The sequence below is a fragment of the Streptomyces sp. CA-111067 genome (genome assembly GCF_050956065.1).
GTDB lineage: Bacteria > Actinomycetota > Actinomycetes > Streptomycetales > Streptomycetaceae > Actinacidiphila.
In genome coordinates, this window is sequence record NZ_CP192103.1 from 2,881,196 (window position 1) to 2,937,500 (window position 56,305).

The window sequence follows — 56,305 nt, forward strand, 5'->3', positions numbered from 1 at the left end:
GTCGTCCAGGATCGTCGCGGACGCCTCCGGGGCCGGGGCCTCGCCGGCCGCGTCGCCGGACAGCGTGCCCTCCGCTTCGCGCAGGGCGGCGGCGCGGGTCAGGATGCGGTCGGCGTCCCGGCCGTCGGCCAGATACGTACGCACGATCCCCGAGTCGTCCGACATGCCCTTGAGCAGCCCTACACCCTTGTGGGACTTCAGCAGCTTGGACGCGTCCAGCCCCTCGGAGTACGACCCGGCACCGAGGATGACGTCCGAGACCTGGTAGGCGCCGACCCGCAGCGCGAACCGGGCTTGGTGCTGGTCACGCAGCTCCGACGGGCACGCCTTGTCGTCCGGCTTCTGCGTCGAGGTCATCACCGAGACACCGACCGCCGGGGCGACCCGGGCGAGGTAGACCATCAGGGACAAGATCTCCTTGCCGTGCTCGGGATGGGTGAGGTATTCCTGCACCTCATCCACCACGAACAGGGTCAGCGGCATGTTCAGCTTCTTGTCCCGGCTGATCTCCGGAGTGAGCTTGCCCTCCGGGCAGACGTGCAGCGGCAGTTCCGACAGCCGGTGGTACCTGTCCTCGACGTCCGCCTTCAACTCACGGAGCGAGGTCAGCAGGTGCTGAACCGGGTCGAACCCGTTCTTCGGCACGATGCCGAACCCGATCCGGTGGGCGACCTTGGCGAACGCGCGCCAGTCCGGCGACGCCTTGCCGTCGAACAGGTACAGCCTGACGTACGGGTCCAGCGCGGCGGCCAGCGCGATCGTGCGGGCAGAGAACGTCTTGCCCTGACGCGGCACGGCGCCCACCAGCAGCGACAGCCACAACATGGAGGCCATGACGGGGTTGCCGCGTTCGTCCACGCCCCACGGGAACGGCTTCCAGAAGTCGACCCGAGTCGCGCCCAACAGGGGCGACTTGCCCGACGGGACCGCCAGCGGGTCGCGGTCTGCGATCCAGTACGACACCCGCCGGCCGCTCGTCTCGTCCTTGTCCAGGAAGAGCTGAGTCGGGGCGATGTCCATGCCGGACGCCAGACGCGCATGCGCCTTGACGGCGTCCTCAAACGTCTTGCCGTACGGGAGATCGACCACGACGCGCCATCCGTCGCCGTCCCGCCCGATCGGGCGGGGGAACGCGATGGTCTGGTCTTTGCTGGTCAGCCCGGCCACCTCGTGTGCCCGGATGACGATGTCGGAGGACAGCTTGCGTTTGCGGAAGGTCACCTTCGCCATGTCGATCAGCGGCCGGTCTGCCGGCGCCCCGACGACCCCCAACGTGGTGGTCAGCGCGGCCATGGACAGCAACAGCAGCCACGACGGCGCCATGACGTACAAGGTCAGCGCGGCGGCCAGACCGATGAAGGCGCCGATCGCGGCCACGATCCCCCGGAACCTGACGCGGTCGTTGCGCTGCCGCGACAGCTTCAGGTACTCCGCCGCGTCCTCGTTCGCCACCGACGCCAGTCGCAGCGACCTGCCCTCCGCGTCGAACACCCACCGGCCGGTCGCGGTCGACCAACGCCACGCCCCGCGGGGCGCGTACAGGCAGATCTTCGGCGTGTAGACCAGCGGGAGGCGGACCGCGTGATAGCCGGCCACAGCCGAGTAGTGCCGCACCGCCCACTTACGGACCGCCCTGCGCTGGTCAGGGAGCTTCACCCACTCCGGGAGCACCGGCACGCGAGCCTTGTCCTTGGCCTTCATCCACTCCGCCGCTGACGGCGGGTAGACCTCGCGCGGCGGGTCGACCGGGTCGCCCTCGGTCAGCCCGCCGGCCTCCGGGTCGTCGGTGTCGGGGAGTTCGGCCTCCCACTCCCCCGGCTTGACCCGGCCGCCGTCGGGGGCGGCCGGAGCGTCGGTCTTCTTCTTCAGCGGGAACGGCAGCACGTCCGCCGTCGGCCGCTCGGTGCCCTCCGGACCGTCCGGGGGCGTGAACACGGTTGTTTCCGTCACGATGTACCTGCTCCTTCGGGAGTCGATGGGTCCGGCCGGCTTGCTGTGGAAGGTCGGACGGCCGGACCCGGGATTCGAGATGGTTCAAGCGGCGCACTGTTCCTCGGGATAAGCGCAGGTCACGCACAATCCGAGCGAAGTGGAGATGACGTATCCGGCGTCCCGGTGGCAGGCGGGGCAGCGGCGGCGGGCGCGCATCATCGCCTCGTGCGCGCGCCACCTGCCCGGCGTCATCGCCCGGACCGGCCGTGCGAGGTCGACCCGGTACAGGTACGCCGTCAGCGGCTCCCGCCGACGGCGCGGCCGGAGCACCTGCGCCGCCACGTCCTGACCGCCCGGCCGCAAACCGCGAGTGCGCAGTTGGCGGCGAGTGGCCAAGTCCTCGGGAGCGCAACGCCACGGGAACGTGGGGATGCCGAACCGCTCCCCGGCCGGGTCGAAGCAGTCGGCCAACGTCAGCCGATTCACGCGGCCTTACCGCCGTCGTCGGCCCGCTCGGCAAGAATCGTGTCCCGCAGCATCCGGGCATTGGCCGGCGAGGTGTGAACGGCGCGGCGGATACCCTCCGCCGTGATCCGCCCCGTGGGCCAATCGGCCGTCGCGGCACGGGCCTGACCGAGCAACTGCGCCGGAGTGCGCTTGGGGCGGGGCGACCGCGCCACCTCCGGAACCCGACCCGTCGCCCGACGGGATCGAGGGGAATCGGCCGCCACGCCCCGCCGCGCCGACGGCGCCGGATCGGCCGGGACGATCGCGCGCACCGGCTTGAGCGAGAGAACCGGCTTCATGAAGTCGACCGCCACCGGATCGGGCACCGTATTGCCGGGTACCGGCACCGGCAGTGCCGGGGTCGATTCCTCCAGTTCAGCCGTAGACCGGTTCCTCACGATGACGGCAGATTCCTCCGCATTCGTGACCGGTGCGGGAACCGGGTCCGTACCGCCGAACATCGCGGCGAGGGCAGCGTCCGCGCCGTCGGTGATCCGGTCGCGCTGGACGTCCAACAGCCTCGATCCGAGAGCCGCGTCCCCGACCCCGACCTTGCGGGCCAGACGCCACGACGCGCGATCCGACCGCTTCCTGACCCGGTCGACCGGATGATGGACCGCCCGCGCCCGGTGGTACGCGAGGGCCTGGACGATGTCGGCCGTACGGCGCTCGTTCTCCGCGTCCCGGCCGTCGGTGTGCACCACGATCCGGCGAGCCAGGAACGCCATGCCCTCCGCCGACACCGACATGCCCATCGGCGTCAGTGCGTAGATCACGGTCCGCCCCGAGTCCGGCGCGGCCATCGCGCCCATGACGGCCGCCCCGGCCGGCAGCGCCCACAGGCCCATCCGGACCACACGCGGCGAGGACTGCCCGAGCATGGTCAAGCCCAGCAGAACCAGGGCCAGAACGGCCGTGGCGCCCTCGCCGGCACCGAGCGCACCGAGTGCGGTGCCCCGGCCGTAGGCGTGGCCGATGTTGCTGTAGGTGCCGATCCCGCCCACCACACCGGTGGCCAGCATCGGCACGAACGCGGTCACCAGAACGCCGATCTGAAGCCTCGTCAAAGGCTTGCGGGTCTCGTTCATGCCGCTTCCCCCGTCCCCGACCGGTAGTCGCGAGCGGCGCGCCGCAGGAACGGCACGGTGTGGGTCAGCGCGTCGGCGTACAGGGCGTCCCAACCGGCGATCTCGTCACCGGCCTCCGCGTCCGCGCAGAGGTCCGCGAGGACGTCTCGGGCCGCCACCTCACGCGCGGCGCGTTCGTCGTCGGTCTCGAACTTCAGCGGGCCCCGGAACAGGTCGATGTCGATGCCGAGCGCCAGTTCCGCAAACTCGAAGTCGCCGTGCGCTTCCTGGCCGGCGACGAAGGTACGCATTCGCATGGTGCATCTCTCCTTGAACGTCGGGATGAGAGACCGGGCGCGGCGGGCTGTCCTGTCCGGGAGTGCCGCCGCGTCCAGAGATGAAGGCCAACACCGCACGTCGCGGCAGGCCAGTGGCCCCGGGCGAAAGTCGATTCCGCGCCCTCACGGCTGAATACCGGGGCCGACGGTCGTCACCCGGCCGTCACGGGGACGGGGTCAAGCCCCGTCGATCTCTAGGCACTCTGTTGAGTTCTCAAGCAGCCACGGTCACTTCGGCCCGTTGAGCCGTGCGGACAGCACGGACCCCGGTCTCCTCCGGCCAGTTCGTAGGTTTGTGGGCAAACCCGCGAACTGATGACGACGGTAGCTTGCGAACGAGCAACGCGCAAGAGTTTGCCCACAAACCCACGATCCGGGATGCTGTAGGGATGGAACCTCAACCGACAGCCGTGCAAGCACCGATCCATCTCCGCATCGCGGATGACCTGCGCATGCAGATCGAGCGGGGCGACCTGGCCCCGGGCGCCTCGCTTCCGACGCTGGCCGACATCTGCGATCTCTACGCGTGCTCCATGAACAGCGCCCGGTCAGCCGTCGCCTTGCTCAAGGCTCAGGGGCTCATCACGGCAGGGCGGGGCAAGGCACCAGTCGTCCGCGTCCCTCCGGGGAAGGTCGTTCGGTCCTCCGAGCGCCATCAGGCAGAGAAAGACCTGGCTCGCCGGCCGGAGAGGGAGCGAGGGGCCATAGGGGAAGCTGAAACCAATCTCAACATGTCAATCGTGGATCAAGCGTTCAAATCCACGTACGACAGGATCCCAGCACCTGAAGATCTGGCCGAGGTCTTCGGGATTGCCTCCGGCGATGAGCTTTTGAGACGACGATACGTATCGAACGACTCGCGCACTGGCCACCTGCTGTCGTTCAGCACTTCCTATATGCCGCTCGAACTCGTTGGGTCTAATCCAGACCTGTTGGACGAGACGAAAGAGCCGTGGCCCGGTGGCACACAGCACCAACTCTCAACCGTCGGCGTCGAGGTCATGTGCATGGTGGACCAGGTCACGGGAAGGATGCCCACCACTGTGGAGGCTCAGCAGTGGGGCCTTCCTGACGGCGTTCCGCTCCTGATGTGTCGCAGAATCTCGCTGGACGCCCACGATCGAACAGTCGAGATCTCCGATGCGGAGTATCCGGCGGATCGCACCGAGCTGAGATTTGTCACTCCGCTCAAGCCATGGCGGAAGAAGACAAGCTCCAAGTCCTGAAGCAGCCGAAAGGAACATCGTGAACACCGCACTATCGGACGCAGATCAGGAATTTCTCGCTCGCGCGATCGACTTGTCTCGCCATGCGCTCGAAGACGAGGGAAAGACGCCGTTCGGCGCGATCGTGGTGATTGGCGATGAGATCGTGAGCGAGGGTACGAGCAGCGTTATTGAGCTTGCCGACCCAACCGCGCACGCAGAGGTAATGGCACTCCGCAACGCCGGTAAAAGTCTCGGCCGGCACCTGTTCGAGGACGGCGTCATGTACGCCAGCAGCGAGCCGTGTCCGATGTGCCTCGTCGCCTGTTACTGGGCCCGGCTGCCACGCATCGTCTTCGGCGCCACAAGCCATGATGTTGCGATGAACGGCTTCGAGGACTTGCAGCTCTACCGCGAGATGACCTACCCGGCGGAGCGCCGGTCCCTCCGGGAGGACGTAGCTAGCGGCCTCCTCGGTGAGCAGGCAGTCGAAGTGCTCCGATCCTGGTCCGCCGCTCTCCCCGAACCGATAATTCCGAAACTCTGACCATTAGGTTAATCGACGACGTTTCCGTTGAATGCGCCGATTGTGGGAAGCACTGTTGATGTGGCAGACATATGTCTGCCACATCAATGATCCGCTTCTATGCCTGTCGCGATCGAGGAATAGACGTCAGCCCTCCATTTTACCGAAGGACCAGCCGCTTACTTCGGAAATTCTTCCTCGCCAGTAGAAGCCGTTTCCCGGAATCCCGCTCTGACCGGGTTGGAAAACGCGCGCGTCTCGAAGGTGAATGAAGGCGGTCTGATCTTTGTCGCGGACGGCCTCTTGAAATCTCGGAGCCAAGTCTTCGACCGCAGCTAGCGCGGTCTCTTCTTCGGCTTTGCCTTCAAGGAAAACGTCCTCCCACAGCTTGAAGAAAAGCTCCATTCCAGAAGCTTCATCCAAGTCCAAAGACTTGTTTCCAGTTGCCTCGGCAATCTGCCGACGAATTCCCGCGAACCAGAGCCAGTTGGGGATGATGTTCCCGCTTACGGTCAAACCACCGACGGTGAGGACGAGGCCAGGACCATCATCTTCGCCCTGTGAACGATTAATGATGCTCACCAGATTGGTGAGCACCTGATCTTGCATGTCTGGGTCCGACATTTTCTTAGTTGCTCCGCTCTCTCGTTGTGGACCCCTTATCCCTATGTTCGGCAGGTTGCGAGCTGTGCATAGCCCGCTCCCCTAGAACTCTCTGCTCGATTCTCCTAACCACAGCAGCCTCCCCGGCCCCGTGGTGATAGTGAACCAAGCCAGCAGAGAGAGAGCGGTCGAGGCCGGATAGACTCGCGTGGATCTCCCAAAACCCCGCCACTTCACCACTCCTACGGCTGGCCTTCGGTCGCTCTACAGACGAAAGACCATTTTCCCTAGTAAGGTCTTCAGATTTTGCCTGTTCCAGGCCTTGCCGAACCCATTGACGCATGAGTTGGGTAACTGGCACTCCACGTCGTTTAGCAACTTTTCGAATTTCCGACATGACAGCTTGTTCCATTCGAATGGAACGAGAGACCATCGGGTATCGAGCCGGTTCTACTTCGACCTCGCTGGATTCCATATCCGCAAGACTGGTGGATTGGAAGTATTCGGCAAGCGATTCCATCTCATTTTCGCTCGGAACTCGACGATGCTCTTCGTTGGCCATCTTCATCTCCTTCCAAAGCTCCTGCGCTCACGGTCATCCATGTCGCGAGCGGTAACGACGTAGAACACGTTCTTTCCTCGTTGGGCGAGGAAGATGGCTAGATGTCGGCCACCATTAGTAACGCCCAAAAGAGCGTAAGTGTTGTCGCGCACAAGGCGCACCCGGATGGGTTTGGTTTGGCATGCATCCTCCACTTCGTCGGGGGACACACCGTGCTCCGCGATGTGCTCCTCGTTCCAGTCATCCCAGATCAGCTCATCGACCCGCACCTATCGAACGTACCACGCCCGTACCCCATATGTACCACACTGTGGTACGAAGGAAACGCGGCCACACAGCTTCGACTCGGCAGCTACTACCGCTGGCGGCCCAAGCACGCCGAGGCCAGGCGGTCGTGCAGCGATTGGCCCTCTTCGGACCCGCACGCCTCGCTGTGGACCATCGTCCAGGCCAGCGGACCCTAGCTCCGTCTCAGTTTCCGTCTCGTTCATGGCCGTACGGCGCCGTTCGGGAACGTACGGCCAGCCGCCGTCGGCCCTGCGTGTGGACGGGTACGGACGGCGTTGAACCGTGCCGGATCGTGCGCTGACCAGGGCGGACCTACCTGCAAAGCGAGTTACGCCGGTTCGATTCCGGTCACGGCCTCCAGTTCTCTTCCCACACCGTGAGTGCTCCGTACCGCCGTGCCGGCTCAAGCTGCGATGTCGGATTCGGGTGGGAGTGCCGGGCCGAGCAGCAGGCCGCCGTCCAGGACGAATTCCGAGCCCGTGGCGAACGACGCGTCCTGGGAGGTGATGAAGAGCAACAAGCGGGTGATGTCAGAGGGTTCGGCGAGGCGGGGGATGGCGAAGGGGTCGGGCGAGTAGAAGTCGGCGATGGCCGGCTGGCCCGCGACGGCGGGTTCGTTGATCAGCGGTGTGGAGACGACGCCGGGGTGGATGGAGTTGACCCGGATGTTGTCCCGCCCCAGCTCCAGCGCGGCCGTCTTGGTCAGCCCGCGCACGGCCCACTTGCTGGCGGTGTAGGGCGCGTAGAAGGCCGTGCCGACGTGGGCCATGGTCGAGGCGATGTTGACGATGGTTCCGCCACCGCCCCTGCGCATCGACGGGGTCACGGCCCGGATGCCGAGGAACTGGCCGGTGACGTTGACACTGAAGGCGTTCTCCCAGGCGCGGAGTTCGGTGTGCTCGATGGGGGCCGCCGGGTTCTGGACTCCCGCGTTGTTCACCAGGACGGCGACCGGCCCGAAGTGGCCTTCAACGTCTCGCACCAGTGCCGCCCAGTCGTCCTCACTGGCGACATCCAGGCGAACAGACAGAGCCCGATGCCCGAGCTGAGCAGCGAGATCGCGGCCGGCGGCGGCGTCGCGGCCGGCAATGACGACGTTCGCCCCCTCGGCGTGGTAGCCCCGCACATGGCTGCTGCCCATACCCCCGCTGCCGCCCGTGACGACGACGGTCAGACCCTCAAAGCGTCCCATGACGCATCCTTCCCGGCTCACATAGTGGTGAGCCGAGTGGCTCACCTCCTCTCTCAAGGTAGGAGCGGCGGCGAGGTGAGTCAAGTGACTCACCTCGCCGTGAGAGGCATACTGAGGGGCATGACGGCAGAGCCTTCGGAATACCACCGGCGCGTAGCAGCGCAGAAGCGGACGTCCATCATCGAGGCAGCGACGAAGCTGTTCCTCGACTCCGGCTACGACGGCACCTCGCTGGCCCGCATCGCCGAGGCAGCCGGAGTGTCGAGGGCAACGCTGTTCAAACAGTTCACCACCAAGGCGGCCCTGTTCGAGGCGATCGTCACCGAATACTGGAAGGTCGACGACGAGGAGGCGCCCCTCCCCGAGCCGGGGAACCTCCACGCAGGGCTTGAGACCATCGGACGCCGGTACGCGGCCCTGCTCACCCAGCCCGGCATGGCCGCCCTCTTCCGCATCGTCATCGCCGAGGTACCGCGCTTCCCCGAGCTCGGCGAGACCCAGTTCAAGCTCGGCAAGATGCCCTACTTCGAATCGGTCCGCCGCTACCTGGCAGCGGAGAACGCCGCCGGTACAGCCCGGCTCGACGATGCGGAGACGGCGGCGACCCAATTCCTCGGGATGATCTCCAACTACGTGTTCTGGCCGCGGATGCTGCTCGCACGCTGGGAGCCCGACGACACCGCCGTCACCGACGCGGTCGACCAAGCGGTGCTGACCATGCTCGCCCGATACGGCGCGCCGGCGACCCATGGCGCCTGAGACGCCGGGCCCCACCGCTCTGCTCTGCGTGACGCGGTCCGGCAGTCGATCGAAGCCGGCGGCTGACTGCGGGACAGCTCTCAGTCGGTGGAGATGTTCCACTTCTGGTAGCCGTTGTTGAAGCTCGCCGCGCTGCAGGGCTTCAGCTTCAGGTGGTCGCCGAGGCTGTAATCCATGCATTGCCCGGTGGCCACGTTCTTCCAGTCGATCCACGCGTTGCCGTACTGGGAGAAATCGGCGTAGTACTGCACCCACTTCTGGTAGCCGTTGTTGTAGCTCGCGGTGCTGCACGTATTCGCCACGATTCCGTTACCGGCGCTGCCGTCGAGGCACAGGTTCGTGGCTCCGTTCTTGAACTTGTAGGAGAGGCCGTCCTCCGTCACCGTCCACTTCTGGTAACCGTTGGCGTAGCTTGTGCTGCTACAGGTGGTCAACCGCAGACCGACCCCGGCGCTGTCGTCCAGGCAGTACCCGTACAGATACTCCTGGAATTCCTGGTTCCAGGAGGAGGTGGCGCTTGCGCTCGCCGCTCCGGGAGCCCCGGCGCTCTTCGATGCGACCCCGGATGTCGGCAGCGTGCCAGGGACGTTGTGCGAGGTCGCGCTGCCTTGGGAGGCCGTTGAGCCGGAAGCGGACGGGGCTGCGGTCGCCGCCGCCGATGTCACCGACCCACCTGTCGCGAGCGCGACTGCGGCAGCAGCGGCCAACGCATAGCGGAGCTTCATGAGGTTCCCTCCCCTTGCTCGGCCGGACTGTCCGGTGAGCGCTTCGATCTAACCAGGAGGCGGTTCGGAAATCTGGTGATATTCGGCCAACCTTTGGCCTAAACTGCTACGAGATCCATACGAAAATAACCTGGAACATGCCAGGTGCGGCTCCCACATCGCGAATGCGGCCAGCGAGCTACGCCGGTTCGATTCCGGTCACGGCGCCACGCCGACGGCCGATCAGCCCTCAGGCTCCCGGTACGCGCGCTACCAAGCCGTGGATGGGGCCGTTCGCAACGCCCGGCGTCAGCCGTTTTCCCGGCCCGGCAGCGGCGCGCCTTCCAGGAAGGCGCGATAGGCCGCGACGGCGGCCGGCTCGATGTCAGGGTTGGCGGGGCCGTAGCGGGCCGCGCCCGTGACCAGTCATTTGCGGGCACAGGAGGTTCCGCGCCCACCGAGGCGTCACCGCTCGCCGGTGGGAGCCGGGGCGGTCCAGCGGCGGTAGGCGGGGATGTCGACGTTGCTGCCGCAGACGATTGTGGCCACGTGGCGGCCCGCGAAGCGCGGGCGGTTTTCCAGGATTGCTGCGATGCCCAGGGCGGCGGACGGTTCTACGACGAGGCCGGCGTCGTTCAGGAGCAGGCGCATGGCGGCGATGATCGAGGTCTCCTGGACGAGGACGGCGTCGTCGGCGAGCAGGAGCAGGTCGTCCAGGACGGCCGGGATGGGGCGCCGGCCGGCGACGCCGTCGGCGATCGTGTCGGCCGAGTCCGTGGTGATGACGCGGCGTTCGCGCCACGAGAGCGTCAACGCCGGTGCGCCCAGCGGCTGGACGCAGATCACCTCGGTCCTGGGCGCCAGCGCCTTCAGCACATGGCCGACCCCGGTGGCGAGCGCGCCGCCGCCGAGAGCGATCAGGACGGCGTCGAACGACGGTACGGCGTCGGCGAGTTCGAGGCCGATGGTCGCCGCGCCCTCGCAGGTCTCGATGTCCAGGCTGTCCTCGACCAGCCTGATGCCCTCGTGCCGCGCGATGGCCGCCGCCCGTTCGCGCGCCAACTCGTGGTCGCCGTCGACCAGTTCGAGCCTGGCGTCCAGCGCGCGGATGCGGTCGAGCTTGGCCCGGGTCGCGAACCGGGACGCCACGACCGTGACGTCGAGCCCCCGCCCCCGGCCGGACCACGCCAGCGCCTGCCCGAGGTTGCCCGCGCTCGCGCACACCACGGCCCGCGCACCGCTGGCAGCGAGCGCGCTCGCCACCACCTCGGTACCGCGGCCCTTGAAGCTGCGCACCGGGTTGGCCGTTTCGAGCTTGATGCTCACCGCGCACCCGAGGCCGGGCTCCAGCGCCTCGCAGCGGTACAGCGGAGTGTCCAGGAAGACCGGGTCGATCACCCGGCGGGCCGCCCGGATCCGGGCGGTGTCGAGGCGTGTCCCCTGCATGGGCAGGAGCGTAGCGCGGCCCGCCCCCACGCCACTGATGATTACACTGGGTGAGACCAACACCGGGGAGCCGTGGTCGACTTGAGCCGTTTCGTTCCAGCGGAGTTCGATCTGTACGAGTTCGACGACCGCGATGCCACGGCAAGCCGAGGTACGGCTCAGCGGCGACGGTTCGGCAGTTGGAACGGGTTGATCGGCGCGCCGGCCGCCGATGTCTCCCTCGACTGGTCAGCCGGCGACTCCAAGGTGATCGTCTGCACGTCGGGGCAGAGCTACGACCGGGCCCAGGCAAGGTACCGGGCGGGCCATGTGGCTCTCGGCGGCGACGCCCTCCCGATCCCAGGCCGCCCGCAGGGACCGGGGGCCACCTTCCAGGCCCTCGACGAGTTCGCGAGCTCCGACGACCTGTGGACCGTCACCGGGGACGCGGCGAATCCGGAGGCCGTGGCCGAGACCGCCGCGCTCGACGGATTCTCCATCGGCCACCGGCGAATCGAAGACGGCATCGTCTTCATCGCGGCCGTGAACGTCGAGCCGGCCCGGTTCGAGATCCGCAAGGTGCGGGACTGGTCGGTCTACGACGTCGACGCCGGGACCGGCTTCCCGCTCAGCGCCCTGAACGGCTGACGCCACCTGAAGGGCCGGGCCCCGGCTCACCCCTCCCGGGACGGGAGCCCCACGAGCGTGGCGGTGAGCGTGCCGGCCAGCCACTCCTCGTAGACGTCCGCCGACCAGCCCCGTCCCGCGGTGAGTTGGGTGAACAGCTGCGGCCCGGCCAGCGCCCAGACGGCGTCCGCCAGCCGGGCCCGATCCGCCCCCGGCCGCAGCACGCCGGCCCCGTCCAGGTGCGTGACGAACGCGGTGACCCCGGCCAGCCGCTCCCGCTCGGCGGTCGCCAGGACCTCCCCGACGTCCGGCCCGGCCTGGGTGAGCAGGGCGAACAGCGCGGCCACCCGTTCATGGATGCCGCGCACGAACGCGGCGTAGAGGACGAGCTTGGCGGCCGGGTCCGCCGTCCGCAGGATCTCGCGCATCTGGGGGCGGTCGCCCATGGCCACGGGCTCGTCGTCGCCTGCCAGCGTGATGTCCCACAGGGCTTTGACCATGCCCGGCTTGCCGCCGAACGACTTGTACACCGTCTCGGCCGAGACGCCCGCGCGCTCGGCCACCGCCCGGATCGTCGTGGCGTGGAAGCCGTCCCGGAAGAGCAGCTCGCGGCAGGCGTCCAGGACGGCTGCGCGGTTGCGGTGGGCGGCCTCGCGCCGGCGCTCGGAGTTGTAGGCCCGGCGCGGCGCCTCGCGCAGCGGCTCGCGCGGGGTTTCACGCGGCGTTTCGCGCGACGCCCGCGGCGTTTCGCGTGACGTTCCGCGCGACGCCCGCGGCGTTCCACTCACCGCCTCGCGAGCCCCCTCACGTGGCGTTTCGCGTGCCATCCGCCCGTCCCCCCAATCTGTTACAGTCCACTGTATCGAATTATTCGGCCCCAGCTCCCCCGCCGGAGGCTCCCATGTCACGCCCCGCGACCACACAGGTGGCCCCCGGTGTCCACCGCCTCGGTGACCACGGCGTCAACTTCTACCTGATCGAGGACCCCGACGGCCTCGTCCTCATCGACGCCGGGCTGCCGTCCCACCGGGAGCAGCTCGGCGCGCTGCTGGCCGACCTCGGCCGCACCCTGGCCGACATCCGTGCCGTACTCCTGACCCACGGCCACCCCGACCACACCGGCCTGGCCCGCACCCTCCAGCAGGCCGGCGCCGACATCTGGATCCACCAGCGGGACGCCGGCATCCTGCGCGACGGCCCGCGCAGCGCCAACCGCCATGCCAAGCCTGAACGTTCGATGCTCCCCTACCTGCTGCGCCGGCCCTCCGCGCTCGCCCTCCCCCTCCAACTGGCCCGTTCCGGAGCCTTCACCGCCCCCGCAGTGCGGGACGCGCGGGTCTTCGACGCCGACCTGGTGCTGAAGGACCTTCCGGGCGCCCCGCAGGCCGTCGTCATGGCCGGGCACACACCCGGCAGCACCGCGTACGTATTCGCCGACCGCGAACTCCTCTTCACCGGCGACGCGTTGGTCACCGCCGACGCGTTCTCCGGCCACAACGGGCCCGCGCTCGTGTGCCGTTGCTTCACGCACGACAGCGGCGGCGCGCTCGCCGCGCTCGACCGGCTGGACGAACTGCCTCCGGTGGGCGTGCTGTTGCCCGGTCACGGGGAGCCCTTCACCGGTGGGGCCGGGGCGGCTGCCCGGCTGGCACGCGAGTACGGCGTGCGCTGACCGGCCGCGCATGTTCCCCCGGTCCGCCGCGTGCCCCGTCCCCACCCCCGTGACGCGGAGACGGGGCACCCGCACGGACGCGGTCACGCCTCCCGGGCGCGCTCGTACGTCAGATGGACGAGGCCGTTGCCCACGGTCCTGGTGTGGATCAGGCGCATCGGCCGCTTGTCGCTGGTCTCGCCGAACAGCCGCTCGCCCGCGCCGAGTACGACCGGGAAGACGGTCAGGCGCAGCTCGTCCACCAGGTCGTGCTCCATCAGCGTGCGCACGAGCGGGCGGCTGGCGTACACGACGATCTCCCCCCGTATCCGCCGCCTGAGCTGCGTGACCTCGCCAACCGCCTCGCCCGCCAGGACGGTCGCGTTCGTCCACCTGGCCCTCCGGATCGTCGCCGAGACGACGTACTTGGGCATGCGGTTCAGGCTGTCCGCCCACTCGCCGCTCATCTGTGCCGACCGGGTGGCGAAGTACGCGTCGCTCCCCCGTCCCATCAGCAGCGCCTCGGCGCCCCGTGCCTCGGCGAGTTCGAGTTCCGCCCACGCCTCCCAGTCCTCGCCCATGAACTCCTGGAACCAGCCGCCGTGCTTGAACCCGCCCTCGCCGCTGGGGTCTTGGACGACGCCGTCGAGCGTGACGTTCTGGCTGACCACGATCTTTCCCACTTCGGTTCTCCTCGCGCCGCGTTGTGGCTCTCGGGTGCGCGGCGACCGGCAGGACCGCCGCCAACCGGGTAGACGCCGCCGGGCGCTGCGAATTGGGCGGCGCGGCACCGCCCAGTTCGCCGTTCCGACGGCGTCTGCATCGTTGGGCGAGCCGAACGCCCGCCCGGGGGAACGCCCGCCCTGCGCAAGGGAGTTCTACGGCGAGGGGTCGTGCGCGATGACGAAGAGCTGAGGGTGCATGCCGATGGAGACGGACACGACCGACCTGATCACCCGGGCCCGGGCCGGCGACGACATCGCGTTCCGCGACCTGGTCCAGGGCCACTCCCGCGAGTTGCAGGTGCACTGCTACCGGATCCTGGGGTCGTTGCAGGACGCCGAGGACGCGCTCCAGGAGACGCTGGTGTCCGCGTGGAGCAACCTCGGCGAGTTCGGCCAGCGGTCCTCGCTCCGGACGTGGCTCTACAAGATCGCGACCAACCGCTGCCTGAGCATGTTGCGCGCGGACAGCCGACGCCCGCGCGCCGCACCGCCGTTGCCCGAGGCCGCCGCCCTGCCAGAACCCACCGTCGCCGCCGACACCCCGCCCTGGCTTGAGCCCTACCCCGACGTCCTGCTCGACCATCTCGCCGACCAGCGCCCCGGGCCGGAGGCGCGCTACGAGACCACGGAGGCGATCTCGCTGGCCTTCGTCACGGCCTTGCAGCTGCTGCCGCCGCGCCAACGGGCCGCGCTCGTCCTCCGCGACATCCTGGGCTACCGCGCCGCCGAGGTCGCCGACATGCTCGGCACGACCGGGGAGTCGGTGAGCAGCGCGCTCAAGCGCGCCCGGGCGACCGTCGACAGCCGCCTCGCCGACTCCGGCGACGGCACCGGGGCCCGCGGCCCGGCACGTAGACCCGACACGGCTGCCGAGCACCGGCTCGTCGCCCGCTTCACCGACGCCCTCGAACGCGCCGACCTTGACGCCCTGATCGACCTGCTCGTCACCGACGTGCGACTCGCCATGCCCCCGGCGATGCTGGAATACCGCGGCATCGCCTCAGCCCGCCACATCCTCGCCACCGTCAGCTTCCGCCCCGGCCGCGCCTACCGCGTGATCCCCACCCGCGCGAACCGCCAACCCGCCCTCGCCCTCTACCTCCCCGACCCCCACACCGGCCTCCACCACGCCTACTGCCTCCTGGTCCTCACCCTCACCGCCGATGCCATCACCGCAATCACCAGCTTCAGCACCACGTCGATCCCCCACTTCGCCCTCCCCCGAACCCTCCCGGCGTAGCTCCCGCCCTCCGATTCGCGAACGGCTCACCCACGAAGGCGGCCCGCGGTGTCGGCTCGGGGGCCCGGCCGTCAACTCGCCGGGAAGTAGTGGCCGTTGTCCAAGTCGGCGAGCAGCCGGGCCTGCGTGGGTTCCCAGCCGAGGGTCCGGCGGGTGAGGGCGTTGGACGCCGGGTAGGTCTGGGTGACGATGTTCGCGAGGAAACCGAAGTATCCCGGCACCATCAGTACGTCCGCGGGAACGCTCACCGCGGGCAGGCCCAGACGGCTGCCGAGGGCCTCGGCGATCTCGCGGAACGGGATCGCCCCGTCCCCGATCCCGTCCCCCTCCCCGCTCCCCACGGCGTGCCAGTAACTGCCGGCCGGTCCCTTCTCCAGCGCCAAGCGGAACAACGACGCGACATCGCGGATGTGCACGGCGTTCCACACGTTCGCGCCGTCCCCCGGGTAGCCGATGAAACCCTTCTCCTTCGCGAGCGCGATCAGCGTCGGGAGGAAACCGGCCCGATCGGTCGTGCTGTGCGCGATGTTGGCGATCCGCACGACCGACGACCGCACTCCCCGCTCCGCGAGGCCGACGACGGCGGTCTCGACGACGTTGCGGGCGCGCAGGGTGCCTCGGTACTCGTCGCCGCCGGGAAGGGCCGGGTCGGCCTCGGTGACCGGCCAGCCCAGGTTCCCCGGCGAACCTATGCTGCCCGCCGCGACCAGCGGCTTCCCGGTTCCCGCCAGTGCCTCGCCGTACGCGAGCATGATCGGGAGCTCGGCGGCGGCAACGGCGTCGATCCCGCCGGTGGGAAGCAGGTCCTGCCGGTGCGCGACGTGGATGACGCCGTCGGAGTCAGCGGCCGCCTCCTTGAGCCCGTCCAGATCCTGGAGGTCGCCGCGGCGCACCTTCGCGCCGAGCGCGGACAGCGCCGCCGCGGCCGCGTCCGACCGCGCCAGGCCGGTGACCTCGTGCCCGGCGGCGATCAGCTCGGGGACGATGTACGAACCGGAATGGCCGGTCCCGCCAGTGACGAATACGCGCATGCTGCTCGTCCTTGCGTGGGTCGTGGGGTGTGGGAATCGGCGTTGCGGAGTGCGCTCAACTCACAGTGCTGACACGGAGATAGAAGTCGGTGTGCTTCACGGAGTGCGCGACGAGGCCGAGTTGCAGCAGGGCGAGGTTCTCCAGCGCCCGCGCCATCGGCAACTCCCCGGTGTCGAGCGGGCGCAGCCCCAGGCTCTCGATGAACGCCGACACGTGTGCCTTTGCCTGCGCGTCGTCGCCGGCGATGAACACGTCCAATTGCCGCCCCTCGGCCGGGCCGGCCGCCAGGACGTGGGAGAACAGGGTGTTGAACGCCTTGACGACGTGCGCACCGGTGGGCGCGGCCTTCGCGATCTCCTGCGCGCCGGAAGTGCCGTCGGGGGTGACGAAGCTCTTGAAATCCGGGGCGACGGGGTTGGTGATGTCGATGATGACCTTGCCGTCCAAGGCGTCCCCGTATTCGCTCACCACCGCCGCCGCGCCGGCGTACGGCACGGCGAGGATGACGATGTCCCCGGCCGGGGCGGCGCCGGGCGTCCCGGCAGTGGCACCGCCGAGCGCGGCGGCGAATTCCTTGGCCCTGGCCGGGTCGCGGCCGATGATCTCGACGGCGTTGCCACCGGCGAGCGCCCGCTTGGCCAGGGCGCCGGCCATGTTCCCCAGGCCGATAATGCTGATGCTGCTCATGAGTGCGCCTGCTTTCTGAGGCTGAATGGGGCGGACCCGCGTCCTGTTATAAAGTCCGCGGTGGTGAATTCCTCTACCGAATTCACTCCGCCCCTATTGGTTACTTGTTAAGGGTGCCAGTGGCCCGAGCCGAGTGTCCAAGACCTCTTTTAGCCGTGGTGATACCGTGGAAGCATCACCAGGCCGGGAGGCGCCATGGATCTGGACCTGCGCAAACTCCGTTACTTCGTCGCCGTCGCCGACCGGTTGCACTTCGGCCGTGCCGCCGATGAGCTGCATATCGCGCAGCCGGTGCTGAGCCGGCAGATCCGCGCGCTCGAAAAGGACCTCGGCGCGTCGCTGTTCACCAGGGACCGGCACGGGGTCGCGCTGACCGACGCGGGCCGGCAACTGCACGCCGACGCCGGTCCGTTGCTGGCCTCCACGCACGCGATCCGCCGCCGGGTGACCGTGGCCGCGCGGGGCAGCCGCAGGATCGTGGTCGGCTTCCGGGCCGGCATCCCGGTCACCCCGGCGGTCCGGGCGTTCGAGGCCCGGCACCCGGACGTGGTCGTGGACGTGCAGCGGATCGAATGGGACGACCAGGCCCCGATGCTGCTCGACGGCCGCATCGACGTCGGCTACGTGCGGCTGCCCATCGACGAGGCCGGCCTGCGCGTCACCCCGCTGTACACCGAACCGCGGGTGGCGGTGCTGCCCGCCGCCCACCGGTTGGCCGGCAAGGAAGAGGTCACCGAGGCCGACCTGGCCGGCGAACCGCTGGTCTGGCCCGCCGCCCCGAGCACGCAGCCCACCCGGCGCCCGCACCCCGACGCCGGCTACCTGGCACGCGGGGTGGACGAGACCCTCGAACACGTCGCGGCCGGCCGGGGCATCTCGTTCCTGGCCCGCTCGGCGACCGTGTTCCACTCACACCCGGACGTCATCTACGTGCCCATCCCTGAGCTGGCCCCCGACCAGGTGTGCCTCGCGGTGGCGTCATCGTCCACCTCGCCGGTGGTCGACGACTTCTTCACCGCGGCCCAGTCGGCGGCCGCGATCACGGCGGACTGCGGGAACTACGAAATGTGGCAGCTCGGAGGCGACGCCGTTTCCTAGCGCCGGGCTTTCATGAAGCGGTCTGTCCGGCAGGCGATCAGCACAGCAGAAAGCGCGGCGGGCCCCGCTCGCTCGTCCGCGAGCTGCGCGATCCCCGGGTCGCGGAACTGGCGGCCGTCCGGCCGATGAGTCCTGAGACGTTCGGCAGTCCTACTGGCGAAACTGTCACCGACGGGAGGACATGTGATGCGCCGCGTGACCTATTCGATGAGCGTCTCGCTCGATGGCTACATCGTCGGGGCGGACGGGGATTTCAACTGGTCGCCGCCTGAGGAGGAGGTCTTTCGGCTCGCCACTGACGAGGTTCGGGGGGCCGGGGTGCATCTGTTGGGGCGGCGGCTTTATGAGGCGATGCTGTATTGGGAGACCGTCGAGCAGAGTCCGGGGATCGGGTTTTCGACGGTTGAGTTCGCCTCGCTCTGGAGGCGGCTGCCCAAGGTGGTGTTCTCCGGCACGCTGTCGGCGGTCGAGGGCAATGCCCGGCTGGCGTCCGGTGGGGTGGCGGAGGAGATCGAGCGGTTGCGGGCCGAGCCGGGGGAAGGGGACATCGCCATCGGCGGCGCCGGGCTCGCCGCACAGGTGGCCGCGGCGGGGCTGATCGACGAGTACCGGGCCCGGGTGTACCCGGTGCTGGTCGGGGGCGGCATCCCGTTCTTTCCGCAGCACGAGCGCCGGGTGGATCTCGAACCCGTCGAGACCCGCACCTTCAGCAGCTCGAAGGTCGTCTACCTCCGTTACCGCGTGGCGCGCTAGCCAGTCCGGAACGGGCCCCGCGGCCGTCACGGCCCTCACGCCTCGAAGACCGACCAGCAGATCTCGTTCCGCAACCGCTGGTCGTCCAGCACGAGTTCCCGGATCGCGTCCTGGAGCTGCTCGCGCTGCCAGCGGCACTCGGCTCGGCCGGCGGCGGCCTCACCCCGCCGCCCGGGTGCGACATCCTGGTCTCGCCGCGCGTCCACGCCCGGATCTGCGCGATGGCTTCCCGGGGGCGCGGGTCCGACGGTCGGGCCGACTCGAAGAGCGGCACGCGGTCCGCAGGGCCAGGAGCCGGTGGTCGGGGTCGGTGCCGCTGCGGCGGAGGGTGATGAAGCGGGGGTCGCGGATCGCGGGGAGGATCATCGCGCTCCCAGCGTACGCGGACGCCCCCGGGCGGCACGGTCGCCGGCTGCTCGTCCTGCGCGGGCGCCGGCGTGGCGGGCCCGGCGATCCCCCCGCCACCAGTGGGGCGGTGAAGGCGAACGTTTGTGTTCGTTCGTTTGCGTCAAAGCGCAGTGGTGAGGCTGCGACGCGGCCGATCGGAGCGTGCCGTGGAGCAGCCGCAAGGGGTGAGGGACGTGGCCGCGGCGGAGCAGGCGCCGCGGGCCGGGGGCTGGTTCCGGGTGTTCTGGCTGGGGCAGAGCGTCTCCGAATTCGGCGACCGGATCAGCGAGTTGGCGCTGCCGCTCATCGCGGTGACCGTGCTGCACGCCGGGGCGCGGCAGACCGCGCTGCTGACCGCGCTGATCTGGCTGCCGAACACCATCGCGCCGGTCGTCGGCGCCTGGGTGGACTCCCGCGTGCACAAGCGGCTGCTGCTCGTCGGGGCCGATGTGCTGCGCGCCGCCGCGCTGTTGAGCCTGCCGGTCGCGTACGGGGTGGACGGGCTCGGGCTCACGCAGTTGTACGTCGTCGGCGCGGTGACCGGCGTCGGGCAGACCGTCTTCGACGTCACGTACCCGACGTTCTTCGTGACGCTGATCCCGCGGTCCGGCTACGTGGCCGCCAACAGCAAGCTGAACACGACCCGTTCGGCGTCCTTCGTCGTCGGGCCCGCGGTCGGCGGCGCGTTGATCCAGGCGGTCACGGCGCCGGTCGCGGTGGTGGCGGACGCGGTCTCGTTCCTGTTCTCGGCGGGCATGATCGGACGGATCAGGGCGACGGAGATACCGCCGGCGTCGGACGCCCATCTCCCGTTGCGGACCAGGATGGCCACCGGCGCCCGCTACATCTTCCGGCACGCGATCCTGCGCGCCAGCCTCGCCTGCTCCACCACGATGAACTTCTTCATGTACGCGGCGCAGGCGATCATCATCCTGTTCGCCAGCCGCACGCTGGGCCTGTCGGCGGGCACGATCGGCCTGTCGCTCGGGGCGGGCGCGGTCGGCGGGCTGGTGGGCGCGGTCGTGGCGCGCCGGGCCGTCGCCGTCATCGGACTGGGGCGGACGATCATGCTGGGCGCCGCGCTCTATCCGAGCCCGCTGATCCTGCTGGCGGCGGCCGGCGGCGCCCGGTGGCGGAGCGCGCTGCTGCTGGGGGCGATGGAGTTCCTGTCCGGGCTCGGCGTGATGTTCTTCGACATCGGCAACAACTCGCTGCGCGCCGCGGTGACGCCCGACAGCCTGCGCAGCCGGATATCGGGCGCCTACAGCGCGATCAACTACGGCTGCCGGCCGATCGGCGCGCTGGTCGGCGGGTGGCTGGCGGCGGGGGTCGGCATGCGGCCGACGCTGCTCACCGCGGGCATCTGCGGTCCGCTGGGGAGCCTTTGGCTGCTGCTGTCCCCCGTGCCCGGCATCAAGGTGGTGCCGGAGTCGGTCAACAAGGACTGAAACAGAGGACGTTGGGCCGTCAGTCCGACGCGGACGCCGCCTCGGCCGCCTTCGCCGCCCGCTCCAGGCGCTCGCGGTAGTCCTCCCACCAGGCCGCGTCACCGTCCGGCACGCCGACGTTGCCCTCGTTCATCCCCACGGTGCCGTCGAGGAGTTCGCGGAGGATGTCGGCGTGGCCCGCGTGCCGGTGGGTGTCGGCGATCACCCGTACGACGGCGTGGTGCAGCGTCACCTCGTCCCGGCCGGCCGGCCACCACGGGACCCGGCCGACGGCGTCCAGCGGCAGCGCGTCGAGCGTCGCCGCCGAGTGCGCCCAGGCGTTGCGGTACCGCTGGACGATGTACTCGCGCGTCTCCTGCGCGGTGGCCCACATGTCGGCGTTGGGCTCGGTCTCCTCGCCCATCCACTGCGGGAGTTCACCGGACGGGCGGCCGAACGTGTCGCCCAGGTAGCCGAGTTCGGCGCCGGAGGCGTGCTTGACCAGGCCCAGCAGGTTGGTGCCGGTCGGCGTCAGCGGGCGGCGGACGTCGTACTCCGAGAGGCCGTCGAGCTTCCAGAGCAGCGCGTCGCGGGCGTACTGGAGGTAGCGGCGGAGGTCGTCCTTGGGATCAGGTGCGGTCATGGGCACCAGTCTGCCGATCGGCCCCGCGCGCGCCACCCCATTACCCCGCGGGGCGCGGACCGAGCCGCGGCCGGCGGGCACGGCGAGTTGGTAGCGTCACCTCCCATGCGCATCCTGGTACTCGGCGGCACCTCCTTCGTCGGCCGCGCCATCGTCGCGGACGCCCTCGACGGCGGCGCGGAGGTGACGCTCTTCGGCCGCGGCAGGACCGGGCCCGAGCTGTTCCCCGGCGTGGAGCGGCGGACCGGCGACCGCGACACCGGCGACTACGCGAGCCTCGGGCCGGAACACGGCGGCGAGTGGGACGCGGTCGTGGACGTCAGCGGGTACGTGCCGCGGCACGTCGGCCAGGCGATGGACGTGCTCGGCGACCGGGTCGGGCGGTACCTGTTCGTCTCCAGCCACGCCGTGTACGCCCGCGAAGGCGTCGGACCCGGCTCGGACGAGGACACCCCGCGGCGCCAACCGGTGCGCGACACCGAGGAGTTGACGGAGGCCACGTACGGCCCGCTGAAGGCCGCCTGCGAGGACGACGTCACCGCGCGGTACGGGTCGCGCGCCACAGTGGTGCGGCCGGGCAAGGTCGCCGGGCCGCACGACCCGTCCGACACGTTCACGTACTGGGTGCGGCGGGCCGCGCGCGGCGGGCGGGTGGCGGTGCCCGCGGACCCGGCGCAGCCGGTGCAGGTCGTCGACTCGCGGGACCTGGCCCGGCTGGTGGTGCGGCTGGTCGCCGACAGGCGCGGCGGCGCGTTCCACGCGGTAGGGCCGGCCGAACCGGTCACGCTCGGCGGCCTGATCGAGACGTGCGCGGTCGCGGCGGGTACCGAGGTCGAGCTCGTACGGGTGCCGGCCGACGACCTGCCGGGGCCGTTCTTCCCGCTGCTGCGCCCCGACTGGGCGAGCCAGCAGCGCAGTTCGGCGCGGGCGCGGGCGGCGGGGATGCCCGCGACGCCGCTCGCGGTGACCGCGGCCGACGTGCTGGCCTGGGACCGTTCCCGCGGCGAACCGCCGCTGAGGTGCGGCTTCACGCCGGAGGCCGAACGGGAGCGGGTGGCCGGCCGGCCGTGATTGGCCCAGGATTTCCGCTGCCGAGTGGTACAGGTGCGGCGGGCCGCCAGGCCGTAACGTCAGCGGCATGAAGCAACGCGCGAATCACGGCGAGCAGCCCTCCGACGTCCTGCGGGCGCTGCACCACGGGCGGGCCGCGGACGACCCGCTGGTGCTGCCGGGCCCCTGGGACGCGGCCAGCGCCCGCGCCTTCGAGGAGGCGGGCTTCCCCGCACTTGCGACGCCGAGCGCGGGGGTCTCGGCGTCGCTCGGCTACCCCGACGGCGAGGGCACGCCGGCAGCGGCGATGTTCGCGGCGATCGGGCGGATCGTCCGGGCGGTGGACGTGCCGGTGTCCGCGGACGTCGAGGCCGGATACGGGCTTTCCGCCGTGGAGTTGGTGGAGCGGTTGCTGACGGTGGGCGCCGCCGGGTGCAACCTGGAGGACTCCGAGCCGGGGGGCTCGGGGCTCAAGGACCCCCAGGCGCAGGCGGATTACCTCGCGGAGGTGCGGGCGGTGGCGGGCAGCGCGCTGGTGATCAACGCGCGGGTCGACACGTACCTGCGGGGTACGGACCGCACGCCGGGCGCGGCGATCGCCCGCGGCCGCCTGTACGTTGCGGCGGGCGCGGATTGCGTCTACCCGATCATGGCGCCGGCGACGCAGCTCGCGACGATCGCGGAGGGGGTGGGCGTCCCCGTCAACGCTTTGTGCCGTCCCGGCGGGGTGTCGCCGCGGGAGCTCGGGGTGATGGGGGCGGGGCGGGTGACGTTCGGTGGGGGGTTGCAGCAGCAGGCTCTGGAGGCGGTGCGGGTGATGGCGGAGGGGCTCCGCAAGGGCTGACGGCACCCCGCCGCCTCGGTCAGTGCCCGTACCCGACTGCGGCGCCGTCGTGGCTGGCCGCGCAGTTCCCCGCGCCCCTGGTGACGCCGGGCACATCGCGCCCACGCGGCGGAGCCGCAAAACAACAACAGCCCCGCGCCCCTGCGCCTCCGCTCGCGCCGCGCGCGAAGGGCGCCTGTCCCTCCCCCTCCGGGGCAGGGGCAGGCGCCCTGTTCGTCGTTGTGCCGAGCGCAGCGGGCTCAGTGGGTGATGAGGTCGAACTCCTCCCAGGGGCCCACCGCTGTGCGGTTGGCGATCAGGGAGGAGGCGCCGGCGTTCTCCGCCGTCACCAGGTGCTGGTTGTTGTAGGCGCGGAGGCTGACGCTGCCGTCGGGGTTGTGGAGGAGGTAGAAGGTCTCCCAGGGGCCGGGGCCGCCGCGGTTGGCGATCAGGGGGTCGTTGCCCTTGTTCTCGGCGGTGACCCACTGGTTGTCCGAACGGGCCTTCAGGAAGATGGTGTTGTTGTTGTTGGCGACCATCGTGAAGGTCTCGTTCGTGCCGGCCGAGGTGGCGTCCGCGATGAGCGAGGTGGTGTTGTTCGGCGCGTCGACGTACTTGCCGTTGGCGTGCGACTTGAGGCTGATCTCGGACTGGGTGGGCGCCGGGAACGTGGTGTTGTTGTTCGAGTAGCCGGCCGCCGTGATGTTGGCCTGCACGGCGTTCTCGGTCGCGTCGCTCGGGAAGCCCTTGGTGACGGCGCCCTCGAAGAACTCACCGGTGCCCATCGGGCTGTTGTCGCCGCCGGTGCCCAACTCGATGGAGGGCTGCACCTTCATCGGGTTGTACCCGGGCGGCAGCGCCCCGGAGTACGCCTGGTTCAGCCCGCCGGACTGCCCGTTGCCGTACTTCAGCGTGAAGTTCGTCGTGCCGTTGTTCTTCTCCCAGGCGGACACGAACGAACCGGTCTCGCTGGGGATGTTCGACGGGTTGGGGCCCGCCGCGCTGAAGTACATGCCGTTCTCGAGGTCGCCGCCGACCCAGGGGCCGGAGCCGGTGCAGCCGCCGGTCCAGCACGCGGAGCCCCAGTAGATCGCGTTCATGGTCGCGTTGCCGTCGTCGGAGTCGTCGGTCTCGGCCGAGCCGAAGTCGAAGCAGCAGCTGTTGCTGACCAGCTTCGACGACGTCAGCATGTAGATGCCCTCGGGCTGCGAGCCGGTGGGCACGTTCTTGGCCGCGTTGTTGCGGTACCCGGTGCCGATGTTGTTGACCAGGATGCCGTAGGCGGACTGGCCGCCGACGGTGATCGGCAGCGCCATCGCGTTCGCGCCGATGTCAGACCCGTTCGGCCCGGGGCCCGACAGGCTGCCCGAGCAGCCGGCGCAGGAACTGCCGGGCGAGATGGGCATGTTGTTGGCGTTCGGCGTCTGGTCGTACAGCTGGGTGATGGTGCACGTCGTGCCCGAGCAGAACGAGACCTGCTGCGCCGCGGAGACCAGACCGCCGGCGGACGAGAGTCCGACGTTCAGGGTCTGGCTGTCCGAGGCGCGCTGGATCTGGTAGAGCGGGCCGTTGTACGAGGAGAACATCGCCCGGGTGGTGCTGTACGCCGCCTCACACGGCGTGCCACCGGACGCGTAGATGTCGCAGGGCCCCGAGGTGGCCGCGGCGGCGGGGGGCGCCGTGGAGCCGAAGATCGGCAGGGCGATCGCCACTGTGAGCAGGAACGCGAGCAGGAACCGCGTTCTGCGTCGGAGTGTGCGGAGTGTGGGGGGTATGACCAGCACAATGCCTCCGGAAATGTGATGGTGCCGGTTCGCCCGTGGCGTTGAGCCGGATCGCGGCCGCGCTCATCGTCGGGCGCGGTCAGGATCACCGGAGTTGTGCTCAACGTGCAGCAGAACAACGGCGTCCTCTCGTAGCGCAGCACACATGTTTAGCTGGCTCTAGGCGTAAGTCAAGGCTGCGGTCTGACGTCAGGTGACATTTGGCAAGATTTTTGGGACGAAGAAGCGCAAGCCGCTTGCGGCCTTATGTACAAAGCGAGCGCAACAGGCCGAAGACGGCTACTCGCTCCAGGGATCGAGCGCGTACTTGCCGCTGGTCCGGCCGGCCTGGAGCCGGCGCAGCACCGCCGGGCCCTCGGACAGGGGGTGGACCGAGGGAGTGCCCGGCGGGTACACGCCCTCCGCGATGAGCGCCTCCAACTCGGCCAGCAGCGACCGGTGCAGCGCCGGTGCCGCCGCCGCGAGCGCGCCGATGTGCAGGCCCTTGATCTGCACCGGGTGGACGAAGACCAGGTCGTGCGTGGACACGGTGGCCTCGCCCGAGGCGGCACCGAGCACGACGACGCGTCCGGTGAACGGACGGGTGACCGACAGGCTGGCCGCGAAGGTGGCCCGCCCCACCGACTCCAGGACCAGATCGACGCCGCCCCCGGACAGCCGGGTGATCTCCGCCGCCAGATCGGGGCGGGCGCCGTCCAGCACCGCTTCGACGCCGAGCGCTCTGACGGTGTCGTGCTTGGCCGGTGACGCGGTGCCGATCACCCGTGCACCGTAGTGGCGCGCCAGCCGGACGGCGGCCTGTCCCACGCCGCCGGCCGCCGCATGGACGAGCACCACGTCACCGGCCTCGACCTCACCCAGCGGTTTGAGCGCCGCCAGGGCGGTGGCCCAGTTCAGCACCAGGCCCAGCGCCTGGGCGTCGCTCCAGCCGGGCGGCACGGGGACCACACCCGCGGCCGGCATCGTCATGTACTGGGCGAACGCGCCCGGGCCCGATCCGATGACGCGGGTGCCCGGCGGCAGCGGGCTCCCGACGCCCGGGCCGACCCCCACGATCTCGCCGGCGGCTTCGAAGCCGGCCACATAGGGCGGCTGCGGGCCCCCGCCGTAAGTGCCGTGCGCCTGCATCACGTCGGCGAAGTTGACGCCGGCCGCGCCCACCCGGACCAGGTACTCGCCGGGCCCGGCGGCGGGGCGGCGCCGATCCTCGACCAGGGTGAGGTCGGACGGTCCCCGGTGCGACGTCTGGACCAGCGCTCGTATCGTCTGCTCGTCGGCGTGCCGCTGCTGGCCGGTGCTCTGCCCCTGCTCGTCGGTCTCCATGCGCGCACCGTAGGACTCTGACACTTGTGTGAAGAGCAAGCGGCGGTCAGCGGCCGGTGGTGCTCCCGGCCTCGCGGAGGTAGGCGTCGAGTGCGGCCTGCCGGTCGCTGAGGACGGCGATACGGGCGGCGAGCCGGTCCCGGTAGCTCCGCACCTCGCGCAGGAACTCCGCGCACACCGCGTCCGCCCCGGTGCCCATACCGGCACCACCACCGGCACCACCACCGGATTCGCCGGTTGGCCCCGGCATGAGCTCCCTGATCAAACGCACGGGCAGCCCGGACTCGAGCAGCGAGCGCACGACGAGCACCCGGTCGACGGTGGACCGGCAGTAGTCGCGGAACCCGTTGTCCAAGCGGCCGGGGACGATCAGGCCCTCGTCCTCGTAGTACCGCAGCGACCGCGCACTCACGCCGCTGGCCCTGGACGCCTCACCGATCTTCATACGTCAGGCAACGTCCAGGCCCGGCACGCTCTTCCGACGCCGCGGACACGTGCCGGAGACGCCGTCAGGCCGAGGGCTTCACGATCGCCGCCTGCGGCCGGATCGGCAGCCGGTTCACCGGGCGCCCGGTCGCCGCCCGCACCGCCGCCGCCACCGCCGCCGGTGCCGTCACCACCGGGACCGCGCTGACCGCCTTCGCGCCGAAGGGCGCCACCACATCACGCTCCTCGACCAGGCGCACGATCCGGACCTCCGGGGCGTCCAGCGCGGTCGGCAGCGGATAGCCGGTCAGGCTCGGCCGCTTCACCACCCCGCGCGGAGCGCGCAGATCCTCCATCAGCGCCAGGCCCACGCCCTGCGTGACGCCCGCCTCGATCCGGGCCGCCAGCTGGCGGGGGTTGAGCACCCGGCCGACGTCCTGGGCCACCGCGAGCTCCACCACCCGTACGGCGCCGAGCTCGATGTCCACGTCGACCACCGCGCGGACCGCGCAGAAGGTCAGGCCCACGAACGCGTCGCCCTGGCCGGTGTCGTCGAGCCGGTCGGTGGGGTGCGGGCGGCACTGCGCCGTCGCCCACAGCTCCTTGCCGTCCAGCGTCTCGGCGACCGTCGTGGAGAGCACCCCGTCGTACGAGGTGATCTTGCCGTCCGCGATCGTCAGCAGCTCCACCGACATGCCGAACTTCGCCGCGAGCGGCTGGAGCAGCTGCGTGCGGACCATCTTCGCGGCCCGCTCCACCGCCCCGCCGGACACCCAGGTGTGCCGGCTGCGCGCGGCGGGGCCGGCCGGCGGCTGGTCGGTGTCGGCGGGCAGCACCCCGACGTCCTCGATGCCGAGCACTTCCTGCACGATCTGCCGGGCCAGCACCGTGAAACCCTGGCCGGTCTCGACGGCCGCGCAGATGACGGTGGCGCGCCCGTCGTGCACCCGGACCGTCGCCGTGGACACCTCGTCGGTGCCCTCGGCGCCCAGGACGTGCACCATGCCGAGCGCGTAGCCGACCCCGCGGCGCACCGCGCCGGGCTCGCCGGCGCCCGCGGTGCCGCCGGGCAGCAGCCACTGCGACTCGTCCTCGCCGTCGGGCAGCGGCGGCAGGTCGGCGTCCCGGACGGCTTTGAGCAGCTCGCCGACCGGCGCCGGGCAGGTGACGGTCTGGCCGGTGGGCAGCAGGTCGCCGGTGGCCAGCACGTTCCGCATCCGGATCTCGGCCGGTTCCAGGCCGAGTTTGGCGGCCAGCTTGTCCATCTGGCCCTCGTAGGCGGTGCAGACCTGGAGCGCGCCCTCGCCGCGTACGTGGCCGGACGGCGGGTTGTTGGTGCGCACCGCCCAGCCCTCGACGAAGACGTGCGGCACCACGTAGGGGCCGGACGCGAAGGCCACCGCGGCGGCCAGCGCGTCGGAGGAGGCGTCGGCGTAGGCGCCCGCGTCGAGCAGGATCTGCGCCTCGACCTTGACCAGCCGGCCGTCGGCGTCGGCATGGTGCCGGTAGCGCAGCACGGTCGGGTGCCGGTGGGCGTGGCCGAGGAAGGACTCCTCGCGGGTGGCGACGAACTTCACCGGGCAGCCGGTCTTCAACGCCAGCAGCCCGAGCGGCAGTTGGACGCCGGAATCCTCACGGTCGCCCATCGCGCCGGGCACGCCGGTGACGACGACCTTGACCCGGTCGGGTTCCAGGCCGAAGCAGGCCGCGGCGATGTCGCGGTCGGCGTGCGGATCGGTGGAGGCCACGTAGATCTCCACGCCGCCGTCGGGGCGCGGCACGGCGAGGCCGGCCTCGGCGCCGATCGGGGCCGGGTCCTGGCGGCCGACCCGGTACAGGCCCTCGACCACGACCTCGCCGACCGCCTCGGGGTCGCCGAAGCGCAGCGGGATGTGCCGGATCAGGTTGCCGTCGGGGTGCAGCGGCTCGGCGGCGAACGCCTTCTCCGGGTCGGTGACCGGTTCGAGCACCTCGTACTCGACGAGGATCGCGGCGGCGGCCAGCCGGGCGGTGTCGGGGTGGTCGGCGGCGACCGCGGCGATCGGCTCGCCGTGGTGCCTGACCATGTCCTTGGCGAAGACCGGCCGGTCGGCGACCCGGCGGCCGTGCATGGCGTCGCCCGGCACGTCCTCGTGGGTGACCACGGCCCGCACTCCGGGCATCGCGTCGGCCTCGCTGGTGTCGATCCTGGTGATCCGGGCGTGCGGGTGCGGCGAGCGCAGCACCGCCGCCCACAGCAGGCCCTCGGCCCACAGGTCGGCGGCGTACGGGTAGGTGCCCTGGGTCTTGGCGAGCGCGTCGGGCGACGGCACCGACACGCCGATGCCGTGCGGGGACGGCGCTCCGGCCAGGGTGTCCGCGACGGGGCCGGGGCCGTCGATGATGCCGGTCATGCGGCGCCTCCCGTCGGCGGGTCGATGACCGGTCCGCCCTGGTGCGGAACGCTCTGCTGCGGGCCGGCGTGCGGGGCGGCGCCCTGGTGCGGGACGCGGGCGGGGTCGTCGGTGGACTGGTCGGTCCCGGCGTCGGACTCGCGGCCCGCGACGACCTGGCGCACGGCGTCCAGCACCCCGCGGTAGCCGGAGCAGCGGCACAGGTTGCCGCTCAGCGCCTGCCGGGTCTCCAGGTCGGTGGGCTTGTGGTTGCCCTCCAGCAGGTCGTGCACGGTCATCGCCAGGCCCGGGATGCAGAAGCCGCACTGCACGGCGCCGCAGTCGGCCAGCGCGCGCTGTACGTCGGAGGGACGGCCGTCGGCCGACAGGCCCTCCACGGTGCGGACGTCGCTGCCCGCCGCGGTGGCCGCGGGCACCAGGCAGGACGCCACCAGGCGGCCGTCGACCTGCACCGAGCAGGCGCCGCACTCGCCCTGCTCGCAGCCGTCCTTGGCGCCGGCCAGGCCGAGCCGCTCGCGCAGCACGTACAGCAGCGACTCGCCGAGCCAGGCGTCGGTGACGGGGCGGTCGGCGCCGTTGACCCGCAGCAGGTAGGAGGCCAGCGGGTGTTCGCTGCGGGTCTCCTCGACGGGCTCGGGCTCGGCTTCCGGCTCGGGGTCGGCGGCGGTTTCGGCGTCATGCTCCGACGCGGTCTCCGGAACGGTGCCGGGGTCGGTCGCGGACTCCGGGTCCGCGGCGGTGCCGGGGTCGGTCGCGGGCTGCTCGGCGCCCGGCCCCGCGAAGGCGTCGAACGGGGCGAAGCCGGCCAGGTAGTCGGTGGCCTCGGCGCCCGCCTCGATGCCGTCGGAGCCGCGCTCGGACGCCTCCGGCTCACCGGCCGGCTGCTCGTACGCCGGTGTCGCCGCGGACTCGCCGGGCGCGTCCTCGTAAGCAGCGCCCGGCAGGTGGGCCTCGACGCCGCCGCCGGGGCCCGAGCGGTGCGCGTCAGGCCCTGGCGCGTCGGCGCTCTCCGGATCGTCCACCACCCCGGACCAGGCGGCGTCGACCGGCATCCAGGGCCCGCCCTGGCCGCCGGGCAGGCCGCCGCCGATGTCCTGGTCGCCGAGCGGGGTGGCCCAGCGTCCGGCCGGCTCGGCGGCGGGGCCGGCCGCGCTCAGATCCGCCGCGCGGGCGGCCGCGTCGGCCCGCGCCTGCGCCTCGGCGGCGGCGCGGGCCCGCGCGAACGCCTGCGCCTGCACCTCCTGCGCCTCACGGGCGGCGGCCTGCGCGGCCGCCGCGCCCTGCCCGAACATGCCGGGCGGGAACGACTGGGTGGGCGCGGGAGAGGGTGCCTGGTCCCACGGCGAGGTGTACGTGCCGGTGGAGAACTCGCCGGAATCCGCGTCGCTCTCGTCCCTTATCACCGGGATCGACCACTGGGTGGCCGCGTCCCGCTCGCCGCCGGCCGGGCCGTGCGCGGACAGCGGGTCCTCTCCGGGCTTGGGCTCGGGCGGCAGCTGCGCGGCGAAGGAGACGTGCATGGTCTGGTCGGGGTCGTAGTCCCCGCCGCCCGGTACGGGCTGCCACGACCCGGAGTTGCCGGGGCCGCCCGGCTGCGGCTGCGGCTGGTCGGTCATGCCAGTGCCCTCCCGAGCGCTCGACGGGACAGTGCGGCCACCGTACGGCGCAGCTGGAGGGCGGCCGGCGGCAGGTCCACCCCGGGCTGGTCGGGGATGCAGGCGGCGGCCACGTACTCGCCGAAGGCGGTGCACGCCTCGGCGGCCAGGGTGCGTTCGCCGTCCCAGTCGATCAGCCCGGCCACCCACATCTCGGCCTCCAGCGGGCGCAGCGGGACCGGGGCGACGGCACCGACCGAGCAGCGCACCTGGCGCCTGGCCGGGTCGACCACCAGCGCCACCGAGGCCACCGCGCGGCCGGGGCCGGTGCGTCCGGTGGCCTTGAGGAAGGTCTGCGGTGCGTGCAGCAGCGGGATCCGGACGAAGGCCAGCAGCTCGCCCGGTCGCAGCGGGTCCATGCCGGTGAGCAGATGGCTGACCGGCAGCTCGCGGTCGCCCTCCGGCCCGGCCAGGATCACGCTGGCTTCGAGGGCGGCCAGCACCGGCAGCGAGTCGCCGGTCGGCGCGGCCGTCACGATGTTGCCGCCGAGCGTGCCCGCGTTGCGGATCTGCGGCGGCCCGGCGGAGCGGGCGGCGGCGGCCAGTGCGGGGATCAGGGCGGCGAAGTCGGGGCGGCCCATCCGGGCGTGGGTGAGGCCCGCGCCGAGCAGGGCGGCGCCGTCGGCATACTGCCAGCCGCGGATCTCGCTGATCCGGCCGAGGCCGACGAGGGCGGCCGGGCGCAGCTGCCCGGAGTTGACGGCGGTCATCAGGTCGGTGCCGCCCGCGACCGGCACGGCGCTGGGCATGGCGGCGAGCGCCGCCACCGCCTCGTCGAGCGAGGACGGCAGCGTGACATTCCCCGCCGCCTGCTCTGCGTATGTGCTCACGCCGCTGCCCCTTCCCGGCCTTCCTCCGCCACGCGGTAGCCGTACCGTACGTGCTGACAGCCCGGACGTGGCAACTCTGGCACATGTTCGGCGGTGGTCGACGCGAGGGTCCGCGAAGTACCGATCCGCCCGCCACGGCCATGATCGTTCCAGCTCCGGCCCAAATGTATGCTGTGCCGGATTTGCCGTCTTTCAGGGGTGTTGGGACGGCAGGACACCTACGGTGCCAGTTCCGCGGGCGCCAGGGGCGCAAGTTGCGGAATCAGTCACACGATCGGGGGCGGTCCCGCCATCGGGCGCCCGGTCACGCCGGGGCGGCGCTGCCAGGGCAGCGGGCCGCCGGCCGGCCGGTACTCCACGCCGAGGGCGTCAAGGCGCGCGTAGTGCGCCCGCATCCGCTCCTCGAAGCCGGGCCAGTCCCGCTCGGCGGGCGCGGGCAGCCGGGACCAGGCGACCTCGGCGAAGGCGGCCAGCCGCGGGAAGGCCATGTAGTCCACCACCCGCGCGGAGTCCATCGCCTCGGTCCACACGTTGGCCTGAGTGCCGATCACATGCCGGGCCTCGTCCTGCGACAGCTGCGGTGGAACGGGTTCGAAGCGGAACACGTCCTCCAGGGTGCGGGCGTGCGCGATCGGGACGGGCTCCTCGGCGCCCTCCGACTGCCGCCAGTCCAGGTAGACATGGGTCTGCGGGCACATCACCACGTCGTGCCCGGCCTTGGCGGCGGCGATCCCGCCCGCGTAGCCCTGCCAGGACGAGACGGCGGCGCCCTCCGCGAGGCCGCCCTCAAGGATCTCGTCCCAGCCGATCAGCCGGCGGCCGCGGTCGGCGAGCCAGCGGTCGAAGTGCCGGACGAACCAGCTCTGCAGCTCGTCCTCGTCGGCCAGGCCGAGTTCCTTGATCCGGGCCTGCGCGGCGGAGGACTGGCGCCACTGCTCCTTGGGGCACTCGTCACCGCCGATGTGGACGAAGTCGGCGGGGAAGAGGTCGAGGAGTTCGGTGAGGACGTTCTCGTAGAAGCGCAGGGTGCTGTCGGCCGGGGACAGGACGTTGGGGTTCACGCCCCAACTGGTCAGCACCGAGAGGTTGCCGGTGTCGACGATGTCGGTGTTGCCGAGCTCGGGGTACGCGGCGATGGCCGCCTGCGAGTGGCCCGGGATGTCGATCTCCGGTACGACGGTGATGTGCCGCTCGGCGGCGTACGCGACGATCTCGCGCAGGTCGTCCTGCGTGTAGTAACCGCCGTGCGGGCGCTCGTCCCAGAGGGTGGATTCGCGCAGGCCGACCTTGGTGCGGGTGCGCCAGGCGCCGACCTCGGTCAGCCTGGGGTAGCGCTTGATCTCGACGCGCCAGCCCTGGTCGTCGGTGAGGTGCAGGTGCAGCACGTTGAGCTTGTGAGCGGCCATCAGGTCCAGGTAGCGCAGGACGCCGTCCTTGGGCATGAAGTGCCGGGCCACGTCCAGCATCAGGCCGCGCCAGCCGAAGCGGGGGGTGTCCTGGATCTCGCACAGCGGCAGCGTCCACTGCGCGTCCGCGCGCAGCGGGGCCTTGCGGAAGGCGTCCGGGCCGAGGAGCTGACGCAGGGTCTGCGCGGCCCAGAAGGCGCCGGCCGGGCTTCCGGCGCGGATCCGCACGCCGTCGGCCGCGACGGTGAGGCGGTAGCCCTCGGGGCCGAGCTCCCGGCCCACCTCGCCGTCCAGTTCAAGCCGCACGACCGCTTCCCCCGGCGCGGGTTCCCCGGCGCCGAGCGTCAGCCCGGTCGCGGCGCCGACGCTCGCCCGCAGCCAGCGGGCGGCGCTTTCGGTCCCCGGGGCGGCGATGAGAGGCGTTCCCCTCTCAAGGGTGAGGTGGCCTGCGGCCGGCTGGGGCGTGGCCTGAAGCGGTGCGGGAATCAGATCCATGACCCCATCCTGCCCCCGCTCCCCCCAATTGGCATAGACCAATTCGCCCGTCGTTTCCCCGGGCTTCCCCCGGTGGGGGCTGGTGGCGCAGTTCCCCGCCGGGTCGCAGACCGGGAACGACCCGCAGCTACGCCGGCGGGGTGCGGTACTCGCGAAAAACTACAGAGCCCGGTCGCGCTGGGTCTGGGCGTGGTGGGCGAAGAGGAGAGCCGCGATCCAGGCCAGGATCGCCCAGGTCAGGTGGGCCGAGGCCAGGTCGGCCCAGGTGGCGCGGGGGACGTCGCCACGGGCCGCGAGGGCCGTCGTCGCGGCCAGGAGGGCGAAGGAGACCACCAGCTGGAAGCGGCCCTGCCAGGAGTAGACGAAGGCGCGGCGGGAGAACTCGGGGCCGAACCACCACCTCACGCCGCCCAGCAGCAGGAGCTCGCCTGCCACACCCGTGCCCGTCATCGCCGCGACGGCCCACAGCGGCCACGGGCCGTCCCGCCAGGCCCGGTCGGCCACCAGACCGGTGGTGACCAGCGGTGGCACCGGCAGGGCGGCGCCGACGTGGGCCGCGCTGATCCGCCACAGCCAGTCGTCGCCGGCCATCTCGGTGCGGGTGGTGGCCCGGATTCCGCGCAGCCTGGCCCGGGCGCTGGTGCCGCTGCGCCTGCTGCCGACCGTCAGCACGACGGCGATCAGGACGAACGTGGCCAGCAGCGCGACCCCGGCGGCGACGAACTGCCAGGGCCCGCCCCGTTCCATCCGGTAGAGCTGGATGCCCCAGAAAAGCGCGAGGACGAACCCGCCGGCCATCGCCCCGCCGCGGGCCCCGACCAGCTGGCCGGGGTCCGCGCCGAGCATCAGTGCGCGTTCGACCGCGGCCTGGTGCTCGGGCCGGTGCCGCTGCGGGACCCGGCCGAACAGGCTGCGTCCGGACGAGAGCGAGCGGGCGAGGGCGACCTGCGCCTCGGCCTCGTGCGGGGCGACCGCGACGGCCCGCCGGGCGGCGACCACCGCGTCGGGTACCCGGCCCAGCCGCCGGTAGACGTCGGACAGCAGCACCGAGGGCTCCCAGCCGCCGGGGTCGATGCCCGAGGCCCGCAGCGCCACGGTCAGCGCGGCATGGGCCTCGTCGAGCGACAGCAGGACCACCCCGGCGAGCACGAAGACGTCGGCGGCCTCCAGCGGTCCGGCGATCGCCAGCGCCCAGTCCACCGCCTCGCGCGCCTCGGCCCCGCGCTTCTCCTGCGCGAGTATCCAGGCCCGCAGCAGGTAGCCCGCGCTGCCGTTGCGCTCCACGAAGGCGTCGCCCACCAAGGCGTGCGCCTCGGTGAAGCGGCCCTGCGCGACCAGGCCGTGCACCCGCTCGCCGCTGCTCGCGTCGTCGTCGGGCAGGTCTGCCGCGCCGAACGCGCCGCCGTCACCTTCGCCGCCGTCCACGTCCTCCCCTGCTCCCGGTGCTCCGGCGGGTCAGTCCTTCTTCCCGCCCTTGCCCGACTTGTCCTTGTCACCGCCCCCGAGCGGCATGCCCTCGTAGATCTCCTTGCACATCGGACAGACCGGGTACTTCTTCGGATCGCGTCCGGGGACCCAGACCTTGCCGCACAGGGCGACGACGGGCGTGCCTTCCAGCGCGCTCGCCATGATCTTGTCCTTCTGGACATAGTGCGCGTAGCGCTCGTGGTCACCGTCACCATGGGAGAGCTGCGGAGTCGGCTCGACCAGAGTGCCGGTGCCCGCCCCGCGCTCGGGCTCAAGAGTGCTCATAACAGTCAAGCCTAGTTGAGAGAGGGATCGTCGGGATACGTGGCCACCATGGCCAGCTCATTCCGCTGCCTGCGCAGCACCGAACGCCACAGTTGGTCCGGGTCCGGCGCGGACACGTCACCGGGCTCGGAGTCCACCACGTACCAGGCCCCGTCGAGCAGCTCCTTCTCCAGCTGACCGGGGCCCCAGCCGGAGTAGCCGGCGAAGATCCGCAGCGATCCGAGCTCGGCCGCCAGCAGCTCCGGCGGCGCCTCCAGGTCGACCAGGCCGATCGCCCCGTGCACCCGCCGCCAGCCCAGAGTGTCCTGATCCTGCCCTTCGCGGACGTCGCCGGGCAGCACGGCCAGGCCGAGCGCGGAGTCCAGCGAGACCGGGCCGCCCTGGAAGAGCACCGGGGGCGCGCCGGCCAGCCCCGCCCACGCGGCCAGCACATCGCCGACGCCGACCGGGGTGGGCCGGTTCAGCACCACACCGAGCGATCCGGTGGAGTCGTGGTCGAGCAGCAGCACGACGGCCCGGTCGAAGTTGGGGTCCGCCAGCCTCGGGGTGGCGACGAGCAGCCGCCCGGTGAGCGAGGTCACCTCGGTCATGGTCAACATGATCCCGCACAACGCGGGGATGCGGAGGGTCAAGGAACCTTTGCCCGCCGCCGTCCGGGAACCGTAGCGAAGTCATGACACGGTTGGGGCCGTGCGGCCTGCAAGGAGCGGGCAGCAGGCGCATTACCATTTCTTCTTGTTCTTCTTGTTCCCACCCCCTTCACATGATCGCGAGATCCATGACCGACATGGCCGATGTACTGCTTGTTCATGGCGGAACCCCCCTGGTGGGCGAGATCCGTGTCCGCGGTGCGAAGAACCTCGTACCGAAGGCCATGGTCGCCGCCCTGCTCGGCAGCGAACCGAGCAGACTTCGCAACGTCCCCGAGATCCGCGACGTCCGCGTCGTACGGGGGCTGCTCCAGCTGCACGGTGTGACGGTGGAGAACGGCGAGGAGCCCGGCGAACTGGTGCTCGACCCCCGGCGGGTGGAGAGCGCCAACGTGGCCGACATCGACGCGCACGCCGGGTCCTCCCGGATCCCGATCCTGTTCTGCGGCCCGCTGCTGCACCGGCTCGGCCACGCCTTCATCCCGGGCCTGGGCGGCTGCGACATCGGCGGCCGGCCGATCGACTTCCACTTCGACGTGCTGCGCAGGTTCGGCGCCACCATCGAGAAGCGCGCCGACGGCCAGTACCTGGAGGCGCCGACCCGGCTGCGCGGCTGCAAGATCCGGCTGCCGTACCCGTCGGTGGGCTCCACCGAGCAGGTGCTGCTGACCGCGGTGCTCGCCGAGGGCGTCACCGAGCTGTCCAACGCGGCGGTCGAGCCGGAGATCGAGGACCTGATCTGCGTCCTGCAGAAAATGGGCGCGATCATTTCCATGGACACCGACCGCACGATCAGGATCACCGGCGTGGACTCGCTCGGCGGTTATACCCACCGGGCCATTCCGGACCGGCTGGAGGCGGCCTCCTGGGCGAGCGCGGCGCTGGCCACCGAGGGCGACATCTACGTGCGCGGCGCGCAGCAGCGGTCCATGATGACCTTCCTGAACACCTACCGGCGGGTCGGCGGCGCCTTCGAGATCGACGACGAGGGCATCCGCTTCTGGCACCCCGGCGGCCCGCTGAACGCCATCGCGCTGGAGACCGACGTGCACCCCGGCTTCCAGACCGACTGGCAGCAGCCGCTGGTGGTGGCGCTGACCCAGGCGGCCGGGCTGTCGATCGTGCACGAGACGGTCTACGAGTCGCGGCTCGGCTTCACCTCCGCGCTCAACCAGATGGGTGCGCACATCCAGCTCTACCGGGAGTGCCTGGGCGGCTCCGCCTGCCGGTTCGGGCAGCGCAACTTCCTGCACTCGGCGGTGGTGTCGGGGCCGACCAAGCTGCAGGGCAGCGACCTGGTGATCCCCGACCTGCGCGGCGGCTTCTCGTACCTGATCGCGGCGCTGGCCGCGCAGGGCACCTCGCGGGTGCACGGCATCGACCTGATCAACCGCGGCTACGAGAACTTCCTGGCCAAGCTGGAGACGCTCGGCGCGCACATCGAACTGCCCGAGCCGGTCGCCGTACCGGCCTGACGGGCCCGCGGAACCACTGAGCGGGAACGCCGAAGGGCGGCCTTCCCCCCACCCGGGGGAGGCCGCCCTTCGGCATCGGTCAGGTGCCGTGTACCTACTTGCCCTTGGCGGATTCCTTGAGCTTGGAACCCGCGGACACCTTCACGCTGAAGCCGGCCGGGATGTTGATCGGCTCGCCGGTCTGCGGGTTGCGGGCGGTACGGGCGGCACGGTGGGTGCGCTCGAAGGTCAGGAAGCCGGGGATGGTGACCTTCTCGTCGCCCTTGGCCACGATCTCACCGACGGTCTCAGCGAACGCGGCCAGAACGGCGTCCGCGTCCTTGCGGGTCACCTCGGCGCGGTCGGCCAGCGCGGCCACCAGCTCACTGCGGTTCATATCTGTACTCCCGTGTTCTTTCTAGCCATGGGGGCGCGAGCTCGAAGCTGTTGCTGTGTGCCTCACTGCCCAGGTGTGCATCCTGCCCCCATATATGGGGGGAAAGCCAATCCACCGGCCGCGCGAGTCGCATAAAAACCGCTGGACGACCGCCAGGATGACGGATTGTTGTCACATCGTCGACGCTCGGATTCCGTTTCTGCGCTTATCAGTACGCCGTGGCGGGCTCGTCCGCCGCGGGCACCGTGGCGCTGGACGCCTTGGCCGCGTCCCGCACGGCGTCGGCGACCGCGCCGGCCACCTTGTCGTTGAAGACGCTGGGGATGATGTAGTTCGGGTTCAGCTCGCCGTCACCGACCACGCTTGCCAGCGCCCGCGCCGCGGCCAGCATCATCTCGGTGTTCACCGTGCGGGACTGGGCGTCGAGCAGCCCGCGGAAGACGCCGGGGAAGACCAGCACGTTGTTGATCTGGTTGGGGAAGTCGCTGCGGCCGGTGGCGACCACCGCGGCGGTCTCCCTGGCCACTCCCGGGTCCACCTCGGGGTCGGGGTTGGCCAGCGCGAAGACGATCGCGCCGTCGGCCATCGCGGCCACGTCGGAGCCGTCGAGCACGTTGGGCGCGGAGACCCCGATGAAGACGTCGGCGCCGACCACCGCCTGCTTGAGGGTGCCGGTGACGCCCTCGGGGTTGGTGTTGTCGGCGATCCAGCGCAGCGCGGAGTCCGGGCGGGCGTTCACCAGGTCGTCCCGGTCGCAGTGCACCACGCCGTGGATGTCGGCCACCACGGCGTGCTTGACGCCGGCCGCGATCAGCAGCTTCAGGATCGCGGTGCCGGCCGCGCCGGCGCCGGACATCACCACCCGCAGCGAGCCGATCTCCTTGCCGACGCAGCGCAGCGCGTTGGTCAGCGCGGCCAGCACCACGATGGCGGTGCCGTGCTGGTCGTCGTGGAAGACCGGGATGTCCAGCGCCTCGCGCAGCCGGGCCTCGATCTCGAAGCAGCGCGGCGCGGAGATGTCCTCCAGGTTGATGCCGGCGAAGCCCGGGGCGATGGCCTTGACGATCGCCACGATCTCGTCGGTGTCCTGGGTGTCCAGGCACAGCGGCCAGGCGTCGATGCCGGCGAACCGCTTGAACAGCGCGGCCTTGCCCTCCATCACCGGCAGCGCGGCCTTCGGCCCGATGTTGCCCAGGCCGAGCACGGCGGAGCCGTCGGTGACCACGGCCACCGAGTTGCGCTTGATGGTCAGCCGGCGGGCGTCCTCGGGGTTGGCGGCGATGGCCATGCAGACCCGGGCGACGCCGGGGGTGTAGATCATCGACAGGTCGTCGCGGTTGCGGATCGGGTGCTTGGACTGCATCTCGATCTTGCCGCCGAGGTGCATCAGGAACGTACGGTCGGAGACCTTGCCGATCTCGACGCCCTCGATGCCGCGCAGCTTGCTGACGATCTCGTCGGCGTGCCCGGTGGAGCTGGCGGCGATGGTGACATCGATCCGCAGCGTGTCGTGCCCGGAGGCGGTGACGTCCAGGCCGGTGACCGACCCTCCGGAGGACTCCACCGCGGTGGTGAGCTGGCTGACCGCGGTCCCGCTCGCCGGGACCTCCAGCCGCACCGTGATCGAGTACGAGACGCTTGGCGCCGTTGCCATGACGACCTTCTTCCGGTTCCTGCTCGTGTGCCGTGTGCCCGACGATCGTTGCACCTACCGGTGGGTAGGCGTGAACGGCGGGCGGTGCGACAGGATGCTGTCAGTGGAAACCTATCTCCACGATGCGGTATCCGCGCAAGGCCGAACGGGCGCCGAGCGATCCCGGACGAAGTTTTGCGCCGGGTGGGAAGAGGTTGCGGGAGTCGTTTGTTAGCCTGAGTACGACACCGGCTCGATCCAAGCCCCCGGGCCCAACCTTAGGCGCTTCGAGCGCCCACTTGCCGCGAGGCGAGCATGGCGGGCCGGTGTCACCTACTTCTTGCGCCGGCAGCCGGCGCCCCGTCAGGGGCGCGAGGCTGTGTCTCATTTGCGGCTGCCGCCGCGTGGGCGCGAGGACGAGCCCCGAAGGGGCGCGGGGCTGTGTCTCATTTGCGGCTGCCGCCGCGTGGGCGCGAGGACGAGCCCCGAAGGGGCGCGGGGCTGTGTCTCATTTGCGGCTGCCGCCGCGTGGGCGCGAGGACGAGCCCCGAAGGGGCGCGGGGCTGTGTCTCATTTGCGGCTGCCGCCGCGTGGGCGCGAGGACGAGCCCCGAAGGGGCGCGGGGCTGTGTCTCATTTGCGGCTGCCGCCGCGTGGGCGCGAGGACGAGCCCCGAAGGGGCGCGGGGAACTGCGCGACCAGCCCCCACCGGCCCGCGGGCCGGGAACGACCGCAACCACCCCTCCGGGAACCGGAACCGCTCAGTCCGCCCGGAGCAGATCGGGGACCCCGGCCGCGTCAGGCCGGTCCCGCTCCCCCGCCAGGACGACGAGCCGCTGGGTGGCCCGGGTCAGGGCCACGTACAACACGCGCAACCCCGCAGGGGACTCCTCCGCGATCTCCGCCGGCGCCACCACGAGTGTCGCGTCGTACTCCAGGCCCTTCGCCTCCAGGCTGCCCAGCGCCACCACCCGGTCGCCGAGCCCGGAGAGCCAGCCGCGTGCCTGCGCGCGGCGGTTCATCGCCACCACCACGCCGACCGTGCCGTCCACCTCGTCCAGCAGCCGCGCCGCGGACGCCCGCACGTCGGCGGCCAGATCGTCGCCCGCGACCTCGTACCGGGGCAGCACCCCGGTGGAGCGCACCGCGCGCGGCGACTCCATGCCGGGCATGGCGAGCTTGAGTACGGTCGCCGCGACCTCGGCGATCTCCGCCGGGTTGCGGTAGTTGACGGTGAGGGTGAAGCGGCGGCGCGGCCGGGTGCCCAGCGCCTCGTCGCGGGCGCGGGCGGCCTCCTCCACGTCCGTCCAGGAGCTCTGCGCCGGGTCGCCGACGATCGTCCAGGTCGCGGTGCGCCCGCGGCGGCCGACCATCCGCCACTGCATCGGCGTGAGGTCCTGCGCCTCGTCCACGATGACGTGCGCGTACTCCGTCCGCTCCCTGGCCAGCCGCTCGGCCCGCTCCCTGCGCGACTCCGACTGCTGCGGCATCAGCTCGTCCAGGCCGGTGAGCTGGTCCATCGGGTCGATCTCGCGCTTCTTCTCCCGCGGCGGCGAGCCCAGCAGCGTGTCCAGCTCGTCCAGCAGCGCCACGTCGTGCACCGACGTGCCGCTCCGGCGCAGCGAGCGCGCCACCCGGCGCACCTCGGGCGGGGTCAGCACCCGGCGCGCCCAGCGGGCCAGCCGCTTCTCGTCGGCCAGCGCGGCCAGCACCACTCTCGGTTCGAGCACCGGCCACCAGGCGTCGAAGAAGTCGAGGAAGTCCTGCTCGGTGGAGATGTCCTCGTCGAAGCCCTGCCGTTCGGCCGCGGCCAGCTCCGCGTCGTCGAAGTGCCGTCCGGTCTTGCGCCACAGCGCGTCGAGCAGCAGCCTGCGGGCCCGCGGGCGCAGCAGGTTGACCGGCGCGGTACCGCCGAGCGCCTGGTGCCGTACGGCGGACAGCTCCTGCTCCGACAGCTCGATCCGGCGGCCGAACGCCACCTGGCGCAGGCCCTGCGGGCGGTCGGTCGACAGGTCGAGCACCCCGCGGGCCGCGTTGCGCAGCACCTTCGTCATCCGCAGGCTGCCCTTGATCCGGGCGGCGGCCGGCTCGTCGTACAGATCGGCGCTGACCCCGTCCACCAGCGAGCCGACGGCGCGGATCGCGACCTGGCCCTCCTCGCCGAGCGACGGCAGCACGCCCTCGGTGTACGCCACCAGCAGCGGCGTCGGGCTGACGCACAGGATGCCGCCGGCGTAACGGCGCCGGTCCTGGTACAGCAGGTAGGCCGCCCGGTGCAGGGCGACCGCGGTCTTGCCGGTGCCGGGGCCGCCGGTCACCTCGGTGACGGAGGCGGCGGGCGCGCGGATCACCAGGTCCTGTTCCGCCTGGATGCTGGAGACGATGTCCCGCATGGTGTGGCTGCGGGCCTGACCGAGCGCCGCCATCAGGGCGCCGTCGCCGATCACCGGCAGGCCGGTGGTGAGCTCCGGGCGCAGCAGGTCGTCCTCGACGCCGAGCACCTTGCGGCCCTTGGACCTGATCACCCGGCGGCGCACCACCCGGCCGGGGGCGACGGGCGTGGAGCGGTAGAACGGCGCGGCGGCCGGCGCCCGCCAGTCGATCACCAGCGGCGCGTACTCGGTGTCCAGGACGCCGATCCGGCCGATGTGCAGGGTCTCGGCGATCTTCGCGGTGTTGTCGGCGGCGACTGCGTCGTCGGCCGGCTCCAGCGAGGTGAAGGCGCCGTCCGCGCCCTTCTCGCCGTCCTTGCCGGGCAGCAGGTCGATCCGGCCGAACAGGAAGTCCTCGAACTCGCTGTTCAGCCGGTTGAGGTGGATGCCGGCCCGGAAGACCTGGGCGTCCCGCTCGGCGAGCGCGCCCGGGGTGCCCACATGGCCGCGCTGCGCGGCGTCGTTCATCAGGAACTCCGCCTCGTCGATCTTCTCCTCAAGGCGGCGGTACACCCGGTCCAGATGCGCCTGCTCGGCGCCGATCTCCTGCTCCCTGACCATCCCCCGGCCCTCGCCCTGGCCAACCCCATGGGGAGCGTTTGCGGTCTGCGCGGCCACGCAGGACCCCCTTCTTCCTTCAGTTGTGCGTCATGCGGCCCACGTGCTCACCTGGTGACCACCGCGCACATGGGGCAGCCTGCAACCGTACGCGACCTGCGGGCTTCTGCACACCCGGCGCCACCGGCGGGCAGCGATGTGTTCCACCGGGCGGCGGGTTCAGCGGGCCTGGTTGGCGACCGGCGAGCTGCTGCGGCGGCGGTGCCGCGCCACCCGTTCGCGGTTGCCGCAGACCTCGCTGCTGCACCACCGCCTGCGGCGGCCGCGCGAGGTGTCCAGGTAGACCAGCGTGCAGTTCTCGCCCTCGCAGCGGCGCAGCTGGGTCCTCGCGACGGGGTCGGTCAGCATCTCCACCGCGTCCCGCGCCACCGCGGCCAGCAGCCCCTGCGGTTCCGGCGCCGCGGCCAGCCCCCTGACCAGGGCGCCGTCCGGGCCCGGTACGGCCCGGGGCGCCGGCGGCGCGGGCCGCGCGGTCTCGTTCAGCCGGCGCACCGCCTCCGGCGCCGGAGCGGCGCCGGCCAGCTGGCCGGTGACGACGTCGTCAAGCAGCGCCCGCAGGTCGAGGAAGCCGGTGAGCCAGTGCGGCTCGGCCGATACCGGGGTGCCGGCCGGTACGAGGCCGGTGCCGTACAGCCACGCGGCGAGCCGGTCGGGCGAATCGAGCCGCTCCACGACCGGGCGGCCGGTGCGGGTGGCGATCAGGTCCAGGCACACCCGCCCACCGTCGAACCGCAGCTCCTCCATCGCGCGCCCCTTCCCGCACCACCGCTTCCCCCCAGAGTGCCCGCCCCCCGCCCCACGGGCTAGGGTGCGGCGGCCCTCCGGGCGGGGTCGGAAGCGGTCGGCCCTCCGGGCCGGGGGTGGGGCGCGGCCCGGCCGCTCTGCCGGGCCTACGGCCGGAGTCGGGTGCGGCGGCCCACCGGGCGAGGTCGGGTGTGATCGGCCCTCCAGGCCGGGGGTGAGGCGCGGCCCGGCCGCGTTACCGGCCCTCCGGACGGAGTCCGACGCGGCGGCCCTCCAGGCGGGGTCGGCGTGGCTGGCTCACCGAGCAGGGTTGAGGCGTAGCCGGGCCCCGGGCCTCCGGGCCTAGGGCGGGGTGCGGCGTGGCCGGCTCACCGAGCAGGGCTGAGGCGTGGCCAGGCCACCGAGCCACCGGGCCACCGGGCCACCGGGCCGGGGTCGGGCCGCCCAGCCGTCGGAGCCGCGGGGTGGCGGCCTCCGCGTCGTGTCATCCGCTGCGGGCCGCAGGCTTATTGCGCGTCTGCCGTGTATTTCGTCTCGGCGTGCGGGTCCAGCGACAGGCGGTAGCCGCGTTTGACGACGGTCTGGATGAGTTTCGGGGAGCCGAGGGCGGTACGGAGGCGGGCCATCGCCGTCTCCACCGCGTGCTCGTCGCGGCCGGCGCCGGGCAGCGTGCGCAGCAGGTCCGCGCGGGAGACCACCCAGCCGGGGCGGCGGGCCAGCGCCCGCAGCAGGGCCATTCCGGCGGGCGGCACGGGCCGCAGCGTGCCGTCCACCACCGCGGCCTGGCCGCGGATCTCGACCCGGTGGCCGGCCACCGGCAGCGGCCGTACCCGGCCGGGCAGCTCCCAGGCCAGCACCTGCACCAGCGGTCCGAGCCTGAACCGTTCCGGCTGCACGGTCGGCACGTCGTGGGCCTGGAACGGCAGCGCGGTGACCGGGCCGACGCAGGCGACCAGCACGTCGCCGCGGAAGGCGGCGAGCAGCTCTTCGAGCCGGCCGCGCTGCCCGGCCCGGTCGAACAGCGAGGCGGCGGCCGGCGCGCTGGTGAAGCTCACCGCGTCCAGCGACCGGCTGATCACCGCGTCGAGCAGCCGGTCCACCGGTCCGATGTCCTCCGGCGGCATCCACCGGTAGACCGGCACCACCACGACCTGCGCGCCGGCCGCGCGCAGCGCCTCGCAGAAGCCGGGCAGCGGCTCACCGTGCAGCTGTACGGCGACCCGGCGGCCGTCCACCCCCTCCTCCAGCAGGCGTTCCAGCAGCTCCGCCATCGACTCCGAGGCCGGCGACCACTTCTCCGTCAGCCCCGCCGCCCGGATCGCGCCGCGCACCTTGGGCCCGCGGGCCAGCAGCTCGACCCCGGCGAGCCGCTTGACCAGCGTCTCGCCGACCCCCCAGCCGTCCGCCGCCTCGATCCAGCCGCGGAAGCCGATCGCGGTGGTGGCCACCACGACGTCCGGCGCGTGCTCGATCAACTCCCGGGTGGTGGAGAGCAGTTCGGAGTCGTCGGACAGCGGCACGATCCGCAGCGACGGGGCCCGCAGCACCGCCGCGCCGCGCCGCTCCAGCAGCGCGCACAGCTCGTCGGCCCGGCGGGCGGCCGTCACCCCGACGGTGAAGCCGGCCAGCGGCGGCACCGCGTCCGGGTCGTTGGTCCTGTTCGCGTACGGCTGCATTCGTTACGCCCCGCTCTGCTGGAGTGCCCGTATCGTCGCAAGTCGGGGTGACGGGCTCGGTTCACCGGGATTTCCCGGGTGTTACGGGCGCCGTCCCCGCTCACACCTCCGCGTAGGCCGCCGCACCGGCCGGCGCGCCCTGCCCGGCGGCGTCCGGCACGCCCGCCGGCCGCCGCAGGTATACGGCCCAGGTGACCGCGAAACACACAGCGTAGAAGGCCAGGAAGGACACGAACGCGGGCGTGCCGGACTTCGCGTCGAGGAAGGACTCGCGGAAAGCGAGGTTGATCGCGACACCGCCGAGCGCGCCCACCGCGCCGATCAGGCCCATGGCCGCCCCCGACAGCCGCCGGCCGTGCGCGGCGGCGGCCTCGCCGGTCAGGCCGAGCGACTCGGCCTTCTTGTGGAAGATCCCGGGGATCATCTTGTAGGCGGACCCGTTGCCGACCCCGCTGAAGACGAACAGCGCGATGAAGCCGACCAGGAAGGCCGCCAGCGACTTCGCCTCGGACGCGGCGACGACCAGGCCGGTCGCGGCGGCCATCGCGAGGAAGTTCCACCAGGTGATCCGGGCGCCGCCGAACCGGTCGGCCAGCCGGCCGCCGACCGGGCGGACCAGCGAGCCGAGCAGCGGGCCGATGAAGGTGAGGTCGGCGGCGCCCAGCGGGGTGCGGCCGAACTGGTTCTGCAACACCAGGCCGAAGGCGAAGCTGTAGCCGATGAACGAGCCGAACGTGCCCACGTAGAGCAGCGACATGATCCAGGTGTGCGGGTCGCGGGCCGCGTCGATCGCGGCGCCGGTGTCGTTCTTGACCGGCGCGAGGTTGTCCATGAACAGCGCGGCCAACGTGGCGGCGACCACGATCAGCGGGATGTAGACGGCCAGCACGGTCCTGGGGTGGGTGGCGCCCGCGGTGCCGATCACCAGCAGGCCGACCAGCTGGATCGCGGCCACCCCGAGGTTGCCGCCGCCGGCGTTGAGGCCGAGCGCCCAGCCCTTCTCGCGCAGCGGGTAGAAGGAGTTGATGTTCGTCATGGACGAGGCGAAGTTCCCGCCGCCGACCCCGGTGAGCGCCGCCACGAGCATCAACGTCGTATAGGAGACACCGGGTTTCACCACGAACGCGGCGGTGACGGTGGGAATGAGCAGCAGCAGCGCGCTGACGATCGTCCAGTTGCGGCCGCCGAATTTCGCCACCGCGAAGGTGTACGGCACCCGCAGCACTCCGCCGACCAGCGTCGGCATCGCGACCAGGAAGAACTTGCCGGCCGGGTCGATCCCGTAACCGGGCCCCATGAACAGCACCATCACCGACCACAGGCTCCAGACCGAGAACCCGATGTGCTCCGACAGCACGGAGAACACCAGGTTCCGCCGCGCCACCCGCCGCCCGCCGCCCTCGTTCCAGAACGTCTCGTCCTCGGGGTCCCACCGCTCGATCCACCGGCTCATGGCGCCTCCCACCACTCGTGACCGACTGTCGCCCCGACCCTAGAAACGCCGGGTTACCACCCCGTGCCACGACATGACGCGAGCGCAACCATGCACTCACCCGACGCCCGCACCCACTGTGAGCCGCCACTTCCCACCCCCGGCACCCGCCGCGGGACCGGGCTCCGGGCATGGGAAAGGCCCCCGCAGGGAGCCTGCGAGGGCCTTGTGACCTCATGGGAAGAGTGGAGATGGCGGGAATCGAACCCGCGTCCTGTGGTGCGGAACCAGGGCTTCTCCGAGCGCAGTCCGCTGTGCTTTTCTCAGCCCCGGCAGTCACGCGGACAAGCTGCCGACGGGCTCAGTCACTGTTTGATTTCCTCCTGGGTCCCGTGACCGGGCTCAGAAGTTTAGTCCCCTAGCTGATGCCAGGATCCGGGTCGGGAACAGCCCCGGGCTGACACTCCGTAGAGCTTTCGCTTAGCTACTTATTAGGCAGCGAGGGCGAAAGCGGAGGAATCGCGCTTGGTATTGGCGATTATTTTTTTGCGGCATATGGTTTACGAGATCATTACCGCTTCCTCGGCTCGCTTCACCTGCTTCGACATCCCCAGTCGAAACCGATCATCCCCATGTGGTGTTTTCAATGTGCACGACGGGCCTACCACTGCCCGGCGGTGCTACAGCCATCGTACGGCAACAACGCGGGCCGTAGCCAGCGCATTCCCGTCAGGCGCGCTGCCTGCGGCGTGCCGCGGACATCGCGCGGTCCGACTCGCGCCGGTCCTGCTTCTCGCGCAGGGTCTGCCGCTTGTCGTACTCCTTCTTGCCCTTCGCCAGCGCGATCTCGACCTTGACCCGGCCGTCCTTGAAGTACAGGACGAGCGGCACGATCGTGTTGCCGGTCTCCTGGGTCTTCTGGACCAGCTTCTCGATCTCCGCCCGGTGCAGCAGCATCTTGCGCTTCCTGCGGGCGGTGTGGTTGGTCCAGGTGCCCTGGGCGTACTCCGGGATGTGCACGTTGTGCAGCCACGCCTCGCCGCCGTCGAGCTGGGCGAAGCCGTCCACCAGTGACGCCCGGCCCAGGCGCAGCGACTTGACCTCGGTGCCGGTGAGCACCAGGCCCGCCTCGAACGTGTCGAGGATGAGGTAGTCGTGCCGGGCCTTCTTGTTCTGCGCGATGATCTTGCGATCCGATTTTTCTTTAGCCATGACCGGGCCATTCTCCCACTACGAGGGGGCCCCGAGGCCAGCGAATACCTCGCGGCTGTCGGCGACCGGGTCCTGCCCGCCCGGCACCGTGACGTCCGGCTCGATGCCCTTGCCGTCCACCCCGCGGCCGCCGGGCAGGTGGTAGTGGCCCACGGTCAGCTCGGCGACCGAGCCGTCGGGCAGCGTGCTGGGCATCTGGACCGAGCCCTTGCCGAACGTGCGCGAGCCCATGACCACCGCCCGCGCCCGGTCCTGGAGCGCCCCTGCCAGCATCTCCGCGGCGCTCATGGTGCCGCCGTCCACCAGGACGACCAGCGGGGTGGTGGTGTCGCCGCCGGGGGCCGCGTACAGGGCCTGCTGCTTGCCGTGCACGTCGTAGGTGGCGACCAGGCCGCCGTCCAGGAAGGTGGAGGCCACCGCGACGGCCTCGGTGACCAGGCCGCCGGAATTCCCGCGCAGGTCCAGCAGCACGCCGTGCCGGGCGCCGCGGACCGCGTCCCGTACCTGCCTGCCGACGCCCTTGGAGAACGCGTCCACCGTGATCACCGTGGGCCCGTCCACCCCCGCACCCTTACTGACGGTGACGGCCTCGGTGGTCAGGGTGGCGCGACGCAGCGTGATCGTCCAGGCCCGGTCCTGCCGCTGCACCCCGAGCCGTACGACGCTGCCGGGCACGTTGTCGCCGCGCAGGTCCGCGACCACCTCGGTGACGGCCAGGCCGGCGCATCTGACGCCGCCGATGGCGGTCAGCAGGTCGGCGGCCTTGATGCCGGCCCGCTCGGCCGGGCTGCCCGGCTGCACCCTGGCGACCTGGATCCGGCCGCCGTCGATCCGCCGCACCCACAGGCCGACGCCCACGTAGTGGCCGTCCAGCGCCTGTTGCAGACCGGCGTACTCCTGCGCGGTGTAGAACGACGACCAGCGGTCGCCGCTGCGGCTGACCAGCTGCTGCACGGCCTGCGGCCCCGCCTTGCCGTCGGCGATCACCTTCGCGATCCGGCCGGTGTCCACCGTGCCGGGGCCCGTGTCGGCGCCGGTGCCGGTGCCGTCCGGCGGGCGGGCCCGCTTGGCGTCGTCGCCGTTCGCCGCGTCCCGGTCGGCGGCGCCGCTCGGCGCGACCGCGATGCCGTCCGGGACGGTGGCGGAGGTGTGCGCGGAGGCCGGCGGCGCGCCCGCGGCGGCACTGCCGGCGATCAGCGAGACATCGGGGCGGCGGGGCGGGGTGCGCCCCGCCGGTTCGGTCAGGCTGCTGGCCGCGGCGCCGGTCGCCAGCAGGGTGCCGAACGCCAACGTAAGGGTGGCCCCGCGGCGAATGCGGCGGGGCGTCCCGAACAGCGACGGGCCGGACATGGCCGGAAGTCTAGGCCAGAAACGGGCGGTGTACGGGCGGTTGTGACGACCCCGTCCGGGTACTCTCCGCAACTGCCGCCTCCCCCGAAGCCCGTTACCGCAACGATGTTGCGATCAGATCAGACCTTCAGATACCTACGCAGAGCGACGAAGGCCGCGATCGCCGGCATGATGAGCCCGATCAGCAGCACCAGCGGCAGCACCTGCACCACCGGACCCCAGCCGAGGAACGACACCAGCGGGATCTTCTCCTGGAGGTGCAGCCCCGCGTCGATCAGGAAGTACCGCCCGCCGAGCAGCATTCCGCACGCGAGCCCCGCGCCCACCAGGCCAGCGAAGGCCGCCTCCATGATGAACGGCATCTGGATGTAGAAGCTGGACGCGCCGACCAGCCGCATGATGCCGGTCTCCCGGCGGCGGCTGAACGCGGACACCCGCACGGTGTTCACGATCAGCAGCATGGCGACGGTCAGCATGAAGGCAAGGACCACCCACGCCACCCGGGTCATGCCGTTGAGCAGGCTGAACAGGTTGTCCAGCACCTTGCGTTGGTCCTCCACCGACTGCACGCCCTGCCGGCCGGCGAACGCGCTCGCCACGACCGTGAACTTCGTCGGGTCCTTCAGCTTGACCCGGTAGTTCTCCTGCATCTGGTCCGGCGTGATCGCGTTGTAGAGAGGCGAGTTCTTGTACTGCTGCTTGGCATTCTTGTACGCCCCCTCCGCGGTCTCGTAGTAGACCTTGTCGACGATCGGCAGCTTCTTCAGATCCGCCAGGATCTGCTTCTTCTGGTCGTCGGTCACCGCACCCTTGCCACAACTGTTGGGCGTCGTCTGCGCGTCGCCCTTGTTGCACATGTAGATGGTGACCTGGACCTTGTCGTACCAGTAGCCCTTCATCGAGCTGACCTGCTTGTTGACCAGCAGGGCGCCACCGGTGAGGGCGAGGGACAAGGCCACGGAGATGATGACGGCGAACGTCATCGTGAGATTGCGGCGGAGACCGACGCCGATCTCCGACAGGACGAACTGGACGCGCATGGTGTCGGGGGTCCTTTCGGAAGGGGGGTGACGGGCTCAGTGCTGGTAGCCGTAGACACCGCGCGACTGGTCGCGTACCAGCCGCCCCTTCTCCAGTTCTATGACGCGCTTGCGCATCTGATCGACGATGTTCTGGTCGTGGGTGGCCATCACCACGGTGGTGCCGGTCCGGTTGATCCGGTCGAGCAGCCGCATGATGCCGACCGACGTCTGCGGGTCGAGGTTTCCGGTCGGCTCGTCGGCGATCAGCAGCATCGGGCGGTTGACGAACGCGCGGGCGATGGCCACGCGCTGCTGCTCACCACCCGACAGCTCGCCGGGCATCCGGTCCTCCTTGCCGGCCAGGCCGACCAGGTCGAGCACCTCGGGCACGGTCTTGCGGATGGTGCCGCGGGCCTTGCCGATCACTTCGAGGGCGAACGCCACGTTCTCCGCGACCGTCTTGTTCGGCAGCAGCCGGAAGTCCTGGAAGACCGTGCCGAGCTGGCGCCGCATGTGCGGCACCTTCCAGTTCGACAGCCGGGCGAGGTCCTTGCCGAGCACGTGCACCGCACCCGTGTCCGTGCGCTCCTCGCGCAGGATGAGCCGTAGGAAGGTCGACTTTCCGGAGCCCGACGAGCCCACCAGAAAGACGAACTCCCCCTTCTCGATCTCAAGCGAGACGTCCCGGAGTGCAGGACGGTTCTGTTTGGGGTAGGTCTTGGTGACGTTGTCGAATCGGATCACGTTCGCACCAGGGTCGCAGGGATGGGCCGGATAGGGGATGTGGGGGCGACACTACGCGAACGGGCTGCGGGTGCGCAGTCGCCGTCTGGGGTTGGTGGGCTTGCCCACAGGGCAAGCACGGGCAAATCCGTCATTGGTCACGTAGCCGCCGCCCCCAGCGGCCCGTCGGCCTGTCTCGATGGGGTCCCGATGGCGTCCCGATCCGGCGGGGACGCGCCGAATTCCGCAGAAGCTGGCACAGTGGAGTCAGTACGAGTAAGTACGCGCGCGAGGTGTGCGCACCCCACCGCCCGGGGAACGATTTCGTCACCGGGGGCGTTCACCGGACGGAGGAGGATATCGCATGACGTGCGACCGACTGGTGTGTGCCAACTGCGCGGGACCGGTGAGTGAGGGCCGCTGCCCCGTATGCCGCGCCAACCGCGCGCGTATGGAGCAGGAGGGCAACCCCTGGTCCAACATATCCCCGGCGGCGCTGATCGCCCTGCTGGTGGCGCTGCTCGCGGTGGTCCTGGTAGTGGAGCACGCGACGGCCTGACGGCCCTGACCGACACATACGTAGGCGGGGCCCGGGACGCTGATGCGTCCCGGGCCCCGCCTTTTGGTGCTCTGGTGCTTCGCGGCCTCTGTCAGGCAGCGGTGTTGTTGCGACGGCCGGCCGCGAGACGCGGGGTCAGCCGGAAGCCGACACCGCCGGCGATCAGGGTCGCGGCGCCGATCAGCAGGAACGTGGTGCCGTTCGAACCGGTCTCGGCGAGCTGCTGGTTGGTCTCACCCTGGGCGACCGGCTGCGTGTTGTCGGTCCCGGGGTTGTTGTTCCCGCAGTCCACACTCTCACCGGTCAGGGTGCAGGTGTTGTCGTTGCCACCGGTGGTCGAGGACCCACCGGTGGTGGAGGACCCGCTCGTGGTGCCGCCATTGCTGGAGGTACCGGTGGCGGGCGGGGTCGTGGTGGTGCCACCGTTGTCGCCGACCGGCGGAAGGGTCGTGCCACCGTTGCCACCCACCGGCGGGGTCGTCTCGACCGGAGGGGTCGTCTCGACCGGAGGAGTTGTCTCCACCGGCGGGGTCGTTTCCACCGGAGGGGTCGTTTCCACCGGAGGGGTCGTCTCGACCGGAGGAGTTGTCTCCACCGGCGGGGTCGTCTCGACCGGAGGAGTCGTCGGACCGCCGTCCTCGCCGCTGGTGACTCCGGTGGTGATGCCCGTGTCCGTGCCGGTGCCGTCGAGGGTCTTGACCTGGGCGGGTGAGTCCTTCGTTACCGCCTGCGCCGCGCCCACGGCTGTCAGGGAGGCGCCTGCCGCTATGACGGCGGCGGCGGCGATGCGGGTGACCCGCAGCCGTGTGTTGCGCTTACTCATGTCTCAAGTACCCCCAGTAGATGTCCGCTTCGGGCAGCGCAACCATGTGGAGGACGAACTCGCCTGAGGGCCGCTTGCGCTCGCCCCCGTGCGCTGGCGCCTCAAACATGCGCATGCCGCGCATCACCCTCGCGGCTTTCTCCAGCACCGTCAAGGTCATTAAGCACACAATGTTCCAATTGGCCTGGTGTGCCCGGCAGTTCTCCACATCACTGTGACATGAACGGTGACGCTCCGCCCTCGCCGGGCCCTTCCCGGGCCACCCCTGGAAGGCTTACGCGGCCGACTTCTCGTGGCTCTTGCGCCAGCGGATGCCCGCCTCGATGAACCCGTCGATGTCGCCGTCAAGTACCCCGTGCGGGTTGCCGACTTCGTACTCGGTGCGCAGGTCCTTGACCATCTGGTACGGGTGCAGCACGTACGAACGCATCTGGTTGCCCCAGGAGTTGCCGCCGTCGCTCTTGCCGAGCGAGTCCATCAGCGCCTGCTCCTCCTGGCGGCGGCGCTCCAGCAGCTTGGCCTGGAGGACGTTCATCGCGCTCGCCTTGTTCTGGATCTGCGAGCGCTCGTTCTGGCAGGAGACGACGATGCCGGTGGGGATGTGCGTGATACGGACCGCGGAGTCCGTGGTGTTCACGCCCTGGCCGCCGGGGCCGGACGCCCGGTAGACGTCGATCCGCAGCTCGGACTCGTCGATCTCCACGTGGTCGGACTGCTCCACGACCGGCAGCACCTCGACCCCGGCGAACGAGGTCTGGCGGCGGCCCTGGTTGTCGAACGGTGAGATCCGCACGAGGCGGTGGGTGCCTTGCTCCACGGACAGCGTTCCGTACGCGTACGGGGCCTTCACCACGAAGGTGGTGGACTTGATGCCGGCCTCCTCCGCGTACGAGGTCTCGTAGACCTCGGTCTGGTAGCCGTGCCGCTCGGCCCAGCGCAGGTACATCCGCTGCAGCTGCTCGGCGAAGTCGGCGGCGTCGACGCCGCCGGCCTCGGCCCGGATGTTGACGAGCGCCTCGCGGGCGTCGTACTCACCGGACAGCAGGGTGCGGACCTCCATCTCGTCCAGCGCCTTCTGGACCGAGACCAGCTCGGACTCCGCTTCGGTCTGGGTGTCCGCGTCGTCCTCGTCGGCGGCCAGCTCGAACAGCACGGAGAGGTCGTCGATACGCCCGCGCAAGGTCTCGACCTTGCGCAGCTCGGCCTGCAGGTGGGACAGCCGGCTGGTGATCTTCTGTGCGCTCTCCGGGTCGTCCCAGAGAGAGGGGACCGCGGCCTGCTCCTCGAGGTCGGCGATGTCGGCACGCATGCGGTCGAGGTCGAGGACGGCCTCGATCGACCCCATGGTGGAGGACAGGGACTTCAGCTCTTCGGATACATCGACGATCGCCACGCAACCAGCCTACCGGCTGGTGGGGCGGGGTGACGCTGGCCTGTTCCGCCCCCCAGCGGGCGCACCCGCTTCAGGGGCGGGTGTGGGAGGCGGGGGCTTGCGCCCCCGGGCCCCGGTGGGCGGGGCCGCTCGTTTCCGGGTGCGGGCCGGTTGCCTTCCGGTGTTTCCCACCGCCCCGCCCCGTGCGGGTGCGTCCTTGGGTGCGGGTCTTCTGGTGGGTGGGGGTCGGGGCCGCCCCGGGGCACCTCCTCGGGCTGCTCACGGCACCGGGGTAAATCGTTCACCCCATGTCGTTCACAGCCCTGCGGGGGCACCCCGGACCGTCCCCTCCCAGGCCGGACGGCGGCTTGAGGCCGCGAGGGGGTGATCGGAGGGGGCGGGCGTTCGTCGTCGGGTCACGGTCAGTAATCGAGCAGGAGCGGGGCTGGCGGGGCCGTGACACAGCTCCGTGGCCGGCCGTCACCGGTCCATCAGCTGCTAACGGTCACCGAGCAAGGCAGAGGATCCGACCCCGCCAGCCCCCAGAAGCACCCCAGCCAGGTTCCCCCGGGGAGCGGAATCCCCCACCGGCGCCGCAACCCACCCGACGCCAGCCAAGGCTCTGACCGCCAGCCGCCAACCAGCCCCAGCGGGGACGGGCAGGGGGCGCAATGCCCCATCAGTAACCCGCACCCGGCAACGAACCCCAACCGCCCACCGATCACCCCCCGCGGCCTCAAGCCGCCATACGGCCTGGGAGGGGACGGACCGGGGTGCCCCCGCAGGATTTCCGACAAACGGCGGCGCACCCGAAAAACAAACCCGCACGGAGGAAATCCGAGGAGGTGCCACGGGCCGGCACCGACCCCACCCACCAGAAAACGTGCACCTAAGGACGCACATGGGGGCACCCCCGGCCGAAGGTTGGGGGAGGGTGGTGCGGGTGGGAAACACCGGCAGGCACGGCGCCCAGCCGTGAAAACGAACCGCACCACCCACCGGGGGCGGAAACCTCACCCGGTGGCAACCGGAAGCGACCCACCGCCTCCCCCACCCACCCCGCGGCCGGGGAAACGGACGGCCCCCTGCAACCGCTCGGTCAGAGCGAAGCTGACGCGTGGGTGAGCGTGCCCGCAGGGCTCAAGGCGTAGAGGTCCAGCGTGTGGGGGGACGAGGCCGTCGCGCCGACGGGGGAAGCCGGCGCTGGCGGCGAAGGGAGGGGAGCCGTGGTCCAGGGCCCGGATGACGGGGTGGCCGCCTGGGTCGTGGGGGTGAAGGCGTACAAGTGGCCGGACGCGGCCACCGCGTCGGGGCGGACGGCCGTGTCCAGGCCCGCGAGGACGACCGCGGGGCGCCACGCCCCGCCGGAGTACGGCAGCCGCAGCACCGCACCGTCCGCCTTCCGGACGACGAAAGCGTCAAGCATTCCCCGGCCCCGCGACACCAGCGCGGGGGCGGCGGTGATCCGGCCCGCCGTCGGCACCAGCGCCCACGCGTTCCAGCGGTCGCCGACCAGGGAGGCCGTGACGAGGTCGCCGCCGACCCGGCCGACGAGGTCGATCCGGCCGGGTTCCGAGGACGCGGCGGCCGGGGCCGCGTCGAAGCGGGTGCGCTCGTCCACCTGCGACCACGCGTTCCAGAAGCCGGAGGCGAAGGTCCGCCGGTAGAGGAGTCCGTCCGTGCCGAGCGCGAAGAGGTCGATCCGGCCGGGCCGCGCGGAGACCACCGCCGGGTCGTCGGCGACGCTTATTCCGGTGAGCTTGTGCCACCCGCCGTAACCGCCGCCGTCCTTCACCACGTACCAGACGTTCTTGTCCTCGCCGCGGGCGAAGACGTACGTGGACGCGGCGACGGTCAGGGCGCGCGGGCCGCCGAGGAGGCGGACGGGCGCGGACGGGACGCCGTGGAAGGCGGTCCACTGCGGGAGTTCGACGGGTTCGCCGGTGCGGCCCTGCGGCGAGGCCGCGCCGGCGCTCGGCGCGGTGGGGGTGACGGAGTCGCGGGCGGCGGTCGTCGTCGGCGGGCCCGTGGTGGGCGTCGGCGGCGTGTCGTCGCGTGAACTGCCGTGGTTCGAACCGGAGTCGGAGCCCAGGGAGGCGACGCCCCAGCCACCGAGTCCTGCCACCGCGAGCGCCGCTGCCGCCGCCGCGGCGACCTTGATCCGGCGCTGCCGGATCGCCGCCGACACCGCGCGGTGCCGCGGGCTGGCCGGCCGGCCGGAGTCGGAGGCGCGGCCCCGGGCCGCCTTGGAGGCCGCGCCGAAGCCCGCGAGTTCCTCGGGAGTGGGCAGCTTGATGCTGGTGTGCGTGTCCCGGCTGGAATCGGGCGCGGCGCCGCGGACCAGCGGTACGGCGGCGCGCTTGCGGTCGACCGGCGGCAGCGCGTCGAGCGGGTCGTCGTCGAAGGGCCGGCCGGGGTCCTCGTCGGTGCCCGCGGTGCCGGGAGCGTCTATGTCGAGCGCCGCCGTGCCGGTCAGCGCGGGCAGCAACTCCCGCAGCCGGGCGCCGAGTTCACCGGCCGTGAGCCGGGAGGCGGGGGCCTTGGCGAGGCAGGCGGCGAGGATCGTCCACAGCTCGTCGGGCAGGCCGGGCAGCGGCTGGACGGTCTCGGTGACGTGCCTGCGCAGCACCGCGCCGGGGTGGCCGCCGCCGAACGGGGTGAATCCGGCGAGGAGTTCGTACAGCACGGTGGCGAGCGCGTAGATGTCGACGGAGGCGCGCGGCGGCAGCCCCTCGATGATCTCGGGGGCGAGGTAGTCGGGGGTGCCGATGATCCGGGTGGCGCGGGTGCGGCGCGGGGAGTCCACCAGACGGGCGATGCCGAAGTCGGTGAGCAGTGCGGGCGGCGCCCCGCCGGGGCCGGTCGGCGCGGCCGAGTCGAGCAGGACGTTCTCC

General features: G+C 71.3%; 51 protein-coding genes, 1 other RNA gene and 1 pseudogene (2 of these 53 cut by a window edge). 13 read left to right on the plus strand and 40 right to left on the minus strand.

The window, feature by feature from the left end; translation table 11 throughout:
• From ACQPW6_RS12505 to ACQPW6_RS12520, 4 genes are all read right to left on the minus strand, one after another.
• On the minus strand, positions 1–1,950 hold the 5' portion of the coding sequence (locus ACQPW6_RS12505) for a cell division protein FtsK (RefSeq protein WP_433889659.1). Its footprint begins 276 nt before the window's first position; the window shows 1,950 of its 2,226 coding nt (coding positions 1–1,950); its start codon is at positions 1,948–1,950; the stop codon falls past the left edge of the window.
• An 84-nt stretch (positions 1,951–2,034) separates the two neighbouring features.
• Positions 2,035–2,418: an RRQRL motif-containing zinc-binding protein gene (locus tag ACQPW6_RS12510; RefSeq protein ID WP_433889660.1), complete on the minus strand. Its 384-nt coding sequence runs from the start codon at positions 2,416–2,418 to the stop codon at positions 2,035–2,037.
• On the minus strand, positions 2,415–3,527 hold the full coding sequence (locus ACQPW6_RS12515; RefSeq protein WP_433889661.1) for a conjugal transfer protein: 1,113 nt from the start codon (positions 3,525–3,527) through the stop codon (positions 2,415–2,417). Before ACQPW6_RS12515 ends, ACQPW6_RS12510 begins: the two co-directional genes overlap by 4 nt.
• Positions 3,524–3,817: a hypothetical protein gene (locus ACQPW6_RS12520; RefSeq protein WP_433894517.1), complete on the minus strand. Its 294-nt coding sequence runs from the start codon at positions 3,815–3,817 to the stop codon at positions 3,524–3,526. Before ACQPW6_RS12520 ends, ACQPW6_RS12515 begins: the two co-directional genes overlap by 4 nt.
• Before the next feature lie 479 nt (positions 3,818–4,296).
• On the opposite strand from ACQPW6_RS12520, the gene ACQPW6_RS12525 reads away from it, so the two are divergent.
• Both ACQPW6_RS12525 and ACQPW6_RS12530 read left to right on the plus strand, forming a co-directional pair.
• Entirely contained in the window at positions 4,297–5,070 is a 774-nt protein-coding gene (locus tag ACQPW6_RS12525) for a GntR family transcriptional regulator (protein ID WP_433889662.1), read from the plus strand.
• Positions 5,071–5,089: 19 nt separating this feature from the next.
• On the plus strand, positions 5,090–5,596 hold the full coding sequence (locus ACQPW6_RS12530; protein ID WP_433889663.1) for a nucleoside deaminase: 507 nt from the start codon (positions 5,090–5,092) through the stop codon (positions 5,594–5,596).
• Positions 5,597–5,722: 126 nt separating this feature from the next.
• On the opposite strand, the gene ACQPW6_RS12535 is transcribed toward ACQPW6_RS12530, so the two are convergent.
• The 3 genes from ACQPW6_RS12535 to ACQPW6_RS12545 form a co-directional block, all read right to left on the minus strand.
• The gene (locus tag ACQPW6_RS12535; RefSeq protein WP_433889664.1) at positions 5,723–6,184 is read right to left on the minus strand and encodes a hypothetical protein; all 462 of its coding nucleotides are present in this window, start codon (positions 6,182–6,184) and stop codon (positions 5,723–5,725) included.
• Between the two features lie 558 nt (positions 6,185–6,742).
• On the minus strand, positions 6,743–7,009 hold the full coding sequence (locus ACQPW6_RS12540) for a hypothetical protein (RefSeq protein WP_433889665.1): 267 nt from the start codon (positions 7,007–7,009) through the stop codon (positions 6,743–6,745).
• A 422-nt stretch (positions 7,010–7,431) separates the two neighbouring features.
• Positions 7,432–8,220 carry an SDR family NAD(P)-dependent oxidoreductase gene (locus ACQPW6_RS12545; RefSeq protein WP_433889666.1) on the minus strand — a complete coding sequence of 263 codons (789 nt, stop codon included), beginning with the start codon at positions 8,218–8,220 and terminating at the stop codon, positions 7,432–7,434.
• Positions 8,221–8,340: 120 nt separating this feature from the next.
• Between ACQPW6_RS12545 and ACQPW6_RS12550 the strand changes: the two genes are divergently transcribed.
• Positions 8,341–8,979, plus strand: a complete 639-nt coding sequence (locus ACQPW6_RS12550; protein ID WP_433889667.1) for a TetR/AcrR family transcriptional regulator — start codon at positions 8,341–8,343, stop codon at positions 8,977–8,979.
• A gap of 80 nt (positions 8,980–9,059) precedes the next feature.
• Here the strand turns inward: ACQPW6_RS12550 and ACQPW6_RS12555 are convergent, their stop codons facing one another.
• The gene (locus tag ACQPW6_RS12555) at positions 9,060–9,704 is read right to left on the minus strand and encodes an RICIN domain-containing protein (RefSeq protein ID WP_433889668.1); all 645 of its coding nucleotides are present in this window, start codon (positions 9,702–9,704) and stop codon (positions 9,060–9,062) included.
• Positions 9,705–10,148: 444 nt separating this feature from the next.
• A complete protein-coding gene (locus tag ACQPW6_RS12560) occupies positions 10,149–11,129 on the minus strand; it encodes a threonine ammonia-lyase (protein WP_433889669.1) in 981 nt (326 codons plus the stop codon).
• Positions 11,130–11,210: 81 nt separating this feature from the next.
• On the opposite strand from ACQPW6_RS12560, the gene ACQPW6_RS12565 reads away from it, so the two are divergent.
• Entirely contained in the window at positions 11,211–11,756 is a 546-nt protein-coding gene (locus ACQPW6_RS12565) for a hypothetical protein (RefSeq protein ID WP_433889670.1), read from the plus strand.
• Between the two features lie 26 nt (positions 11,757–11,782).
• Here the strand turns inward: ACQPW6_RS12565 and ACQPW6_RS12570 are convergent, their stop codons facing one another.
• Positions 11,783–12,523, minus strand: a complete 741-nt coding sequence (locus ACQPW6_RS12570) for a TetR/AcrR family transcriptional regulator (RefSeq protein WP_433889671.1) — start codon at positions 12,521–12,523, stop codon at positions 11,783–11,785.
• 113 nt (positions 12,524–12,636) lie between these two features.
• Here ACQPW6_RS12570 and ACQPW6_RS12575 point away from each other — a divergent pair, with 113 nt between their 5' ends.
• Entirely contained in the window at positions 12,637–13,407 is a 771-nt protein-coding gene (locus ACQPW6_RS12575; protein WP_433889672.1) for an MBL fold metallo-hydrolase, read from the plus strand.
• A gap of 83 nt (positions 13,408–13,490) precedes the next feature.
• Here the strand turns inward: ACQPW6_RS12575 and ACQPW6_RS12580 are convergent, their stop codons facing one another.
• Positions 13,491–14,069: a dihydrofolate reductase family protein gene (locus ACQPW6_RS12580; RefSeq protein ID WP_433889673.1), complete on the minus strand. Its 579-nt coding sequence runs from the start codon at positions 14,067–14,069 to the stop codon at positions 13,491–13,493.
• A 244-nt stretch (positions 14,070–14,313) separates the two neighbouring features.
• Between ACQPW6_RS12580 and ACQPW6_RS12585 the strand changes: the two genes are divergently transcribed.
• Positions 14,314–15,351, plus strand: coding sequence for an RNA polymerase subunit sigma-70 (locus tag ACQPW6_RS12585; protein WP_433889674.1), 1,038 nt, complete (start codon positions 14,314–14,316; stop codon positions 15,349–15,351).
• A 71-nt stretch (positions 15,352–15,422) separates the two neighbouring features.
• Here the strand turns inward: ACQPW6_RS12585 and ACQPW6_RS12590 are convergent, their stop codons facing one another.
• A complete protein-coding gene (locus ACQPW6_RS12590) occupies positions 15,423–16,382 on the minus strand; it encodes an SDR family oxidoreductase (protein ID WP_433889675.1) in 960 nt (319 codons plus the stop codon).
• A gap of 55 nt (positions 16,383–16,437) precedes the next feature.
• Positions 16,438–17,070 (minus strand): NADPH-dependent F420 reductase, encoded by a 633-nt coding sequence (locus ACQPW6_RS12595; RefSeq protein ID WP_433889676.1) that lies wholly within the window; start codon positions 17,068–17,070, stop codon positions 16,438–16,440.
• Positions 17,071–17,265: 195 nt separating this feature from the next.
• On the opposite strand from ACQPW6_RS12595, the gene ACQPW6_RS12600 reads away from it, so the two are divergent.
• Positions 17,266–18,168, plus strand: coding sequence for a LysR family transcriptional regulator (locus ACQPW6_RS12600; protein ID WP_433889677.1), 903 nt, complete (start codon positions 17,266–17,268; stop codon positions 18,166–18,168).
• 186 nt (positions 18,169–18,354) lie between these two features.
• Positions 18,355–18,921, plus strand: a complete 567-nt coding sequence (locus ACQPW6_RS12605) for a dihydrofolate reductase family protein (RefSeq protein WP_433889678.1) — start codon at positions 18,355–18,357, stop codon at positions 18,919–18,921.
• A 35-nt stretch (positions 18,922–18,956) separates the two neighbouring features.
• On the opposite strand, the gene ACQPW6_RS12610 is transcribed toward ACQPW6_RS12605, so the two are convergent.
• Together ACQPW6_RS12610 and ACQPW6_RS12615 are read right to left on the minus strand one after the other, a co-directional pair.
• Positions 18,957–19,127, minus strand: a complete 171-nt coding sequence (locus ACQPW6_RS12610; RefSeq protein WP_433894801.1) for a hypothetical protein — start codon at positions 19,125–19,127, stop codon at positions 18,957–18,959.
• Between the two features lie 17 nt (positions 19,128–19,144).
• Positions 19,145–19,324: pseudogene (locus ACQPW6_RS12615) on the minus strand (hypothetical protein); the annotation flags it as partial.
• 151 nt (positions 19,325–19,475) lie between these two features.
• Here ACQPW6_RS12615 and ACQPW6_RS12620 point away from each other — a divergent pair.
• Positions 19,476–20,756 carry an MFS transporter gene (locus tag ACQPW6_RS12620; RefSeq protein ID WP_433889679.1) on the plus strand — a complete coding sequence of 427 codons (1,281 nt, stop codon included), beginning with the start codon at positions 19,476–19,478 and terminating at the stop codon, positions 20,754–20,756.
• A gap of 19 nt (positions 20,757–20,775) precedes the next feature.
• On the opposite strand, the gene ACQPW6_RS12625 is transcribed toward ACQPW6_RS12620, so the two are convergent.
• Positions 20,776–21,378 carry a DinB family protein gene (locus ACQPW6_RS12625; protein WP_433889680.1) on the minus strand — a complete coding sequence of 201 codons (603 nt, stop codon included), beginning with the start codon at positions 21,376–21,378 and terminating at the stop codon, positions 20,776–20,778.
• A 105-nt stretch (positions 21,379–21,483) separates the two neighbouring features.
• Between ACQPW6_RS12625 and ACQPW6_RS12630 the strand changes: the two genes are divergently transcribed.
• Together ACQPW6_RS12630 and ACQPW6_RS12635 are read left to right on the plus strand one after the other, a co-directional pair.
• Positions 21,484–22,449, plus strand: a complete 966-nt coding sequence (locus ACQPW6_RS12630) for an NAD-dependent epimerase/dehydratase family protein (protein ID WP_433889681.1) — start codon at positions 21,484–21,486, stop codon at positions 22,447–22,449.
• A gap of 67 nt (positions 22,450–22,516) precedes the next feature.
• Positions 22,517–23,272 (plus strand): isocitrate lyase/PEP mutase family protein, encoded by a 756-nt coding sequence (locus ACQPW6_RS12635; RefSeq protein WP_433889682.1) that lies wholly within the window; start codon positions 22,517–22,519, stop codon positions 23,270–23,272.
• A 239-nt stretch (positions 23,273–23,511) separates the two neighbouring features.
• Here ACQPW6_RS12635 and ACQPW6_RS12640 read toward each other — a convergent pair whose 3' ends face one another.
• From ACQPW6_RS12640 to ACQPW6_RS12685, 10 genes are all read right to left on the minus strand, one after another.
• A complete protein-coding gene (locus ACQPW6_RS12640) occupies positions 23,512–25,035 on the minus strand; it encodes an arabinofuranosidase catalytic domain-containing protein (RefSeq protein ID WP_433889683.1) in 1,524 nt (507 codons plus the stop codon).
• A gap of 279 nt (positions 25,036–25,314) precedes the next feature.
• On the minus strand, positions 25,315–26,358 hold the full coding sequence (locus ACQPW6_RS12645) for an NADPH:quinone oxidoreductase family protein (RefSeq protein ID WP_433889684.1): 1,044 nt from the start codon (positions 26,356–26,358) through the stop codon (positions 25,315–25,317).
• 46 nt (positions 26,359–26,404) lie between these two features.
• Complete coding sequence (locus tag ACQPW6_RS12650; protein WP_433889685.1) at positions 26,405–26,803, minus strand: MerR family transcriptional regulator; 399 nt, start codon at positions 26,801–26,803, stop codon at positions 26,405–26,407.
• Between the two features lie 64 nt (positions 26,804–26,867).
• Positions 26,868–29,177: a xanthine dehydrogenase family protein molybdopterin-binding subunit gene (locus ACQPW6_RS12655; RefSeq protein WP_433889686.1), complete on the minus strand. Its 2,310-nt coding sequence runs from the start codon at positions 29,175–29,177 to the stop codon at positions 26,868–26,870.
• Entirely contained in the window at positions 29,174–30,793 is a 1,620-nt protein-coding gene (locus tag ACQPW6_RS12660; protein ID WP_433889687.1) for a 2Fe-2S iron-sulfur cluster-binding protein, read from the minus strand. Before ACQPW6_RS12660 ends, ACQPW6_RS12655 begins: the two co-directional genes overlap by 4 nt.
• Entirely contained in the window at positions 30,790–31,662 is an 873-nt protein-coding gene (locus ACQPW6_RS12665; RefSeq protein WP_433889688.1) for an FAD binding domain-containing protein, read from the minus strand. Before ACQPW6_RS12665 ends, ACQPW6_RS12660 begins: the two co-directional genes overlap by 4 nt.
• Positions 31,663–31,928: 266 nt before the next feature.
• Positions 31,929–33,563: a beta-N-acetylhexosaminidase gene (locus ACQPW6_RS12670; protein WP_433889689.1), complete on the minus strand. Its 1,635-nt coding sequence runs from the start codon at positions 33,561–33,563 to the stop codon at positions 31,929–31,931.
• Positions 33,564–33,722: 159 nt separating this feature from the next.
• Complete coding sequence (locus ACQPW6_RS12675) at positions 33,723–34,988, minus strand: hypothetical protein (protein WP_433889690.1); 1,266 nt, start codon at positions 34,986–34,988, stop codon at positions 33,723–33,725.
• A 30-nt stretch (positions 34,989–35,018) separates the two neighbouring features.
• Complete coding sequence (locus ACQPW6_RS12680) at positions 35,019–35,315, minus strand: DUF3039 domain-containing protein (protein WP_433889691.1); 297 nt, start codon at positions 35,313–35,315, stop codon at positions 35,019–35,021.
• Between the two features lie 11 nt (positions 35,316–35,326).
• Positions 35,327–35,905, minus strand: a complete 579-nt coding sequence (locus tag ACQPW6_RS12685; protein WP_433889692.1) for a YqgE/AlgH family protein — start codon at positions 35,903–35,905, stop codon at positions 35,327–35,329.
• A 188-nt stretch (positions 35,906–36,093) separates the two neighbouring features.
• Between ACQPW6_RS12685 and murA the strand changes: the two genes are divergently transcribed.
• Positions 36,094–37,440 carry a UDP-N-acetylglucosamine 1-carboxyvinyltransferase gene (gene murA, locus ACQPW6_RS12690; RefSeq protein ID WP_433889693.1) on the plus strand — a complete coding sequence of 449 codons (1,347 nt, stop codon included), beginning with the start codon at positions 36,094–36,096 and terminating at the stop codon, positions 37,438–37,440.
• 94 nt (positions 37,441–37,534) lie between these two features.
• On the opposite strand, the gene ACQPW6_RS12695 is transcribed toward murA, so the two are convergent.
• From ACQPW6_RS12695 to ftsE, 11 genes are all read right to left on the minus strand, one after another.
• Positions 37,535–37,816 (minus strand): HU family DNA-binding protein, encoded by a 282-nt coding sequence (locus ACQPW6_RS12695; RefSeq protein WP_433889694.1) that lies wholly within the window; start codon positions 37,814–37,816, stop codon positions 37,535–37,537.
• Positions 37,817–38,024: 208 nt separating this feature from the next.
• Positions 38,025–39,470, minus strand: a complete 1,446-nt coding sequence (locus ACQPW6_RS12700) for an NAD-dependent malic enzyme (RefSeq protein ID WP_433889695.1) — start codon at positions 39,468–39,470, stop codon at positions 38,025–38,027.
• A 739-nt stretch (positions 39,471–40,209) separates the two neighbouring features.
• Entirely contained in the window at positions 40,210–42,441 is a 2,232-nt protein-coding gene (locus ACQPW6_RS12705) for a HelD family protein (protein ID WP_433889696.1), read from the minus strand.
• A 216-nt stretch (positions 42,442–42,657) separates the two neighbouring features.
• Positions 42,658–43,242: a CGNR zinc finger domain-containing protein gene (locus tag ACQPW6_RS12710; protein ID WP_433889697.1), complete on the minus strand. Its 585-nt coding sequence runs from the start codon at positions 43,240–43,242 to the stop codon at positions 42,658–42,660.
• Between the two features lie 506 nt (positions 43,243–43,748).
• Entirely contained in the window at positions 43,749–44,918 is a 1,170-nt protein-coding gene (locus ACQPW6_RS12715) for a uroporphyrinogen-III synthase (protein WP_433889698.1), read from the minus strand.
• 100 nt (positions 44,919–45,018) lie between these two features.
• Positions 45,019–46,371, minus strand: a complete 1,353-nt coding sequence (locus tag ACQPW6_RS12720) for a nitrate/nitrite transporter (RefSeq protein ID WP_433889699.1) — start codon at positions 46,369–46,371, stop codon at positions 45,019–45,021.
• A gap of 222 nt (positions 46,372–46,593) precedes the next feature.
• Positions 46,594–46,982, minus strand: a transfer-messenger RNA (tmRNA) gene (ssrA, locus tag ACQPW6_RS12725).
• 97 nt (positions 46,983–47,079) lie between these two features.
• Entirely contained in the window at positions 47,080–47,562 is a 483-nt protein-coding gene (gene smpB, locus ACQPW6_RS12730) for an SsrA-binding protein SmpB (protein WP_433889700.1), read from the minus strand.
• An 18-nt stretch (positions 47,563–47,580) separates the two neighbouring features.
• The gene (locus ACQPW6_RS12735; protein WP_433889701.1) at positions 47,581–48,912 is read right to left on the minus strand and encodes a S41 family peptidase; all 1,332 of its coding nucleotides are present in this window, start codon (positions 48,910–48,912) and stop codon (positions 47,581–47,583) included.
• Positions 48,913–49,031: 119 nt separating this feature from the next.
• A complete protein-coding gene (ftsX, locus tag ACQPW6_RS12740) occupies positions 49,032–49,952 on the minus strand; it encodes a permease-like cell division protein FtsX (RefSeq protein WP_433889702.1) in 921 nt (306 codons plus the stop codon).
• A 36-nt stretch (positions 49,953–49,988) separates the two neighbouring features.
• On the minus strand, positions 49,989–50,678 hold the full coding sequence (gene ftsE / locus ACQPW6_RS12745; RefSeq protein WP_433889703.1) for a cell division ATP-binding protein FtsE: 690 nt from the start codon (positions 50,676–50,678) through the stop codon (positions 49,989–49,991).
• Between the two features lie 343 nt (positions 50,679–51,021).
• Between ftsE and ACQPW6_RS12750 the strand changes: the two genes are divergently transcribed.
• On the plus strand, positions 51,022–51,216 hold the full coding sequence (locus tag ACQPW6_RS12750) for a hypothetical protein (RefSeq protein WP_433889704.1): 195 nt from the start codon (positions 51,022–51,024) through the stop codon (positions 51,214–51,216).
• A gap of 91 nt (positions 51,217–51,307) precedes the next feature.
• Here the strand turns inward: ACQPW6_RS12750 and ACQPW6_RS12755 are convergent, their stop codons facing one another.
• The 3 genes from ACQPW6_RS12755 to ACQPW6_RS12765 form a co-directional block, all read right to left on the minus strand.
• The gene (locus tag ACQPW6_RS12755; RefSeq protein WP_433889705.1) at positions 51,308–52,039 is read right to left on the minus strand and encodes a hypothetical protein; all 732 of its coding nucleotides are present in this window, start codon (positions 52,037–52,039) and stop codon (positions 51,308–51,310) included.
• 274 nt (positions 52,040–52,313) lie between these two features.
• Positions 52,314–53,432, minus strand: coding sequence for a peptide chain release factor 2 (gene prfB, locus ACQPW6_RS12760; protein ID WP_433889706.1), 1,119 nt, complete (start codon positions 53,430–53,432; stop codon positions 52,314–52,316).
• Between the two features lie 1,078 nt (positions 53,433–54,510).
• Positions 54,511–56,305, minus strand: partial view of a protein kinase domain-containing protein gene (locus tag ACQPW6_RS12765; protein WP_433889707.1) — the 3' portion only. Its footprint extends 398 nt past the window's final position; only the last 1,795 of its 2,193 coding nucleotides appear in the window; its start codon lies off the right edge, out of view; its stop codon occupies positions 54,511–54,513.

Excerpts from the sequence above, each read along its gene's own strand:
- ACQPW6_RS12720 (WP_433889699.1), bottom strand. The coding sequence starts at position 46,371 with ATGAGCCGGTGGATCGAGCGGTGGGACCCCGAGGACGAGACGTTCTGG.
- ACQPW6_RS12680 (WP_433889691.1), bottom strand. The coding sequence starts at position 35,315 with ATGAGCACTCTTGAGCCCGAGCGCGGGGCGGGCACCGGCACTCTGGTC.
- ACQPW6_RS12755 (WP_433889705.1), bottom strand. The coding sequence starts at position 52,039 with ATGAGTAAGCGCAACACACGGCTGCGGGTCACCCGCATCGCCGCCGCC.
- ACQPW6_RS12650 (WP_433889685.1), bottom strand. The coding sequence starts at position 26,803 with ATGAAGATCGGTGAGGCGTCCAGGGCCAGCGGCGTGAGTGCGCGGTCG.
- smpB (WP_433889700.1), bottom strand. The coding sequence starts at position 47,562 with ATGGCTAAAGAAAAATCGGATCGCAAGATCATCGCGCAGAACAAGAAG.
- ACQPW6_RS12655 (WP_433889686.1), bottom strand. The coding sequence starts at position 29,177 with ATGACCGGCATCATCGACGGCCCCGGCCCCGTCGCGGACACCCTGGCC.
- ACQPW6_RS12645 (WP_433889684.1), bottom strand. The coding sequence starts at position 26,358 with ATGGAGACCGACGAGCAGGGGCAGAGCACCGGCCAGCAGCGGCACGCC.
- ACQPW6_RS12750 (WP_433889704.1), top strand. The coding sequence starts at position 51,022 with ATGACGTGCGACCGACTGGTGTGTGCCAACTGCGCGGGACCGGTGAGT.
- ACQPW6_RS12585 (WP_433889674.1), top strand. The coding sequence starts at position 14,314 with ATGGAGACGGACACGACCGACCTGATCACCCGGGCCCGGGCCGGCGAC.
- ACQPW6_RS12715 (WP_433889698.1), bottom strand. The coding sequence starts at position 44,918 with ATGCAGCCGTACGCGAACAGGACCAACGACCCGGACGCGGTGCCGCCG.
- ACQPW6_RS12710 (WP_433889697.1), bottom strand. The coding sequence starts at position 43,242 with ATGGAGGAGCTGCGGTTCGACGGTGGGCGGGTGTGCCTGGACCTGATC.
- ACQPW6_RS12735 (WP_433889701.1), bottom strand. The coding sequence starts at position 48,912 with ATGTCCGGCCCGTCGCTGTTCGGGACGCCCCGCCGCATTCGCCGCGGG.
- ACQPW6_RS12635 (WP_433889682.1), top strand. The coding sequence starts at position 22,517 with ATGAAGCAACGCGCGAATCACGGCGAGCAGCCCTCCGACGTCCTGCGG.
- ACQPW6_RS12660 (WP_433889687.1), bottom strand. The coding sequence starts at position 30,793 with ATGACCGACCAGCCGCAGCCGCAGCCGGGCGGCCCCGGCAACTCCGGG.
- ACQPW6_RS12600 (WP_433889677.1), top strand. The coding sequence starts at position 17,266 with ATGGATCTGGACCTGCGCAAACTCCGTTACTTCGTCGCCGTCGCCGAC.
- ACQPW6_RS12695 (WP_433889694.1), bottom strand. The coding sequence starts at position 37,816 with ATGAACCGCAGTGAGCTGGTGGCCGCGCTGGCCGACCGCGCCGAGGTG.
- ACQPW6_RS12630 (WP_433889681.1), top strand. The coding sequence starts at position 21,484 with ATGCGCATCCTGGTACTCGGCGGCACCTCCTTCGTCGGCCGCGCCATC.
- ACQPW6_RS12525 (WP_433889662.1), top strand. The coding sequence starts at position 4,297 with ATGCAGATCGAGCGGGGCGACCTGGCCCCGGGCGCCTCGCTTCCGACG.
- ACQPW6_RS12560 (WP_433889669.1), bottom strand. The coding sequence starts at position 11,129 with ATGCAGGGGACACGCCTCGACACCGCCCGGATCCGGGCGGCCCGCCGG.
- ACQPW6_RS12700 (WP_433889695.1), bottom strand. The coding sequence starts at position 39,470 with ATGGCAACGGCGCCAAGCGTCTCGTACTCGATCACGGTGCGGCTGGAG.
- ACQPW6_RS12545 (WP_433889666.1), bottom strand. The coding sequence starts at position 8,220 with ATGGGACGCTTTGAGGGTCTGACCGTCGTCGTCACGGGCGGCAGCGGG.
- ACQPW6_RS12515 (WP_433889661.1), bottom strand. The coding sequence starts at position 3,527 with ATGAACGAGACCCGCAAGCCTTTGACGAGGCTTCAGATCGGCGTTCTG.
- ACQPW6_RS12575 (WP_433889672.1), top strand. The coding sequence starts at position 12,637 with ATGTCACGCCCCGCGACCACACAGGTGGCCCCCGGTGTCCACCGCCTC.
- murA (WP_433889693.1), top strand. The coding sequence starts at position 36,094 with ATGACCGACATGGCCGATGTACTGCTTGTTCATGGCGGAACCCCCCTG.
- ACQPW6_RS12555 (WP_433889668.1), bottom strand. The coding sequence starts at position 9,704 with ATGAAGCTCCGCTATGCGTTGGCCGCTGCTGCCGCAGTCGCGCTCGCG.
- ACQPW6_RS12625 (WP_433889680.1), bottom strand. The coding sequence starts at position 21,378 with ATGACCGCACCTGATCCCAAGGACGACCTCCGCCGCTACCTCCAGTAC.
- ACQPW6_RS12595 (WP_433889676.1), bottom strand. The coding sequence starts at position 17,070 with ATGAGCAGCATCAGCATTATCGGCCTGGGGAACATGGCCGGCGCCCTG.
- ACQPW6_RS12685 (WP_433889692.1), bottom strand. The coding sequence starts at position 35,905 with ATGACCGAGGTGACCTCGCTCACCGGGCGGCTGCTCGTCGCCACCCCG.
- ACQPW6_RS12520 (WP_433894517.1), bottom strand. The coding sequence starts at position 3,817 with ATGCGTACCTTCGTCGCCGGCCAGGAAGCGCACGGCGACTTCGAGTTT.
- ACQPW6_RS12550 (WP_433889667.1), top strand. The coding sequence starts at position 8,341 with ATGACGGCAGAGCCTTCGGAATACCACCGGCGCGTAGCAGCGCAGAAG.
- ACQPW6_RS12590 (WP_433889675.1), bottom strand. The coding sequence starts at position 16,382 with ATGCGCGTATTCGTCACTGGCGGGACCGGCCATTCCGGTTCGTACATC.
- ACQPW6_RS12705 (WP_433889696.1), bottom strand. The coding sequence starts at position 42,441 with ATGGTCAGGGAGCAGGAGATCGGCGCCGAGCAGGCGCATCTGGACCGG.
- ACQPW6_RS12605 (WP_433889678.1), top strand. The coding sequence starts at position 18,355 with ATGCGCCGCGTGACCTATTCGATGAGCGTCTCGCTCGATGGCTACATC.
- ACQPW6_RS12670 (WP_433889689.1), bottom strand. The coding sequence starts at position 33,563 with ATGGATCTGATTCCCGCACCGCTTCAGGCCACGCCCCAGCCGGCCGCA.
- ACQPW6_RS12535 (WP_433889664.1), bottom strand. The coding sequence starts at position 6,184 with ATGCAAGATCAGGTGCTCACCAATCTGGTGAGCATCATTAATCGTTCA.
- ftsX (WP_433889702.1), bottom strand. The coding sequence starts at position 49,952 with ATGCGCGTCCAGTTCGTCCTGTCGGAGATCGGCGTCGGTCTCCGCCGC.